At 57.6% G+C, this 57,671-nt stretch carries 47 protein-coding genes and 1 tRNA gene (1 of these 48 running past the window's edge); 27 read left to right on the plus strand and 21 right to left on the minus strand.

Annotated elements, in window-relative coordinates:
* Positions 1–227 precede the first annotated feature (227 nt).
* The 3 genes from RDQ42_RS07205 to RDQ42_RS07215 form a co-directional block, all read right to left on the minus strand.
* Positions 228–1,196 (minus strand): transketolase family protein, encoded by a 969-nt coding sequence (locus tag RDQ42_RS07205; RefSeq protein WP_054332202.1) that lies wholly within the window; start codon positions 1,194–1,196, stop codon positions 228–230.
* Positions 1,196–2,041, minus strand: a complete 846-nt coding sequence (locus RDQ42_RS07210; RefSeq protein WP_054332201.1) for a transketolase — start codon at positions 2,039–2,041, stop codon at positions 1,196–1,198. Before RDQ42_RS07210 ends, RDQ42_RS07205 begins: the two co-directional genes overlap by 1 nt.
* A gap of 86 nt (positions 2,042–2,127) precedes the next feature.
* A complete protein-coding gene (locus tag RDQ42_RS07215) occupies positions 2,128–2,280 on the minus strand; it encodes a hypothetical protein (RefSeq protein ID WP_153801634.1) in 153 nt (50 codons plus the stop codon).
* Between the two features lie 253 nt (positions 2,281–2,533).
* Between RDQ42_RS07215 and RDQ42_RS07220 the strand changes: the two genes are divergently transcribed.
* The 4 genes from RDQ42_RS07220 to RDQ42_RS07235 all read left to right on the plus strand — a co-directional run bounded on the left by RDQ42_RS07220 (position 2,534) and on the right by RDQ42_RS07235 (position 7,203).
* Positions 2,534–4,207, plus strand: a complete 1,674-nt coding sequence (locus RDQ42_RS07220) for a hypothetical protein (RefSeq protein WP_308588488.1) — start codon at positions 2,534–2,536, stop codon at positions 4,205–4,207.
* 216 nt (positions 4,208–4,423) lie between these two features.
* Positions 4,424–4,906, plus strand: a complete 483-nt coding sequence (locus RDQ42_RS07225) for a hypothetical protein (protein WP_231358329.1) — start codon at positions 4,424–4,426, stop codon at positions 4,904–4,906.
* 220 nt (positions 4,907–5,126) lie between these two features.
* Entirely contained in the window at positions 5,127–6,788 is a 1,662-nt protein-coding gene (locus RDQ42_RS07230) for an ATP-dependent helicase (RefSeq protein ID WP_308588490.1), read from the plus strand.
* On the plus strand, positions 6,745–7,203 hold the full coding sequence (locus RDQ42_RS07235) for a 3'-5' exonuclease (RefSeq protein ID WP_308588492.1): 459 nt from the start codon (positions 6,745–6,747) through the stop codon (positions 7,201–7,203). Before RDQ42_RS07230 ends, RDQ42_RS07235 begins: the two co-directional genes overlap by 44 nt.
* A gap of 1,162 nt (positions 7,204–8,365) precedes the next feature.
* Here RDQ42_RS07235 and RDQ42_RS07240 read toward each other — a convergent pair.
* The 5 genes from RDQ42_RS07240 to RDQ42_RS07260 all read right to left on the minus strand — a co-directional run bounded on the left by RDQ42_RS07240 (position 8,366) and on the right by RDQ42_RS07260 (position 19,345).
* Positions 8,366–10,162 (minus strand): N-acetylmuramoyl-L-alanine amidase, encoded by a 1,797-nt coding sequence (locus RDQ42_RS07240; protein ID WP_308588493.1) that lies wholly within the window; start codon positions 10,160–10,162, stop codon positions 8,366–8,368.
* 395 nt (positions 10,163–10,557) lie between these two features.
* On the minus strand, positions 10,558–11,769 hold the full coding sequence (locus RDQ42_RS07245; RefSeq protein WP_054331449.1) for an MFS transporter: 1,212 nt from the start codon (positions 11,767–11,769) through the stop codon (positions 10,558–10,560).
* Between the two features lie 243 nt (positions 11,770–12,012).
* Positions 12,013–14,667, minus strand: a complete 2,655-nt coding sequence (locus tag RDQ42_RS07250) for a cation-translocating P-type ATPase (protein ID WP_083386457.1) — start codon at positions 14,665–14,667, stop codon at positions 12,013–12,015.
* 440 nt (positions 14,668–15,107) lie between these two features.
* Positions 15,108–18,212 carry an SMC family ATPase gene (locus RDQ42_RS07255; RefSeq protein ID WP_308588494.1) on the minus strand — a complete coding sequence of 1,035 codons (3,105 nt, stop codon included), beginning with the start codon at positions 18,210–18,212 and terminating at the stop codon, positions 15,108–15,110.
* Entirely contained in the window at positions 18,209–19,345 is a 1,137-nt protein-coding gene (locus RDQ42_RS07260) for an exonuclease SbcCD subunit D (protein WP_231358032.1), read from the minus strand. The genes RDQ42_RS07255 and RDQ42_RS07260 overlap by 4 nt, the downstream gene beginning before the upstream one ends.
* A 435-nt stretch (positions 19,346–19,780) precedes the next feature.
* Between RDQ42_RS07260 and RDQ42_RS07265 the strand changes: the two genes are divergently transcribed.
* A complete protein-coding gene (locus RDQ42_RS07265) occupies positions 19,781–21,514 on the plus strand; it encodes a hypothetical protein (RefSeq protein ID WP_054331444.1) in 1,734 nt (577 codons plus the stop codon).
* Between the two features lie 178 nt (positions 21,515–21,692).
* Here the strand turns inward: RDQ42_RS07265 and RDQ42_RS07270 are convergent, their stop codons facing one another.
* From RDQ42_RS07270 to RDQ42_RS07290, 5 genes are all read right to left on the minus strand, one after another.
* On the minus strand, positions 21,693–22,667 hold the full coding sequence (locus RDQ42_RS07270; protein WP_174884177.1) for a carbohydrate kinase: 975 nt from the start codon (positions 22,665–22,667) through the stop codon (positions 21,693–21,695).
* A 35-nt stretch (positions 22,668–22,702) separates the two neighbouring features.
* Positions 22,703–23,056, minus strand: coding sequence for an arsenate reductase family protein (locus RDQ42_RS07275; RefSeq protein ID WP_054331443.1), 354 nt, complete (start codon positions 23,054–23,056; stop codon positions 22,703–22,705).
* Positions 23,057–23,322: 266 nt separating this feature from the next.
* Positions 23,323–24,012 (minus strand): class D sortase, encoded by a 690-nt coding sequence (locus RDQ42_RS07280; protein ID WP_231358031.1) that lies wholly within the window; start codon positions 24,010–24,012, stop codon positions 23,323–23,325.
* 99 nt (positions 24,013–24,111) lie between these two features.
* Positions 24,112–32,508 carry a SpaA isopeptide-forming pilin-related protein gene (locus tag RDQ42_RS07285; RefSeq protein WP_308588501.1) on the minus strand — a complete coding sequence of 2,799 codons (8,397 nt, stop codon included), beginning with the start codon at positions 32,506–32,508 and terminating at the stop codon, positions 24,112–24,114.
* Between the two features lie 438 nt (positions 32,509–32,946).
* Positions 32,947–33,306, minus strand: coding sequence for a sporulation initiation factor Spo0A C-terminal domain-containing protein (locus RDQ42_RS07290; protein ID WP_054331439.1), 360 nt, complete (start codon positions 33,304–33,306; stop codon positions 32,947–32,949).
* A gap of 355 nt (positions 33,307–33,661) precedes the next feature.
* Between RDQ42_RS07290 and RDQ42_RS07295 the strand changes: the two genes are divergently transcribed.
* From RDQ42_RS07295 to RDQ42_RS07315, 5 genes are all read left to right on the plus strand, one after another.
* The gene (locus RDQ42_RS07295; RefSeq protein WP_308588495.1) at positions 33,662–34,201 is read left to right on the plus strand and encodes a nitroreductase family protein; all 540 of its coding nucleotides are present in this window, start codon (positions 33,662–33,664) and stop codon (positions 34,199–34,201) included.
* A 13-nt stretch (positions 34,202–34,214) separates the two neighbouring features.
* Positions 34,215–34,469, plus strand: coding sequence for a helix-hairpin-helix domain-containing protein (locus RDQ42_RS07300; RefSeq protein WP_231358029.1), 255 nt, complete (start codon positions 34,215–34,217; stop codon positions 34,467–34,469).
* Between the two features lie 28 nt (positions 34,470–34,497).
* Positions 34,498–34,701, plus strand: a complete 204-nt coding sequence (locus RDQ42_RS07305) for a YwbE family protein (protein WP_231358028.1) — start codon at positions 34,498–34,500, stop codon at positions 34,699–34,701.
* 55 nt (positions 34,702–34,756) lie between these two features.
* The gene (locus tag RDQ42_RS07310) at positions 34,757–35,347 is read left to right on the plus strand and encodes an MBL fold metallo-hydrolase (protein ID WP_231358027.1); all 591 of its coding nucleotides are present in this window, start codon (positions 34,757–34,759) and stop codon (positions 35,345–35,347) included.
* A gap of 189 nt (positions 35,348–35,536) precedes the next feature.
* Positions 35,537–37,165, plus strand: coding sequence for a carboxylesterase family protein (locus tag RDQ42_RS07315; RefSeq protein WP_231358026.1), 1,629 nt, complete (start codon positions 35,537–35,539; stop codon positions 37,163–37,165).
* Between the two features lie 90 nt (positions 37,166–37,255).
* Here the strand turns inward: RDQ42_RS07315 and RDQ42_RS07320 are convergent, their stop codons facing one another.
* Complete coding sequence (locus tag RDQ42_RS07320) at positions 37,256–39,886, minus strand: translation factor GTPase family protein (protein WP_231358025.1); 2,631 nt, start codon at positions 39,884–39,886, stop codon at positions 37,256–37,258.
* 364 nt (positions 39,887–40,250) lie between these two features.
* Between RDQ42_RS07320 and RDQ42_RS07325 the strand changes: the two genes are divergently transcribed.
* Positions 40,251–41,351, plus strand: a complete 1,101-nt coding sequence (locus tag RDQ42_RS07325) for a serine hydrolase (RefSeq protein ID WP_231358024.1) — start codon at positions 40,251–40,253, stop codon at positions 41,349–41,351.
* Between the two features lie 243 nt (positions 41,352–41,594).
* Here the strand turns inward: RDQ42_RS07325 and RDQ42_RS07330 are convergent.
* The 7 genes from RDQ42_RS07330 to RDQ42_RS07360 form a co-directional block, all read right to left on the minus strand.
* Positions 41,595–41,671: transfer RNA gene (locus RDQ42_RS07330), tRNA-Met, on the minus strand.
* Positions 41,672–41,772: 101 nt separating this feature from the next.
* On the minus strand, positions 41,773–42,039 hold the full coding sequence (locus tag RDQ42_RS07335; RefSeq protein ID WP_054331432.1) for a hypothetical protein: 267 nt from the start codon (positions 42,037–42,039) through the stop codon (positions 41,773–41,775).
* 142 nt (positions 42,040–42,181) lie between these two features.
* Positions 42,182–43,696: a 2,3-bisphosphoglycerate-independent phosphoglycerate mutase gene (gpmI, locus tag RDQ42_RS07340; RefSeq protein WP_071427652.1), complete on the minus strand. Its 1,515-nt coding sequence runs from the start codon at positions 43,694–43,696 to the stop codon at positions 42,182–42,184.
* A 16-nt stretch (positions 43,697–43,712) separates the two neighbouring features.
* Positions 43,713–44,480 (minus strand): triose-phosphate isomerase, encoded by a 768-nt coding sequence (gene tpiA / locus RDQ42_RS07345; RefSeq protein WP_054331431.1) that lies wholly within the window; start codon positions 44,478–44,480, stop codon positions 43,713–43,715.
* 32 nt (positions 44,481–44,512) lie between these two features.
* Positions 44,513–45,706, minus strand: a complete 1,194-nt coding sequence (gene pgk / locus RDQ42_RS07350; protein ID WP_071427650.1) for a phosphoglycerate kinase — start codon at positions 45,704–45,706, stop codon at positions 44,513–44,515.
* 251 nt (positions 45,707–45,957) lie between these two features.
* Entirely contained in the window at positions 45,958–46,830 is an 873-nt protein-coding gene (locus tag RDQ42_RS07355) for a DegV family protein (RefSeq protein ID WP_054331429.1), read from the minus strand.
* A 7-nt stretch (positions 46,831–46,837) separates the two neighbouring features.
* Positions 46,838–47,338, minus strand: coding sequence for a tRNA (cytidine(34)-2'-O)-methyltransferase (locus RDQ42_RS07360; RefSeq protein ID WP_054331428.1), 501 nt, complete (start codon positions 47,336–47,338; stop codon positions 46,838–46,840).
* Between the two features lie 359 nt (positions 47,339–47,697).
* Here RDQ42_RS07360 and RDQ42_RS07365 point away from each other — a divergent pair, with 359 nt between their 5' ends.
* The 16 genes from RDQ42_RS07365 to RDQ42_RS07440 all read left to right on the plus strand — a co-directional run.
* Positions 47,698–48,171 (plus strand): terminase small subunit, encoded by a 474-nt coding sequence (locus tag RDQ42_RS07365; protein ID WP_308588496.1) that lies wholly within the window; start codon positions 47,698–47,700, stop codon positions 48,169–48,171.
* Positions 48,158–49,399, plus strand: a complete 1,242-nt coding sequence (locus RDQ42_RS07370) for a PBSX family phage terminase large subunit (protein ID WP_308588497.1) — start codon at positions 48,158–48,160, stop codon at positions 49,397–49,399. The genes RDQ42_RS07365 and RDQ42_RS07370 overlap by 14 nt, the downstream gene beginning before the upstream one ends.
* 110 nt (positions 49,400–49,509) lie before the next feature.
* Positions 49,510–50,658, plus strand: coding sequence for a phage portal protein (locus tag RDQ42_RS07375; protein ID WP_161802827.1), 1,149 nt, complete (start codon positions 49,510–49,512; stop codon positions 50,656–50,658).
* Complete coding sequence (locus RDQ42_RS07380) at positions 50,651–51,589, plus strand: hypothetical protein (RefSeq protein WP_231358022.1); 939 nt, start codon at positions 50,651–50,653, stop codon at positions 51,587–51,589. The genes RDQ42_RS07375 and RDQ42_RS07380 overlap by 8 nt, the downstream gene beginning before the upstream one ends.
* A gap of 13 nt (positions 51,590–51,602) precedes the next feature.
* Positions 51,603–52,601, plus strand: coding sequence for a phage major capsid protein (locus RDQ42_RS07385; RefSeq protein WP_231358021.1), 999 nt, complete (start codon positions 51,603–51,605; stop codon positions 52,599–52,601).
* Between the two features lie 11 nt (positions 52,602–52,612).
* The gene (locus RDQ42_RS07390; protein ID WP_054331424.1) at positions 52,613–52,981 is read left to right on the plus strand and encodes a hypothetical protein; all 369 of its coding nucleotides are present in this window, start codon (positions 52,613–52,615) and stop codon (positions 52,979–52,981) included.
* Positions 52,978–53,310, plus strand: a complete 333-nt coding sequence (locus RDQ42_RS07395; RefSeq protein WP_231358020.1) for a hypothetical protein — start codon at positions 52,978–52,980, stop codon at positions 53,308–53,310. Before RDQ42_RS07390 ends, RDQ42_RS07395 begins: the two co-directional genes overlap by 4 nt.
* Positions 53,303–53,791: a hypothetical protein gene (locus RDQ42_RS07400; protein WP_231358019.1), complete on the plus strand. Its 489-nt coding sequence runs from the start codon at positions 53,303–53,305 to the stop codon at positions 53,789–53,791. Before RDQ42_RS07395 ends, RDQ42_RS07400 begins: the two co-directional genes overlap by 8 nt.
* Complete coding sequence (locus RDQ42_RS07405) at positions 53,788–54,819, plus strand: phage tail sheath protein (RefSeq protein WP_231358018.1); 1,032 nt, start codon at positions 53,788–53,790, stop codon at positions 54,817–54,819. The genes RDQ42_RS07400 and RDQ42_RS07405 overlap by 4 nt, the downstream gene beginning before the upstream one ends.
* Before the next feature lie 13 nt (positions 54,820–54,832).
* Entirely contained in the window at positions 54,833–55,216 is a 384-nt protein-coding gene (locus tag RDQ42_RS07410) for a hypothetical protein (RefSeq protein WP_054331420.1), read from the plus strand.
* Positions 55,213–55,512 carry a hypothetical protein gene (locus tag RDQ42_RS07415; RefSeq protein ID WP_054331419.1) on the plus strand — a complete coding sequence of 100 codons (300 nt, stop codon included), beginning with the start codon at positions 55,213–55,215 and terminating at the stop codon, positions 55,510–55,512. The genes RDQ42_RS07410 and RDQ42_RS07415 overlap by 4 nt, the downstream gene beginning before the upstream one ends.
* Positions 55,509–55,790, plus strand: coding sequence for a hypothetical protein (locus RDQ42_RS07420; protein WP_054331418.1), 282 nt, complete (start codon positions 55,509–55,511; stop codon positions 55,788–55,790). Before RDQ42_RS07415 ends, RDQ42_RS07420 begins: the two co-directional genes overlap by 4 nt.
* Positions 55,790–56,149, plus strand: coding sequence for a hypothetical protein (locus RDQ42_RS07425; protein ID WP_054331417.1), 360 nt, complete (start codon positions 55,790–55,792; stop codon positions 56,147–56,149). Before RDQ42_RS07420 ends, RDQ42_RS07425 begins: the two co-directional genes overlap by 1 nt.
* Before the next feature lie 16 nt (positions 56,150–56,165).
* The gene (locus RDQ42_RS07430; protein ID WP_054331416.1) at positions 56,166–57,098 is read left to right on the plus strand and encodes a hypothetical protein; all 933 of its coding nucleotides are present in this window, start codon (positions 56,166–56,168) and stop codon (positions 57,096–57,098) included.
* Between the two features lie 5 nt (positions 57,099–57,103).
* Positions 57,104–57,445: a hypothetical protein gene (locus RDQ42_RS07435; protein ID WP_054331415.1), complete on the plus strand. Its 342-nt coding sequence runs from the start codon at positions 57,104–57,106 to the stop codon at positions 57,443–57,445.
* Positions 57,445–57,671 carry the 5' portion of a hypothetical protein gene (locus RDQ42_RS07440; protein ID WP_054331414.1) on the plus strand. The gene runs 124 nt beyond the window's last position, so 227 of the gene's 351 nt are visible here — the first part of the coding sequence; it begins with the start codon at positions 57,445–57,447; its stop codon lies beyond the right edge, outside the window. The genes RDQ42_RS07435 and RDQ42_RS07440 overlap by 1 nt, the downstream gene beginning before the upstream one ends.

The raw sequence follows: 57,671 nt of genomic DNA on the forward strand, positions 1-57,671 counted from the left end.
CTTTTATCCGCATAAAAGGAAGTGCCGGGGGTGCAAGGGGCCGGCACGAGGCACCCTGCATAACCTCGGGGGCGTGGGAGTGAGTAACGCCCCACAGAACTAGGCTTATCAGGGATTTCCCCTGAAAAATATAAAGCCCTGGCTGGGGGCTTGGGGGCGAAATCTCACAAAACTAAAAAGGGAGGGCCCAGGCGAACCTGTTCCCTCCCCTGCTATCCGGGAAATATTTACTTCTTGCGGACGATGGCCTTTTTAGCCTTCTCCACAATGTGCTCCGCGGTGAGGCCGAAGCGTTTGCGCAGGTAATCCTCGGGGCCCACTTCGCCGAAGGATTCCTCCACGCCGACCCGCTCCACCGGGATCAGGCGCTCCGAGACGATCACATCCGCCACCGCAGAATACAGTCCGCCGATGACGTTGTGGTTCTCACAGGTGACGATGGCACCGGTTTCGTCGGCAGCCTTCAGGACAGCCTCCCGATCGATGGGCTTGATGGTGAACATATCCAGAACCCGGGCGCTGATCCCCTCAGCCTCCAGCAGGGAGGCGGCTTTCAGGGCCTCCTCTACCATGATGCCACAGGCGATGAGGGTTACATCGCTGCCCTCCCGGGCGGTGACTGCTTTGCCGATGGTGAAGGTGGAGCCTTCCTCATAGACCTTGACGGCGGTTTTCCGTTTCAGGCGGATGTAGAACAGGCCGTCGGTGTCGATGATCTGGTCGATGATGCCGCCAATCATGGTGGTGTCGGTAGGCTCCACCACGGTGCAGCCGGGGATGGCGCGCATCAGTGCCACATCTTCAAAGGGCATGTGAGTGCCGCCGTTGAAGGCCGCGGTGACGCCGGGGTCAGAGCCGATGACCTTCACATTGTTCTTGCCATAAGCGCAGGAGAGGAAGATCTGGTCGTAGCAGCGGCGGGTGGCAAAGGGGCCGAAGGTGTGGGTGAAGGGGATCTTTCCGGTGGCGGAGAGACCGGCGGCAATGCCCACCATATTGGCCTCGGCGATGCCCACGTTGAGGTACCGGTCGGGGTATGCTTTGGCGAAGTTCTTCATGCTCATGGAGCTGGAGAGGTCCGCATCCAGGTACACCAGGTTTTTGTTGTCCTTGGCCCGGGCGATCAGCGCCTCGCTCAGGGCGCCGCGCATCTCTTTTGTATCTTTCACGATCTCTTTTGCAACGATCACTGCCATTATTTCGCCACCGCCTTTGCAAGTTGTTCTTCCAGCACAGCGAGGCCCTCGGCCATCTGCTCCTGGCTGATGTTGATGTGATGGTTGGAAGCAGCGTTCTCCGCAAAGGAGCAGCCCTTTCCCTTCACAGTGTCCAAAACGATGCAGGTGGGTTTATCCACGCTCTTTTTGGCCTCTTCAATGGCGGTGTAAATGGCTTCTACATCGTGGCCGTTTACCGTCACGGCGTTCCAGCCGAAGGCCTCAAACCTCTGGGCAACATTGGAGAAGTCGTTGATCTCCACAATGGGGCCGTCCAGCTGTTTTTTGTTCCAGTCCACAAAGGCGATCAGGTGGTTCAGTTTCTTCTGGGCGGCGAAGGAAGCGGCCTCCCAGACCTGGCCCTCCTGGATCTCGCCGTCGCCCAGGATCAGGTAGGTGTAGTTGTCCCGGCCATCCATCCGGTTGCCCAAAGCGATGCCCACCGCCATGGAGGAACCCTGTCCCAGGGAGCCGGTGGTCATGTCGATGCCGGGGGTCAGATTGCGGTCACAGTGGCTGGGCAGGGTGGTGCCCGGCTTGTTGATGGTGAGCAGGTTTTCCATGGGGAAATAGCCCTTCATCGCCAGGGTGGAGTAGAGGATGGGGCCTGCGTGGCCTTTGGAGCACACCAGGTAATCCCGGTCTTTCCAAGCAGGGTTTTTGGGGTCGACCTTCATTACGCCGTTATACAGCACGGCGACCAGGTCGGCGATGGAAAACGCGCCGCCCACATGGCCAAATCCCAGGTGACCAAGTGCCTTTAGGGTCTCGATCCTGGCCTGTATGGCGAAGACTTCCATCTCTTGTTTGAGTTTCAAATCCATTGCTGGGCACACCTCCATAATTTTGGATAAATCAGCCTTACGGAGCCTATTATAACATTAAATCATGGAAAAGAAAGTGAAAATAACTATTTCTTCTTGCCTTTTCGAGCAATCCATACAAAATATGCAATTAACACTGCGCCCAACAGGAGAAATGCGGTCAGAATGACCACAACCCCCTGGCCCATCACGTCCCCGGTGGCGGCGGCCGGCAATGGGGGTACACCAATGTGCATCATGGCAGAAATCCCCTCCTTTCCCCCTTAGTGTGCGCCGTTTGGGGGCGGATTCTCCCCTTTCTAGGAAAAAATCCGCCTTCGCCCGATGGGGGGAAGCCCTTGCCCGGCGCGATTTTACAGTGCCCTAATGTCCACTTTTCTTGACATTCCCAATGGGATATGGTAGAGTGGAATTATTATATCGGAATTCGATATAGCATTGTATAAAACCAGTAAACGTGCATCTATGTGAGATGTCAAGGAGGTTTCCCAGTTGAAAAAATTCAAGCTCGGCGCATGCGCCGCCATTGTGGTCGGCGCCTTGATCTACCTGTTTGTCAAAGCGCCCAACATCAACCCCCTCTACCCGGAAGGCGCCTTTTTTTGGTGTGTTCTGATCACCGCCTTCACCCTGGTGTGGGTGATCGCCCGGTTTGGGTCGGTGTTCACCCAAGCGGCGGAGCAGGCCACCTCCCCTTCCCTGCTCATCCCTTTTCTGAAGCTCCCCAAACTGCCGAAGGCCCTGCTGGTCGCCCCTTGGGCCCTCTTTTTCGCCGTGGTAATCGGCTCCTCGGTGTTTTTCCACTGGAAGGCCTACCGGGATCAGCTGGGCGAGCCCATCGTTAAAAAATTCTCCAGTGAGATCCAGGTGGTGGACACCAACCAGATCCCGGTGGTGGACCGCGCCCTGGCCATCAAGCTGGCCGACAAAAAATTGGGTGAAAAACCCAGCCTGGGCAGCCAGGTATACATCGGCGAACCGGTGATTCAGATGGTCAATGACAAGCTGGTATGGGTCGTTCCGCTGCACCACTCCGGTGTGTTTAAATGGCTGACCAACATGAGCGGCACCCCCGGCTATGTGGTGGTGTCGGCTACCAATGTCAACGATGTGCAGTATGTGGAGGATTTTAAGATCAAATACCACCCCAATTCCTACCTGATTCACGACCTGAACCGCCACATCCGCCTGTCAGGCGAGTGGATGGAGGGCATCACCGACGATTCCTTTGAGCTGGATGATAACGGCCAGCCCTACTGGGTGGTCTCCACCTACAAATACACCCGCGGCTTTGCCCTTCCGGAGACCACTGGCGCCATCATTGTCAACGCCACCACTGGCGAGATGGAAAAATACTCCATTGAGGAGATGCCTGAATGGGTGGACCGGGTCCAGCCGGAGGACTTCATCCTGCGGCAGATTACCAACAAAGGCGAGTACGTCAACGGCATCTTCAACTTCTCGGACAAGGACAAATACCGCCCGTCTGAGGGGCACAACATCATCTATAACAATGGCGACTGCTACCTGTTCACCGGCCTGACCAGCGTGGGCAGCGACGAAAGCGCCATCGGTTTTATCATGGTCAACATGGTCACCAAGGAGCCGCACCTGTACCAGATGAACGGCGCCACCGAGGAGGCTGCCCAGAGCTCTGCCCAAGGCAAGGTGCAGCACCTGGGGTATAAGGCGTCCTTCCCCATCATCATCAATGTGGACGGCCAGCCCACCTACTTCATGACCTTGAAGGATGCAGAGGGCTTGATTAAACAGTACGCTTTCGTCAATGTCAGCAACTACTCCTCGGTTGGGGTGGGCGAGACCATCCAAGCCGCCATGCGGGATTACCGGGTGGTGATGTCCGGCGCCGGCATGAACACCGATTTTGAGGATGGCGGAGAGCTGACCGACGTCCAGGGCACTGTGCTCCGCATTGCCAGCGAGTACAACGGCTCTGAGACTGTGTACAAGATCCTTCTTTCCAGCGAACAGGACAAAATTTTTATCCTGGATGCCGGTGTCAGCCAAGAGCTGGCCCTCACCCAGCCTGGGGACCATGTGTCTCTCTCCTACTACGATTTGGGTGGCCCCATCTTCCAAGGTGAAAGCTTTGACAACTTCTCCTTTGGGGAGGATGCGGTGGTCCCGGCAGAGCCAGCCGCATAACTTTTACAGGAACAATCCCCGCCTTTTTCTACGAGAGGCGGGGATTGCTGCGTCTAAGTCTCCCCTCTTCCTCCCAACCAAAGCAACAGGGTCCGGTTCATTTTTACATTTTATCAATTTCGCTAAACTCATGCCAAAATAGCTATTCAAATTGAAAGGAACATCAAAATATGATATACTAAAATTAAGATGTTGATTAATCGGAGGTTACCCCTTATGGACTTAAAACTATTAAAAACATCAGATTTAGTATCTCTCTACTCCTCGGTCATTAAAGAATTAAAAGATAGGTCTGTAATCCGTACAAACAATGTCATTGGTGATTTGGGCGAATATTTGGCCATTGACTACTATAACAATACAGCTGGATTACCGACCTTAGCAGTTGCTCCAGTCGGCACAGAAAATATTGATGCTATTAGCCGCAAAGGAGATCGTTATAGTATTAAGTCCACAAGTGGTAATGTTACAGGTGTATTTTATGGATTGGAACCAAAAGGTTCGACCGAGCCGGACAAGCAGAAATTCGAATATGTCATAATATGTAGGTTTAATACTGACTACGAATTGGAAGAAATACTCGAAATGGACTGGAAAGTATTTTTAAAGCACAAGAGATGGCATAGCAGAATGAATGCATGGAATATACCTCTAACAAAAGAGGTCTGCAATGATTGCAAAGTAATGTTCCAAAAGTGACAGAAAAGTGGGGCAGAATTTAACAATAAACCATCTAGTAAAATGAACCTTTTTCCCCTATAAATACAAGAGTTTCTATCGTTACGGTAAACTTCTTTCCTTCACCCCCGTTTCTGTAAGGTATGAAAAGAGACCGCCCTTGGTTGCCTTCCCCCTTTGGAACCGGTATAATAGGGGAAGTGGTTCCATATGCCCTATAGGGGAAAGGAGGTCTCTGCTCATGGACATCCCCGCCTACCTGCTGGATCGCCGCGGCATCCCCTTGGATCCCCAGCAGACCGCCGCTTTACTGGCCACCCAGGGGCCCGCCCTCCTGCTGGCAGTGCCCGGCGGCGGCAAGACCACCGTTCTGGTCAGCCGGGTGGCCCACCTGGTTCTCAACGAGGGGGTAGCACCTCAGAATATTCTCATCCTCACCTTCAACCGGGAGTCGGCCAAGGACATGGCTGCCCGGTTCCAGGCCCTGTTTGGGGAACTGATCTCCCAGACGCCCCGGTTTTCCACCATCCACAGCTTCTGTTACACTGTCCTCAAACAATATGCGTCCCTGCGGGGCCAGCCTATGCCCAGCCTGCTGGAATCCGAGCCCGGAGGCAAGGCCCGGGTCCTGCGGGAGATCGTCTCCGCCGCCACCGGGGAGTACGCCGACGAAGAGCAGGTGGAGGAGGCCCAACGGCTCATCGGCCTACTCATCAACACCATGGTCAAGCCCCAGGAGGCGGACGGTGACAAACTGGGTATGCCGGCCATCGGGCGGATTTACGCCGCCTACCAAGCCTATAAAAAAGAAAACCATCTTATGGATTACGACGATATGCTGGACTTTGTCCACATCATCTTCCGCAAGCTGCCGGACCTTCTGGAAGCCTTCCGGCGGCGGTATTCCCATGTGCTGGTGGACGAGGCGCAGGATACCTCCAAATTACAGCACGCCATCCTCTTGCAGCTGTGCACCCAGCAGGGCAACCTCTTTTTGGTGGGGGATGAAGACCAGAGCATCTACTCCTTCCGGGGGGCTTACCCTCAAGCCCTTTTGGAGTTCCCCAAGGTCTACCCCGGAGCTAAGCTTTTGAAGATGGAGCAGAATTTCCGCTGCCCTCCTTCTGTGGTGGAGGCCGCCAACTGCCTCATCGGCCACAACCGCCTGCGCTACGACAAAGGGATGTTCACCCGCCGACCGGATACCGGCCCTGTGAAAATTACCCAAATCCCCTCCTCAGAGGAACTGCCCCGCCATCTCTATGGCGCCCTCTCCCAGCTGCCCGCAGGCAAGACGGCGGCGGTCCTCTACCGCAACAATCCTTCCGCCGTGGGGCTCATCGACCTCTTTGACCGCAAGGGCCTTCCTTTTTACATCAAGGACCACAAAACCACCCTGCGCCGCCAGACCCTAACCCAGGACGTCTTGTGCATCTTGAATCTCTACTTCTCCCCCTGGGATTTGGAGAGTTTCCAGCGGGTGTATTATAAACTGGGAGCTTACATCTCCCGCGCCATGGTTCAATTCGCCATGGACAACCCCCGCACCCGGGATACCATCTTCGACCTGCTGGCGGAGTTCCCCGATTCCCAGAGGGTTAACACCGCCCGGCTGATGTTCGCCAAATACACCATCGGCCGGTTCGGCTCCATGACCCCCTCCAAAATTTTGGACGCCATCTTCTACGACCTGGGGTACTTCTCCTTTCTGGAAAAAAGCGAAAACGGCTTCCTTCTAGAACTGAACCAGCAGCGGCTGATGGCCCTTAAGCATCTGGCCGCCTCCACCTCCACCATCGAAGAATTCCTCGACCGGATCGATGGTGATCTCTGCCGCCTCCCAAAACCGGGACGCCCCGGTGACCCTGTCCACCATCCATTCGGCCAAGGGATTGGAGTTTGACTACGTCTATATCATCGATCCATTGGAGGGGGTGCTACCCTCCACCATGGCCATTGAGCGCCACCTCTCCCGCGACCCGGAACTGCTGGAGGAGGAGACCCGGCTCTTCTATGTGGCCATCACCCGGGCCCGGGAACAACTGGAAATCCTGGTCCCGGCCTCTGCGGGGGGATCATCCCTCTCCCCCTCCCGGTTCCTCTCCATGCTAAAGCCCGACGACAGCGCCGCCCTCTTTGAGCATTACGGATTACAGGCGGGCCGCCGGGTGATGCACCGGTATTTTGGGCTGGGGGTGGTCGCCGCCCTGGATTTTGAGAAGCGGACCTTCACCGCCCGGTTTGCCAAACTGGGGATCAAAACCCTGACGGTGGATATTTTGGAAAACCCCGACACCTGCAAACTGCTGGAAAGTTAACAGGAAAGCCCAGGACTTTCAACCCCCGCACCCGGATATGCAGGGCGCCTAGCACCCCAACAAGATTCCATCTTGAAATTGGTTTGTGGGGGCACGCGCCCCCACGCCCGCGCAAGGGTTTTTGTGTGAAAGAAACCCTTGTCCAACTGCGTTGTGCTCTCGAAAAGCACACTTAAGGGGGGCCGAACTGCTCGCGGCACAGTCGAAGTCAGTACGGTCAGCGTTAGCTGACTGTGCCCCCTTAAAAATCCCCCTCTGCCAACATTGGCATAAAATTACAAACTGTCTCATTTTTACAACCTCATCATAGACAATACAGTGGTACACTTATATTTAATATATAGTGAGTCGAATCGAGGGGAGAACATGCAAAAAACAAAGCATTTTGGACTGCGGATAGAACCTATCATTCATACAAAATTGTTTTATATTTCTCAGTATGAGGGTCGCTCCATCAATAGGCAAATACTTTATTTGATTCAGAAGTGTATTCGTGAGTTCGAAGAAATACATGGTACAATTCCATTAATTCACCATAAAAATATAATTTAGATTGATTTATCTGTTGTTTCCTGGGGCTTCCAGCCCTCACACCCCAAGGCCAGATTGCAACTTGCAATTGGTTTGTGGGGGTACGCACCCCTACGCCCGCGCAAGGCTTTTTGTGCGAAAAAGCCTTGACCAAAAGCGCATTTAAGAGGGGCCGAACCACTCGCGACACAGGCGAAGTCCGGCCCCCCTTAAAAATCCCCCTCTACAAAAGGCGGTTATTCCGAAAAGCAAGCTTCTCGCAGCCCCGCGAGGGCATCCGCGCAGCGGAAAAATCCTTCGCCTGAGGCGTGGAGAGCCTCTAAGAAGGATTTTCCGAGCGTGCCTATTGTGGCGAAGTTGGGGGGCCGGGGTCTCCCCGGCGGGTTTTGCTTCCTTTTATCCGCATAAAAGGAAGTGCCGGGGGTTTTAGGGGCCGGCACGAGGGCCCCTTGTACCTGCCGGGTGCAGGGCGGAGCGCCTGCAAAACCACTGCAAGATGGAATCTTGCCCTGTGCCTGGGGTCTTAGGGGCAGGCATAGCCCCTTAAAACCAAGGTGTGGGGACCCGTACCCCCACAAAAAAAGAGCAGAGCCCCCTGTGTTGGGGCTCCGCTCTTAGGAGAAAATTGTCGTTACAAAGAGGCGAGGATGGCATCTGCAACCGCATTGGCTGTTTTAAACTGGCCTTCGGGGCTGCAAATTTCATCATACTCCACTGGGTTGGAGATAAAGCCCATCTCCACCAGGACGGAAGGCGCATAGCTGTTGAGGGTCACACGGTAGGCAGAGTATTTGGCCCCGCGGTTGGTACGGCCGTTGTAGCTGGCCACCTTTTCAGAGATGGCAGCAGCAAAATTCTTAGAAAGATCCTCATAATAATAGACCTCGGTGCCGCTGGGCTTGCCAGCATCCACTGTGACACCCACGCTGTTGCAGTGCAGGGAGACAAAGAAATCGGCCTTTTCCTCCATGGCTTCCCCCATCCGGGCATTGTTGGTGGTGTAAGTATCCTTGTTCCGGGCCAAGATGACTTTAGCCCCCAGGGACTCCAGGCGGTTTTTGGTGGTGAGCACAGTGGCGAGAGTCAAAGTGTTCTCAGTGGGGCCGCCTTTGACACCCGCTGTGCCCAGGGCGCCCACATCGGTTCCACCATGACCGGCATCTAAGGCGACGGTGATCCCTTTGAGGGGTCGGTCAGAATCCGAGGACTTCTTGGGCGGGTATTTAAAGTAGAGTGTGGTCTCCCCTTCCTCGTTATACTCCACGTTGTAGCCCCACAGATTGGAAGCGCTGGGCATGGTAAAGGTGATCTCACATACGCCGTTCCCCTTGTTGTTCACTGTGATGTCGGTGAAGATGTTGCTGACCTCCGCATTGAGGGAGCCCACTCCAGTGGTGTTGTACAGGGTGAGAATCACTTTGTTGCCGTTCCACTCGGCGGTGAAAGGGGCGTTGGCCGTGCCTTCCAAGATGTATTTTTCCCCTTTGGAATCGCTGTCAAACCCGATGGAAGAGACTTCGTTCCAATAACCGGGTGCGCCGGTTTGGGGGGTGACCAAATTTTTAGAGACCCAGGCTCCCATGCCCAGCTGGTACATGGTGTCATTTTGGCCGATAACCCGGTCGGTGGTGCCCATCCGCAGGATGGAGACAAAATTACTGCTTGTATCCCCCTTGGCATAGGTGGCGGTGGCGTTCTGGTTGGCTTTGACCACCAAAGTGGCACCCGACCCAATGGAGAACAGGTTCCCCGCGGAGGTATAGGTGGAGGTCTTGCCGTTGTAGTTCATGGTATAGGTCACCTTGCCCAGGTTCACTGTCTGGTTCGCATTGGAATTTGGAACAGTGTAACTGCCGGAGAAGTTGGCGGCAACCCCTTTTTTGGTCGTGGACACATCCTGGCTCAGATAGACGGTTTGGCCGCCCACATTGGCACTAACCGAGGCGCCGGAAGGAGCTACGCACTTGATCTTGATGGTTTTCCCAGCGGGGAAGGCGTTGTCATAGGTGGGGAATGGGTTGGTCAAATAACTGGTGGTGGACACGTCCAAATAGGCGGCAGAAGCCACCCGGGTCAGAGTCACCGAATCGGTGGCGTCGCCGTTTTGGAAGTTGAAGACATTGTCCCCCAGTTCCAGGGAGACAAACACCCCAAAGCTGCCGTACTTGCCGCGGTTTGTCACCTGCTGGCCGTTGACATACAAGCTTTCGTTAGGGTTGGAGGTGCCGGTGATATAATACGTCGCACTGGTGACCTTGATGTCTTGGGCAGGCTTCTGCACCGCCAGCTTCTGGGAGACTTTGGTCGATACCCCCGTGTTGGTCACCGAGTCCATGTCGTTGTAATTGGCCGCATAGGCGGTAGTGGGCGCTGCTGCCATGGCCACCGCCAAGGTCAGCGCGGCAATGCGCGAAATAAACTGATTCATAACAATCCTCTCCATTGGTCAGGCGCGGCAAAACCGCGCAGGTGACTGCTCTAGTTATGCCCTCATACTAACACAGGTTGCGCAAAAGGAAAAGGGCATTTGTGGGAATATTTCGTGAATTTGTCATACTTTTGGTAGAATATACACGATTTATTCCAATTTGTTTCCGTTTTCCCTGTTGTCAAATCCTTCCCTTTGTCCTTTATACAGTGTCATCCAACCGCTTAATTGTTGCCCCATTTACAGATTTTCCCGCAAAAAGCGGGGGGCATACCGCCCCCCGCTTTTTCTATTCCATTTTAAAACGGCACACTGACCAGAATATCCGACTGGGCTCCCAGCTCAGGAAACGCTTCCCGTGAGGGAGATCTCTTTCTCCAAGAATCACAGCACTATCATTGGGCCACAACTTGTTTGCGGTCCATACGGTAATAGACAATGGATGCCAGGGTGCTGACTCCCAGGGTAGCCGCGGCAAAAAAGAAAGCCAGCCTGGGCCCTGCTGAGTACATAAAACCGGCGAACAGAGAACCAAAGATGCCGCCCAAAGATTTGGTTGCGTTGTAGAAGCCCATTACCAGGTTGGAATCCCCGCCTTTGGCCTTTGCCGCCACCAGATTCTGAGAGATGGGGAGGGTGATGGCGTTGAGGGCAAAGAACACGATGCTCATGGCGAAGAAGGGAATCACATCCTCTGACACCGCAACGACGGAAATGGCCGCAGCACTGCTTGCCAGCACAAAAATCACCGAACGCTTCACATTGGTTTTCCTCATGATCCACATACAGATCGTGGCGTTGGCCACCAGGGCAACAATGCCAACCACCCCTTTTACAAGGCCATTGTAAGCGGATGTAAAGCCGAATTGATCCTTAATGAAGTAGTTGAAGCACTGCTCAAATGCGTTATACCCCAACTGCTGGAAGGTGGTCATGGCAAACAAGACGGCAAACAGCACCGTCATAAAATTTCGCCCTGCCAGGAAAGCCGAAAAGGGGTTGGCCTGCCGGGCGATATCACCGACGGTGAGGGTGTGAATATCCTCGGTGGTATCATCCTTACAGGTGATGAACAGCAGCACACCGCAAGCAGCCAACAGCGTAGACTGGGCCAGGAAGGGGACCATAATATTGATCTCTCCCAGGAGGCCGCCCACCAGATAGCCAAAAGCACCGGCCACACTTTGGACGGTAGCTAAAATAGTCAGATTTTGGCCTCTCTCCTCATCCGAGGAACAGTTTACCACATATGTCATCATGCTGACAAAGGTGGCGCCGGTGAAAATACCCGCAAAGCCCCGGGCCACCACCACCATCGCCTCAGTGCGGGCAAAGCCGAACATCAGCTGGCCGATGCCGTAGCCGATGCCGCCGATGAGCATCGACCGCCGGCTGGAGATATAGCCGGTGATCTTGCCCCAGAAGGGGGAAAACAGAAAATTGACCGTCATCATAGCGGATAGGGCCACGCCAAACATATAGTCGTTGAGCCCATATTCCTTAATGAAGGAAGGGGTCACCGGGTGAGCAAAGCTGGCTGCCACATAAAAAACGGCACAGATGACGAAAAATAAGCGCATGTTGGCTTTTTCTCCCGACTGGTTCATAAAGAGGACTCCTCTCTCTTCTTTCGATTTTTTATTATTTCACCGCACCTGGCACAGATAGAGGCGTATCCCCACCTGTTTGAAAAATAGGCATGTATCTATTCTACTGCGTTTTACGGCCATAGGCAAGCCTTATTGCAAATTTCTCCGGCATTGGAACAAACAAAAAGGCCCCTACTCCCGGGGGGAGAGAGGCCTTTTTGCTTCATCTATCAGGGATTTCCAAGAGAAAAGGAAAAGAGGTTAGCGTTTCACCACTTTTTTGACCAAAACCACAATCTCGTGAACCAGCAGAGGTACACAGGCGAAAGCAGCCAGCTCCAGCCACTCGGTCATAGAGAGGGCAACAGTGCCAAACACCTGGCAGAGGAAGGGGATTTCGGTCACGGCCACCTGAAGGCCCAGGCCGATCACAAAGGCCAGCAGCATCACCTTGTTGGAGAAGGGCTTTGTCTGGAAGATGCTGTGCTCAGTGTCCCGCATGCCAAAGGCGTGGAACAGCTGGCTCATCGCCAGGGTGACGAAAGCATAAGTCTGGGCATGGACGAGGATGTCGGGGTTCTCCAGCATCAGCTTGATGCCCGAAAGGTTGATAGCCATACCCGCATCTGTCAGATGTTTGACAGGGGAGTACAGGAAAGCAGTCAGGGTCAAGCCGCCGATAACCAGGCCGTAGAGGATGGCCAGCGCCATACCGCCATGGGCGAACAGGCTCTCGTTGGGGTCGCGGGGAGCTTTGTCCATAATGCCTTTTTCCTTGTTGTCCACGCCGAGGCCAAGGGCAGGCAGGGAGTCGGTGATCAGGTTGACCCACAGGATGTGGATGGCCTGAAGAGGAGCTGCCAAGCCAGCGATAATGGAGGTGAACATGGTAAGCACCTCACCGAAGTTGGAGGACAGCAGGAACAGCACCGATTTTTTGATGTTGTTGTAGATGGAACGGCCCTCTTCCACCGCAGCGCGGATGGTGGCAAAGTTGTCATCGGTGAGGACCATATCAGCAGCGCTCTTGGAGACGTCGGTGCCGGTGATGCCCATGGCCACGCCGATGTCGGCGGTCTTCAGGGAGGGTGCGTCGTTGACGCCGTCGCCGGTCATCGAGACGATGTAGCCGTGGGACTGGAAGGCTTTGACGATCATCACCTTGTGCTCAGGGGAAACACGGGCGAACACCCGCAGGCTGTTGACCTTGGCATTGAGTTCCTCCTGGGTCATCTTAGAGAGGTCTGCGCCGGTGATGCACTGGTCGTCGCTGTCGGCGATGCCCAGTTCTTTGGCGATGGCAAGGGCGGTGTCCTTGTGGTCGCCGGTGATCATAATGGTGCGGATAGAAGCTTTCTTAAAGTCAGCGACAGCGCCTTTGGCCTCGGGGCGCGGGGGGTCGATCATGCCGACCAGGCCCACGAAGGTGAGGTTTTCCTCCTCAGCAGCCATGTTGTCCTCGCGGATGGCCAGAGCCAGCACACGCAGAGCCAGAGTAGCCATCTGGGAGGCGCCGGCAGAGATCTTGTTCAGATCCTCCTGGGTGATGGGACGGGTCACACCGTTCTCCAGGATGTGGGTACAGTGGGAAAGGAGCACGTCGGTGGCGCCTTTGGTATAGCTGACCACCCGGCCAGAAGGCTCTTTATGGACAGTGGTCATCATCTTCCGGCCAGAATCAAAGGCTTGCTCCGCCACACGGGGCTGGGTGGTTTCCATCTCCTCCCGGGCCATGCCGAAGGGCACGCCCATATCCAGGAGAGCGATCTCGGTGGGGTCACCGATCTTGGAACCGCCGGCAATGGAGGCGTCATTGCAGAGGATAAAGCCTTTGAGGAAAGTTTCATCGGCCTTGGGGTCCAAATCCTTCACGTCTTTGGACTGGCCGTTGACGTATACATGGGTGACGGTCATGCGGTTCTGGGTCAGGGTACCGGTTTTATCGGAGCAGACCACGCTGACAGCGCCCAGGGTCTCTACAGCGGGCAGGCGGCGGACAATGGTGTTGACCTTGACCATCCGCTGGACACCCAGGGCCAGAACGATGGCCACAACAGCAGGCAGGCCCTCGGGGATGGCGGCTACCGCCAGGGAGATTGCGGTGAGCAGCATCTCCATGACATCACGCTGCTGCCATACGGCGATGCCGAACAGCGCCACACAGATGAGGACAGCCAGGCCGCCCAGAAGCTTGCCCAGGTCGGCAAGACGCTTCTGCAGGGGGGTCATCTCATCTTTGGCTTCGCTGATCATCTGGGCGATCTTGCCGATCTCGGTGTCCTCAGCAGTGGCGACAACCACGCCTTCACCACGGCCGTAGGCCACGCTGGTGGAGGAGTAAGCCATGTTGATCCGGTCGCCGATGCCAACTTCTTTGTCAGCCACATAATCGGCGTGTTTTTCAACCGGTACCGATTCGCCGGTGAGGGCGGATTCCTCAATCTTCAGGTTGACCGTGCTGGTCAGCCGCAGGTCGGCGGGGATAATGCGGCCGGCATCCAGCACAACCACGTCGCCCACTACCAAATCCTTGGCGGGGATTTCCACCACATTGCCGCCCCGTTTGACCAGGGCGTAGGGGCTGGAGAGCTTTTTCAGGGCTTCCAGGGCCTTTTCCGCTTTCGCTTCCTGGAACATGCCGATGAAAGCGTTGAGCAGCACCACCACCAGGATGATGCAGGCGTCGCCCACCTCTTTGAGGAGGATGGAAACGGCTGCCGCTGCAAACAGGATATAGATCATGGGGTCGTTGAGTTGGGAGAGGAAGATCTGGAGCTTGGTTTTGCCCTTCTTCTCCTTCAGCTCATTGGGGCCGTTTTCCTGAAGGCGCTTGGCAGCCTCCTCAGGGGTCAAGCCCTGGGACAGGTCGGTGCGGAGCTCTTTCTCCGCCTCTTGTACGCTCTTTTGATACATCATACACACGCATCCTTTTCTTGTCTGATTGTATGCCTCGGTTCGAATGGCGTAAAAAAACAAGACTCTAAAGCATTTCAAAAACGCTCTAAAAGTCTTGTTACCTAAACGGACCGCAGACCAGGACTGCATACAATCCACGATGTTGATCTACAGTTTAAAACTACTCCCTTTTAGATACCCCGGCAGGTATCAGAAGCCTCATTTAATTTACAGTAATACTATAATCGCTTTTCACAATTTTGTCAACTGTTTTTTGGAAAAAATGTTGGAGGCATTTTCTTGGAGAAGAGGTGTACATCCGGTGGGGAGATGGCCAAGACTTTCTATCCGGCCGCCTGTCAGCTTCCATCCAGGGGAAACTACAGCGGCTTTCCCTCTTACTATGCCCGATTTTGAGAGGGGCTAATCCCAGGGGGTAAAAAGGAGTGGGGGAGTTTCCCTCACCCCCCGACAACCTCCACCGAGCTGCCGCTGGATCCCTTCTTGACCAAAATTTTCTGCTCAATCCGCTCTTTGAGCTCTGCCACATGGGAGATGATGCCCACCAGGCGGTTCCCCCCGGCCAAGCTCGCCAGGGCGGAGATGGCCTGTTCCAGCGATTCGGAATCCAGGGAGCCGAACCCTTCGTCCACAAACATGGCGTCGATCTGTACCCCGCCCGCGTGGCTCTGGATCACGTCCGAAAGGCCCAAGGCCAGGGAAAGGGCCGCCTTGAAGGACTCCCCTCCGGAGAGGGAACGCACCGACCGCACTCGGCCGGTGTAGTGATCCAGCACATCCAGTTCCAGGCCGGACTGGCTTCGCAAGTCGGCAGCCTGTTCCTTGCGAAGCAGCTGATACCGCCCACCGGTCATGGAATCCAGCCGCAGGTTGGCCCGTTCCACCACCTGGCCGAAATAGGCTGCCTGTACATATTGTTCAAAGGCGATCTTCTGCTTGCCGGGCAGCTCCCCGCTGGCGGTGCGGGACAGGTCCCGGACCATGGCGTACCGGCGATCCAGCTCCCCCCGCTGGCGGAACAGAACCTGGGCCTTGTCGTAGGCCGACCGGTTGTGGGTTAGACGGGTGTCCTCCGCCCGTTCGGCGGCGGCCAGGCGGGCCCGCGTTTCCCGCGCCAATGCAAGGCGGGCGGACAGTTCCTCCCGGTCCATGACCTTCCCCTCCCCACTGTGGGCAGCCAGGGTCTTTTCCCGCTCCTGGGCGGCGGCTAAGGCCAGCTGGTACTGATTCAGCTGCTGCTGTACCTGGGCGAACTCCTCTCCCCGGTCCATGTAGGCGGCAAAACCCTCCTCGGTGAGGGAATCGGCCACAAGGCCCGCTAAAAACACTGCCCGGGCCGATTGGGCTTTCCGAGCGGCCTCTTGCTCCCACACCGCCCGCAGGAAGTAGAGATCCTTTTCCGTCGCCGCCAAGGCCTTCTGGGATTCCTCCAACTTCCTACAGGCGGCCCCCAAATCCTCTTCCCAGGCGCACAGCACCTGTTCCGCTTGCTGACGGGAGGGGTATTCCAAATGGGAAGTGAGCTCCCGAAGCCGGCTTTCCACCCCGGCAAATTGGGAGGAAGCGGCTTCCTGGCGGGCCTGGGTTTCCTGCCGCTGCCGCTCCAGTTCCCCCTTCCGGGACCGGGCCGCGGACAATTCCGCCAGCCCTTCCCCACGCCGCCGCACCTGGGAAGAAAGGGATTCTTTCTTTTTCTCCAAGCGGGCGAGTTCTTCCTCCGCCCCGGCGATACAGGTGGTAATCCGCTCCATGAGGGCTGACAACTTGCCCCCAGCCGGGTCCTCGGGGAAGAGCTCCTCTACCCGCCGGCGCAAGGCCTCTACCATGGCCTTGCTTTTGGCGTCCAGCTTGCCGGCCTCCAGGGAGGCCTCCTGGGCGGCGGCTGAGGCCCGTTCTCTCTCTTGGCGGGCCTGTTTCAGATCCTCCTCGCCGGGAGCCCCGCCGGGCATCTGTGCGGGCCGGGGATGACGGAGGGAACCGCATACCGGGCAAGGCTCCCCCTCCCGGAGGGAACCGGCCAGCACCCCGGCCTGTGCCTGGAGGAACTGGTCCTCCAATTGGTCACAGCGGGCCCGCTTGCCTGAAAAATCCTCCTGGGCCTGCCGGAACCTCTGCTGGGCCTCTTTCAGCCGGCGGTTCTGATCCCGCAGGGCGGCGCAGTCCTCTTTGGCGGCGGCGGCCTTTTGCCACAGTTTCTTTTTCTCGGCGATGGCATGCTCCACCTCCACCAGGGCGGCCTCCGCCCCAAAGAGGGTTTCCAATTCCCCTTCCAGCTTGGCGATGACCTTGGAGGTTTCCTCCTCCTGCCCGGCGAGGGCCGCCGTATCCGACCGCCACTGGGTCAGCTCTTTTTCCCGTTCTTTCTTCTCCCTTTCCAGCTCCTCCACCTGGCGGTACACCGGCAGCTGGGGGGAGAGGCGGGCGATCTTTTCTTGCAGTTCCCGGCGCAGGGGTTCCCCCTCCTCCTCCCGCCGCAGCGCCTCTTGCAGGGCGGGGAGTTCCTCTTCCTTCTTGGCTAAGGCGGTCTTCGCCCGGGCTAGGGCGGCCTCCGCCTCCCTTTGCTCCGCCTCTTCCCGCTTCCAGGAGGCATACTCCCCACTGTGGGCCTCCACCCGCTGGTAGAGGGCCAGTTCCTTCCCCTGCCGGGCTATCTCATCCCCCTGGGCCGTCAGCCGCTCCAGCTCCCGGCGAGTCTCTTCTAGGGCAGCCAGGGTTTCCTCCTGCCGCTTTGCCTGGTCCTCCAACAGGGCCAACTGCTGCTCCTGTTCCTGTGCCTCCTGCAATTGGCGGCGCAACTCTTTCCAGCGGGTTTCTCCCGCGGCGATCTCCTCGGAAAGCAGCCCCAGCATCTTTGGGGCGGCAGCAATCTCCCGGCTGTCCAGGTCAAACTCTGGGGTTTCCACCTGTGCCCCGCTCAAATACTGCAAGATACCCCGGGCGTTTTCCTCCCGCTTAGCAAAAAGGGCCCGCTCCTGCTCCTTGAGCTGCTGCTGCAGCTGCAAAAACCGGCCGGTGCCAAAGACCTTGCGGAAGATTTCCGCCCGTTCCCGGCTGTCGGCCAGCAAAAGGCGCAGGAATTCCCCTTGGGCAATCATGGCGATTTGTTTGAATTGGCGGGCGTCCACCCCCAACAGGTCAGTGATCTGGGCGGTGACCTTGGCCGCACCGGAGACCACCTGGCCGCCGGGGAGGAACAGGTCGGCGTCCGGTCGCTCGGAAGTGAAGCCTTCCCCCGTTTTTTTCGGGCGCTGGTAGCCGGGGTTGCGAACCACCCGGTACTCCTTGCCCTGGTGGGAGAAGGTCAGCTCGGCAAAGGTTTTTTCCCCTGGAGAGGCAAAATCACTGCGCAGCCCCTCCACTGTGCGGGTGGAGCCGCTCACCTCCCCAAAGAGGGCGAAGGCGATACCGTCAAATACGGTGGTTTTCCCCGCGCCGGTGTCCCCGGTGATGAGGAACAGCCCCCCTTCCCCAAAGTGGGCAAAGGGGATTTCCACCCGGCCGGCATAGGGGCCAAAGGCATTCAGCACCAATTTTATAGGTTTCATCGCGCTTCCTCCAATCCCGCCAACAGCTGGGAGAGAAGCGCTGTCTGCTCCTCCTCCAACGGGGCGCCGTTCTGCGCCTCATAAAATTCTCCAAACAGCTCCAAAGGGCTCTTCTCCCGGATGCTTTGGGCAACGCCCGGGCCTCCCTGGGTTTGGGTGCGCCGGTTGTCAAAGGTGAGCCGCATCAGATTGGGGTAGATCTGCCGCAGTTCCCCCAGGGGGTCGGCCAGGCTCTCCTCGTCGGTGAGGACAGCCTCAATGTAATCTTGGCTCTTCTCCCCCATGGCGGTCAGCTGGGCAAGCGGCCCCCGGATCACCCGCAGGTTCCGCAGGGGGATGAGGGGGATTTTTTCCAGTTCTGGCTCTTCCCCTGGCCCCCTTAAAGTGACTAAGAGGGCGGTTTTCTGCTGCCGCCATTCGGAGAAGGAGTATTTTAAAGGGGAACCGGCGTACCGCACCGAAGGGCGCCCCACAAACTGGGGCCCATGGATGTGCCCTAGGGCCACATAGTCAAACCGGTCGAAGGCGGAGACCTCCACATTGTCCAGCCCCCCCACGGTAATGGCTTCGGAATCGCTGCGCTCCGGCTCCTTGCCGCCGCTGGTGACAAACTGGTGGGCCACCAGCACATGGCGGTCTGCACCGGAAAAATCAGCGTGGGAGAGGGCCAGGCGCACTCCGCTGTCGTAGCCGTCCACCTTTTCTTCCGGGTGGCAGGCCCCCACTGCCGCTGGCCGCAGGAAGGGAAGCAGGTGGATCCCCACCGGGCCATAGGCATCTTCCAAGGTGAACCGCTCCACGGCGCCGTGGTAAGGGGCGGCAATATACACCCCGCTTTCCCGCAGAAGATGGCTGCCAAACCCCAACCGCTCGGCGGAATCGTGGTTGCCCGGCACCACAAACACTGGGATATGGAGGTCCGCCAGGGAAGTGAGGAAGCCGTCCAGCACGGTGACCGCCTCCGCGGAAGGGATGGTCTTGTCGTAGACATCCCCGGCGATGAGCACTCCATCTGGCCTGCGTTCCCGGGCGATATCTAGAATTTGATGCAATATATAGATCTGATCCTCCAGCATGGAAAATTCGTTGACCCGCTTGCCGATGTGCAGGTCGGCCAATTGCAGCAGTTTCATCGTCTGTTCCTTTCTAAATTTGTGCGGGTGTTCCGCATTGTGGGGATTTTGCATGATATGGGGTTCTCGTGATTGTCCTCCTACAAAGTTAAGAAAAAGAGGAAAAATAGTGCAGCTTTGCCGCAGGAGGGCGCCCCCTCAAAATTGCGTTGCGATTATTGTGTCAGAAAAGTCTGCACAAACTGTAAGAATTGCGGTGCAGCTGTTGCCGCAAAGGGCTTCGCCTGTGGCTATTGTACCACAAAATCCCTGGGAACGGGAAAAAACCGCTATCCCCTGTCCCACTCCTCTTTTGGGGGCAAATTTCCCCCATTCCATCCCAAAACCAATAAAAATTCGAAAATCTTTCCGAAATTTTTCCTGCTTCCCTGCAAAAAAACTATGGTATAATACTACTGTATGTAAAATGGACTTTGCCGAATGGGAGGGATATGTGTGCAAAATTGGCCCAAGCGGTGGGCTCTTTTCTCCCTAGCCATCCTGCTGATCCTCTGCCCCCTCTCCGCCTTCGGGGAAGAATCCCCACCACCCAGACCCATGCGGCTGGACAACAACGTCACCCTCACCCTCTCCTCCCAGGAGCTCATTGCGCCGGAGGAGGAAATTATCACCCTATCCATCCTCGTTGAAAACCCATCTCCCTATATTCTGCGGGACTGTACCCTCTATCTGGGGGAGCTGCCCGCGGGGGTCACCTTTGTCCCGGATAGCTTGGTCATCAGTTCCATCTCCTACCCGGGGCTCACCCCCAACGGCTCCAAGCTGGGCAATGTGTCTGTCTACCACTCGGTGGGCGCCACCTTTCAGCTGCGGGTTTCCTCCCAGGCAGCCGCAGGAAGTTATGATATCGTCGCCGGCCTCGACGGCCACTACCAAGCGAGGGACCGGCAGATCGGCGATGTCACCGGCCGCGCTAGGGAGACATTGACCATCTACCGCCCCCTTGCCCTCACCGACAACGGCTCGGATAAAGAGGCGCCTTTGGGCACCCCCGCTTTGCACAGCTACACAGTGACGCCGGAGAGCATCTTGGGTCCCAGAGGAGATGCCTTTACCTTCACCGGGTTGAAATTGCAGGTAGTGGTTCCAGAGGACAATGCCCTTGACCCAGGCAGCCTCCTTATTCTCAACGATGAGGTGACCGATATTTCCATTGAGCCAGCCAGCCAAGAGGATCCGGAAGGCCCTGTCATTGACCTGGAACAATTTCTGCTGAGGGGGCATCTCATCCCCTTCACCTTCTCCTATGAGCTGGAGACTTCCCAAAACCCTCTGCACCGCACCCTGCTCCCCCCAAAGGAATCGGTGTCCTCCCAGCCGGTGCTCTATTACCGCCTGGCGGGGGAAGATTTTTGGCGCTCTGCTTCACTGACCACTACCACCGATCTGCGCAACCGCAAGACCTTCTCTTACCAGTGGTCCAGCGGCGGACAAGCCTACTATTTCTCAGTGTCCAGCCACGTGCGGGACATCAATCAATTCCTGGTGGAGCCGCTTTTGGCCCAGGGGGAGTTGTACAATCAATTTTCCCAATACGCGTCCTCTTCCAGCCGGAAGGTGGCCGCACTCTGCAAAGCCTCTATTCAAGATGAAGAAGAGCCAGTCACCTTGAGCCCTTATACCGTCTCCTTCTTCAATCTCAAGGTAGAGGACGGCACCCCGGCCTCCATCCTCTACCTGCGGGAAGACGGCTCCATCGGAGAGCGGCCTGCCACAGTATCCGGCGGGATGGTCAGCAGTGATTTTTCCAATCTGACCACCTTTGCCCTGGCCCTCCCCGATGAGAATTACGGCAAGTTCCAGGAGTTTGAAATCCTCGCCTCCACCGGAAGCGGCGGCACCATCCAGCCCTCCGGCATCAGCCGGCTGACTCAAGGAAGCAGCGCTGAGTTTCTGATTCAACCTAAAAAAGGTTACCGGGTCGAGAAGCTTTTGGTGGACGGAAAATCCCTCCCCCCAGCGGACTCCTACCTGTTTGAAAACATCAGCCGGGACCACGAAATCCATGTGGTCTTCACCAAAATTACCCCCTCCGGCGGGGAAGATCCTGCAGTCCCTTCTGCATCCCCCTCTATCCCACTGGCTTTGGGGGTCGTTGGTTCCGCTGTAGCTATCGCCGCCTTTTTAACATGGAGATCCCACCACAACCGAAACACGGACAGCAAGTAGCCACCTTTATGGCAGGTGGTTTTCTTCCCGCCCTCACCCCAGAACAACAAATGCAACCAAGTAGAAACCCCCGGCGAGATGGTTCTCGCCGGGGGTTTTCCTTGTGAAACAGGGCTTTCTCTGCTATGGGCAACACACCTAACCCTCATATTGCGTTCCCGGAGGGCAGCTTCTGGCCCTACAGCGGATGGCCGTTTAAAAAAGCATCCACTTCCTCCCGCCGGGGCACCGAACGCATCGCCCCTGGCCGGGTGGTGACTATAGCGGCCGCTGCGCTGGCAAACCGAAGGGCCTCCTGCATCTCTTGGGGGGAGAAGCCCTCCGGGCCCAGGCGGAGGATGGTGTCCAGCATACAGCCGAAGAAAATATCCCCTGCGCCAGTGGTGTCCACAGTGGGAACGTCCAGGAATGTTTCCTGCCGCAGGATGCCGCCGGGGTAATAAGCGGCACTCCCCTCTCTGCCGGAGGTGACAAACACCAAGGGGATTTGGTAGTGGTCCATCAGGAAGAGGGCCGCCCGGTTTTGATCCCCTATGCCGGTGATGAAATTGAGCTCCTCCCCGGCAATTTTCAGGACATCGCAGGCGGAAAACCCTTCCCGCATCCGGTCTTTGGCGATGGCCAGGCTCTCCCAAAGGGGGGGCCGCAGGTTGGGGTCAAAGGAGATGAGGGCCCCACACCCTTTGGCGCAGTCCAATGCCTTACGGGTGGCTTCTAGAGCGGGCTCGTCGGTCATGGACAGGGTGCCGAAGTGAAAAATCCTCGACTGCTCAATCAGGGAAAAGGGGACTTCCTGGCTGCGGAGCATGCTGTCCGCACCCGGCTTGCGATAAAAGGAAAAGCTCCGCTCCCCAGCGGTGTCGTTGTGGACAAAGGCCAGGGTGGTGTTGTATGTCCGGTCGTGGAGCAGCCCTTCGGCGGAGATTCCCAGTTCCTCCAAGGCGCTGTGGAGCATCCCACCGAAATAATCTGCCCCCACTTTGCCGATAAATGCCGTTTTGCGCCCCAAAGCCGACAGCATAGCCAGCACATTGCAAGGCGCACCCCCGGGATTGGCTTCAAATGCCGGGTTGGGCCCGCGGCTCTCCAGCGGGGTAAAATCCACCAATAGCTCCCCCAATGCGGTGACATCCCAAATTTTTTCCACAATCATTCCCTCCTTTCCACATGGTCTAGGCTTTCCCGCCCCTATAAGATGCTCTCCCATTCCTGGGGTTTAAAGCCAACCAGGATGGTATCCTCCCCGATGAGGAGTGGACGCTTGACCAGCATCCCATCGGTGGCCAGAAGGGCAACCATCTCCTCTTCACTCATGAGGGGAAGTTTGTCCTTGAGCTCCAGCGCCTTATATTTGAGGCCGCTGGTGTTGAAAAACCGCTTGATAGGCAGTCCGCTCCGGGCAATCCACTGGGAGAGCTCCTGTTCTGTGGGGTTTTCTTCTACAATATGGCGGGCGGTGTAGGAAACCCCGTGATCTTCCAGCCATTGTTTTGCCTTTTGGCAGGTGGAGCATTTGGGGTATTGGATAAAAAGATAGGACATATGCATTCTCCTTTCGGTGAAGGAAACCTTCCTTACAGCCGGGCAAAAGGCCCTCGCTGACTGTTGTCTCTTTTCATTATTGTAGCACAGCCGGCAAAAGAATCCTAGGAGAATTTACAAAAGTTCCATGAGCGCTTTCGCTGGAGGCCGCACCATTTTCCCATGCTATGACGGAACGGCCAAACACAGTCCCTCTTGTCTCCCCTCTGGGGAAGATTGGCCGCTGACCTAAAAAACAGCCGCAGTTGCGGCTGTTTTTAGGGGAATTATGCTTTGGGTATTGTCTCTACCAGGCGCGCCCAAGCCACCAGCCGGTGAGTGGGGTTGAGCACAGGGGTGCAGGTGACCAAGGTGAGCATGTGGCTCTCCCCCTCCTGCAGCTCGGTCACATAGACATCCTCCGGCTTTACCGTCAAAATCTCGTAGATCTCATAAGTGTAGATGTTGGCCTCATCCTCCACCATGACACGGTCCCCTACTGCGGCTTTGTCCAGGTGGCGGAATGGATGCATGACAATGTAATTTCGGTGTCCGGCCAGGACACAGTTGCCCTCCTGGCCCAAACCCGCAGTTCCATTGACATGGCCCACTCCATACATGAGCTCTTCATCACTACCTAACACGATGTTTTCACTAATCCCCAGCTTGGGGAACTTGAAGTAACCCACCACCGTTAGGTTTTCCACCTCCGGACGGGCCATCAACAGGTTCCCCTGGGCGGGCAGGACATTGAGGGGATCCCCCTCGGCCCATTCCTCCGCCGGGAGGGTGGTCCAGGTGGCGTTTTCCAAGGGCTTGGGGTCAGCCATAGCACTTTGGGAAGCCATGCCCAGCTTAGCCAAGACAATCTGCCAAGGGTAGTTGATCGCTTCATATCCCACACCAATTACCATCAGCACAGCGCCCGCAATCAACAAGGTTTTCGAGAGCATTTTGCGGTCTTTTGCGTTCATCATTGCAGTACTCGCTTTCCATGTAAAATTCTTGAAAAGCCGCCCTGGAACGCAGGGCGGCTTTTCTCGATTTGAGCTTGTTACTTGCACGGGTGGGAGAAGCTATTTCTCCGCATCCTCATCGTTCTTCTTGCGGCCCAGTGCCCAACCGGCCAGCATCATGCCTGCGCCAATCAGAGCGAGGGACTCCACTGGGAATCCGCCTGCATCCGGCAAGCCCGCCAGAGGAATCTGAGGATCTTCAATGGTGACATTGCCCAGCGGGACATCCTCGTCGTCGATGGTGACGTAGTCGTCATCATCATCGCCGCTGTCACCGCCGCCTCCGCCTCCGCTGCGTCTCTGGTTGCGGATGTTGAGAACGCCATCCTCCCAAGCAAAGTTGCTGTTGGAGTTGAGCATCTCGATGGTGAGGATTCCATTGTTGTATTTTACCTCAAAGGCGATGAGGTAATTGGGGGTGTAGTGGCCAGAGGGGACTCTGGTCTCCCGCAGGATATAGCGGCCTTCGCCCAGGCCGGAAATGGTCAGTCTGCCCTGTGCATCGGTGGTCTGTTCGCCTCTGATAATCGCGCCTACCACAGGATTTCCATTGCTGCTCTCCTCATACGCATACAGGGTGAACCCGGCATCGGCAAGAGAATTGCCATTGCTGCTGTATTTGTAGATGGGAAGGTCGATGGCTCTGGGTATTTTGTGGTTGGTCGCAGTAATTGCGAACACATTTTCAGCCGATGCATCGGAGGGAACGGTGAACTGATAAACGCCGTTGCCCTTATCCTCCAAGCCCTCGCCGGTGAAGTTTACAAAGCTGTAATCCGCGCCGGTGTTGGTCTCTTTGATGAAGTAGGTTCCACCCAGCTTCAGGCCGGGGATGTTGACCGCCTGGCCGTCTGCTCTCACAGTGATGGCACGGCCATCCTCTATAGCTTCCACAGATTCTGCCACCTTAAAGGTAAAGGAATCGGTGGAGTTGTAGGGGGTCTCGCCCGACTGGAGGGTCTTGGTCAGGGTGACTGCGCCTTCCTCTACAGCCTTCTGGTGGTTGGCAAAGGTGACGGTCAGCTGACCCTGCTGAGCTAAAGTGCTGTCAAGAACAAAGCTAAAGCTTCTATCTGTTGGATTTACAGTTCCTGTCTCACCACTAGCCGAATAGAAGTCATAGTAATCATGCTCTTTTTCGGTGATGGTGTAGGTGCCGTACTGCCACTGGAAGGTATCCGGCAGGGTGAAGCTGCCCTGTTTCCCTTCGCCGGCTGCACCTTCCAAGGTCAGTTCAATGCCGCCTTCGGCAATGCCAGGCCCCGTCAGGACAAAGTCAAAGCTGTCGTTTACCGCATTTTCGCTGTCCACCTTTTTGATCAGGTTCAGCGCAAAGCTGTCTTTGGCAACGCTATTTGCTTTATTGTGAACAACCATCACCACAGAGGGATTCGCAGTTGTCACAGTGTAGGTGTACTCGCCTGCTGCCAATTGGTAATTTCCGCCTTCGATCTCCTCGGTCACAGTGTAAACGCCGTTCTTCAAAGAGAAGTTCTCTTCCAGCACCTTGCTGTGAGATGCGGAGGAAATCAGCTCAGAAGCGCTCACTTCTCTTGTCTCTTTGAAAGTTTTGTCGCTGGATTCCACTGTGATCTTAAAGACATCGCCAGTGTCCAGGTCAAAGCCGTTGTCCAGGACCTTGGTCAGGGTGCTGGGGGTTCTTCCCGCGCCGGAGATGGGCTCATTGGTGAAGGTGATGTTCACGCCTTCTCTGATGCCGGTGACGGTGAACGCCGCACGGTTTTCCGTGGCTGCGGGCGCTGTATCAACCTGGGCCTTCTTGAACTGGTAGTTGCTGTTCCCGGCCAATCTCTCTACCACATAGTAATCACCCACGGGGAGAGTGGCTGGATTGGTGTCCCAAGCAATATCGCTCGAAGATTTCTCATTGCCGGATCCAGTAAAGCTTTGTGCCCCGATTGTACCAGTAGCAACCAATTGGTCTTCCCCTTCGGCTACTGCTTTGTACAATTCGAATGTCACTGCTTCTGCATCCAGACCATTAGTCTCAAACACTTTGGTCAGGCTGCTAATGCCGCTGCCGCTGGCATTGGAGTTGACTGCCACAACCTTGATCGGGCTGCCTACCTCCAGGGTAAACTCTGCGGTTTTGGCTTCATACTCCGTGCCGGCCACCATTGTGGCAGTCCCCGCGCTGTGGCTGATAGAATCCAGGATGTACCCATCCTGTGCCCGCTCTTTTACCACATAAGTCTTGCCAAATTCCAGACCGCCGACCATTTCGGAGCCGATTGTCCCGCTTGCATTTGCTTTTGCCTCAATTGTTACAGTTCTAACAACGTTGCCCGTTGCTTGATCGATGATATCGAATACAAACTGGGTATCCGCTTTCACCTTGGAACCAACCGCCATCTGTTTTTCGATGGTCACGCTGCCTTCCGGCAGGGGCTCATTCGCATAGGTGACTTCCAAGCTGCCAGCACCGGCATAGTGAAAGACCACTTCGCCGGTCTTCTTGCCGCCTGACTCTGTCAGGGTCGGGTTCATCCCCTCGCCGGACACTGTAACATCAGCAAAGATAAACTTCGAACCGGAATTGCTCTCGGTCAGTTTGTACTCACCGTAGGGCAGGCCTTTGAGCTCTTCTTCGCCCCAGGTGACGGTGCCGGTGGTGGCGTTGGCCGCCAGGGTCAGTTCCTTGACGGTTGTTGTGCCATCCGGCTTGGTCAGAGTGAATGCAAAGGTCTTATCGTCTGCGCCAACCGCATAACCGGGGATGGTCTTGCGGATGACCAGATCCATAGCGCCGGTCTTCACGGTATTGGTGGATACAAAGGCGATGCTGGTGGTATCCTTGTTCACACCGAAGGTGATGCTATTCACAGTGCTGCTTACAGTATCTGCACCGGTTGCGGTCATGCTCTGTGCGTTGAACTGGTCATCAGCACCCTCGGCCAGGGTGTAGGTGCCGACTGGGAGCTTCACAGGATCGCCATAAGCGGCTTTCACCTGCTCCAGGATATTGCTATTGCTGGTGCCATCTTTGTTAAAGGTGGCCGTGATCGCAATCGTTTTCTGATCCGGGGTGGTCAGGGTGTAGTTAAAGGTCTTGCCGCTCTCAGGGATCAGCCAAGCGCCCTCTGCGATCTCCTTCTTCAAAGAAATGGAGCTAACCTCTGCTACAGCCACTTTGTTGGTCGCGGTAAAGGTGATTGTGGGATTCTGGCTTAGGATGTCATCCGTCAGGGTAAATGCCACGCCGTTTGTGATGGACAACCCTGCAATATTGGATTTCATCCCGTCCAGAGTGTACTGGCTGTCGCTCTCCTCAGCAAGGGTATACACACCCGCAACCCAGCCGTTTGTGGGCTTTGTGAAGGTCACAGGGGCAGTGGAAAGATTGCCTTGCTGATCCTTGCTTACGGTCACTTTGGCTTCTTCCTCGTAGCCATTGGGGCCGGTCAAAGTAAAGGTAAACTCTTTGGAATCGCCATTTTTCAACAAGAAGGTGTCTTTCAGGTCTTTGGCGACCTGGATAGCAACGCCATAGGTGGCAGCGGTGTTGGTCACTACAACCTGGACTGCCGCCGTACCGGTGAGGGTGACAGGGTAGTATTTCTCATTGTTGTAGGTGACAGGCTCCACAGGCGCCCCACCAACGGTCATACCAACCAAAGTATAGCCTTTTACAGCTTCTTCTTTTACATAGTAGGTCTGATCCAAAGCCAGGCCAGATGCGGTTTGAACGGTTCCATCCGCATTTAAGAATATGGGAGTACCTGCTAAAACCATCTGATCGTTCCCTTGTTTAGTGTAAACACCAACTGGGAAAGTGCCAGTATAAGTCGGGTTCGCGGTTGTAACAGCTTTGGAAATGTTGATACTGCCCGCATTCTGCTTGGGACTGTTGGTGAAAGTTACCGTTGCGTCTTGGTCCGCAATGCCCAAAGTCGCAGTGGCGACCTTGTTGCTGATTGCAACGTTTTGACCGTCTCCTTCAGCCTTGCTCAGTTCGAACAAATTGCCAGAGCTGGCCTCTCTGATCTCCCAAGCACCGTATTCCAAGCCAGTGAGGCTGGAAACGGTACCGTCCGCAGTCGCCCACAGGACAGTGACGCCATTTTCCAGGTCTTCTTCTCTGCTAAATGTGGCGGTACCGGTGTGGGTTACACCACCCTTGGTGGCGGTGAAGGTAAACGCAGCATCCTTGGCAAACTCCCAAGAGGTGCCTTCTGTCAGCTTCTTCACAACGGTGATGGAGCCATCATTGACGTAGTTGTTTACCACTTTGCCATCATTGATCTTTGCGGTTCCGCCGTTGGTCACTTCTACAGAGTAGATTGTATCGCTTACCTGGTAATGATCCGGGGCAGAGATTTCTTTTACATAGTAGGTGCCGACCGGGATGTTGGCAAAGGAAACCTTGCCCTCAGCATCGGAAGTCGCAGTTGCAAAAGCTGTGGTAGCGCATGCCGGATCTGTATAGATACCAAATACAGCGCCTGCCAACTTGTTGTCCTCTTGGCCATACTTGGTAAACTCGATGTTTCCGCGGTTTGCTTTGTTGGTCAAGCGGATGGTAATTCCAGTAACGCTTGTAAATTTCTCGCGGGGGATTGTGAAGGAACCAGCAGATGTTTGCTTCTCACCACCCTGATAAGAAACCTCGATAGAGATCTCGCCGTCTAAGGTGTAGTTCGCCCCATTGGGGATTACTTCGGTGACGGTGTATTCCTTCCCTGCTTCTAGGGCAGGAGCGTCTCCACCGGTAAATTCGACCGTATATGGGTCGCTCACCGTGAAATCCTTCACCGTGGCAGCGCCATCGCTAATCCGAACGGTGTAGGATTTGCCGCCCAGATCAGTAGCATCCCCACTCTTGAAGCTCTTTTCCACTGTGGTGGTGATACCCTTCGCACCCAGGCTGTTCTTCACGGTCAGGGTGCCTTTCTCCATGGAGTATTCTGCCTTGTCGCTGTTTACGGTGAACACATCGTTCTCGCCGTTTTTAGCGATGCGGAACATGCTACCGGTATACTCCACGTCAAAAGTGGCAATTGTGCCGGAGATCGGTGCGTAGTTCTCCGGAGATTTCTTTTCCTCAATTGTAAAGGTCAGTTTTGTGCCCGCTGTGGGGTTGCCGCCGAACTCTTGAGCCAAAACATCTAGCTTCATATTGGCTGTACCATCTGCGCCAGTTGTCAGGGCAGCAACTTCTTTGCTCCCCCTCTTGATGACAAACTCGGCGCCGGACAGAGCTGCCTTGCTATCAGCATCGATTTTTACAATGTCGATATCCTGGTTGTTGATGACCACTTTGGTTTGAACAACCGGTTTGGGGAAGCTTTCGGTATACACGCCACGGCAGCGGAGTTCCGCTACCCCGTTGGAGAACCAACCTTTATCGTTCGCATGGGTACCGGTATCCGGATCTGCCAAATTGGTGTAGTCAGTGCTCCCATTGGTGACTTTCACCTGGTAGGTCAGCTTATGGACGTTTTCCATACCATCCAAAATTGCTTTGTCCCCATCTTTTGCATTGATGGTCCAGGTGAAGGTGTCGTTGCGATCGTTGAACACCACCTCGCCAGACACTTCTGTATCATTGACCCAAGTCTTTTGGGTTCCTTGGATCAACTCCACGTTGCCGCTCAGTTGGTCAGTGACCACGGGGATTTCGTAATTCTCAAAAATCATATTGAGAATGCCGGTGAAGGTGTTGGAAATATCTGTCTCTTTGGTCGCTTTGGTGTAAGAATCCTGATAGCGGTTCTCGCCCTGGGGATTCAGTACCGCTGTGCCGGGATCGTTGCTGATGCCGATGGTGTGAATCTGGACTTCAGGGTAATCCGCGTTGATCTTCTTAGCGGCGGCAATTGCCCTGTTAACACCGTCTGCCCCATCGCTTTCATCGCCGTCGGTCATAAACACCACATAGGTGGGATAGTTGTTACCCCGCTGCCCCAGCAGTTCGTAAGCTTTTTCAAATCCCTTAGCTGCATAGGTGCCATAACCGGTACCCGGGTTGCCCAAGGTGATCCACTCTTCTCCGACATTGGAGGTCCAATTGGAAATGACTCCGCCTTTCTCATCCTGGAAGTACACGGCCGCAACCTGGCTGTTTCTATTCGATTTAATTAGGTTTTCCGCCATAGTGTTGATGGAGCGGCGGGTGATATTCCAGCGGGAGTTATCTCCGCCATTACCATATCCATTGCCGCTCACTGTATCCCGCATAGAGCTGGATCGGTCAATGACAAAAATGACATTGACAGGTGTCTCCATCTCGGTGACTTTGCCCTTGCCTGCCACGGTCAACTCCATATCATAAATGATGTCGTTGCCGGTGCTGAGCGCATCGTTGCGAATTGCCTTTTTGGTCAATTCCAACGCAGAGCCGGTTGCGCCGCCAGTGCCGGTTTTGGCGTTTACAAAGATGATTGCGCCATTGTCCCCTTTCTTGGATTCAAAGGAGGCCGGGCCCAAATCCAACAGCGTTGAACCGTGGAGCAACCGGATCAGTTTACACCCTGCGCTGCCGGTCTGCTCAATCACCACATTTTTACCAGCACCAATGCCAGTGATGGTGTAGGTGTAGTCTCCATTGTCGTTGTCCTGGGGGATTGTGACATAGCCATTCTCAGCGGTCACAGTATTCCCATTTTTGCTTGTCAAAGTGCCGTTATAGGGCACACCGTCCACCGTAATTCTATAGGTGAACTCCAAGCCGGACTGGCCAATGGCCAAAGCGCGAAGCTGCACCGAATTAACGGATTTCTTGTTTTGCACGGTGACAAAGGGCCTTCTAGTAGACTCTTTGGAATAATCCGTGACATAGTCAGTATTTACCCCGGGACGCCGTGAAACGGTTAGCTGAGTAGCATCCTCTTCCTTTTCAAACTGGATCAACCGGGTCTTGGGATCAGCAGCCTCATACTCATCCAAACCGCCGGTCTCATAGAGCTCAATGGTCAAGGCATAGTCTTTGCCGTTGATGGTCTTTGTATCTCTACTATCGGTATCTTTTACCTGAAAAGAACCGGTGTAGTTCAGCACCGCTTCCCCGTTTTCATCGGTGGTGACGGGAATCTCAGCGCTGCCATCGGTATAATAAGTACCGAAGAATTGATGCTTAAAAACGTCTTCCGCAGTGACCTTTGCGGTAAAGGTGACACCGGGGATGGGGTTGCCCTCTCCATCCACCTTTTTGATCAGGAGCTGGCCTTCGCCTTGGGTCACCGACAGAGGTTGCACCACAAAGCTAGTCTTCTGGAAGGAGAAAGGGGCGACGGTCATTGTCACCTTCTTGACAGAACCCAGGTCTTTGCTCTCCACCTTTTCCGCAGAAGCAGTGAAAGTGGGTTCTTCCTCTTCATCCTCGATGGCAGGCTTATCATCGTCTTTTTTGTCATCCTCGGTGGGGTCGGTGATGTCTTGGTCATCCTCACCGTCTTCGCTATTGTCAGAGGGGTCGGTGACGTCTTGGTCATCCCCACCGTCTTCGCCATTGTCAGAGGGGTCGGTGACGTCTTTGTCATCCTCGCCGTCTTCGCCATTGTCAGAGGGATCGGTGATATCTTCGCCTTCATTGGAGCCAAATTCGTTTTCTACCAATGCTGAAAGGACAATGCGGCCGTCGATGGACGCAACCAACACACCCTCAGAATCATTGTCCGAGGTATCGTTGCCGGTGGAGTCTTCCTCGAAACCGTCAGAATCACCCTCGCCGGGAGTTTCAGAAGGAACTTCTGTGGGCTCTTCGGCCTCATCAGACCCATCGGTGGAAGGATCGGAAGGAGTTTCCTCAGGGATCTCTTCCGGCTCGGTGGGTTCGCTCCCTTCGGGATCTACAGGCTGGGTGGGAATGGAACTGTCGGGGTCCACGGGAGTGACTGGCTCACTGGGAGTCTCATCGGGGGTTACCGGCTCGCTGGGGGTTTCCCCAGGGACGGAAGGCTCACTGGGGCTGACCTCCGGCTCGCTGCTGGAACTGCCGCTGGGGCCAACAGGTTTGCCCTCTGGTTTCTCCGGCTTTTTTTCGGACTCAACCTCTTTGGATTCCAGCGCATAGGTATCCCTGATGGTCTCCTGGGTTTCTTCACCCAACAACCGCACTTCTATCTTTTCTTCACTTAGCCCGGTGTTGATGGTGTAGACTTCGACGCCAACAATCTCCGGTTTTGCGTCTTCTGCCTCAGCATCGGACAGGGCCAAGCGGACAGCAACTAAAATCCGAATGTTTCCGTTGCCGTCCAGCTCCCGGTTTTCCACCACTTCCAGCCAATTGCCGTCCTGTTCGGACAGCTGCTCCCGCAGTGCATCTGCCAGGGCTTGGTTCAATGCTTCTGTCTCTTCTTCTGTATCCGCTGTAAAGCTGGGCAGATTTTCCAGCACTTCGTCGACGGTTAAGACTTCACCGTCAGCATAAGCTTTACGCACAGCAGCACCGTCGATCTCCACAACGGTGGAGGCCGCTTCCGCTGCAAACACATTCACGCCCAAGTTTACAACACTGCCTGAAAGCATCAGAAGTGTCAAGAAGAATGCAATACATCGTTTTGTCGTTATAGAAAGCGATTTTCTCCTCATGAAATAACCACCTCTCTACATTCGCCCGAATGCGATATAATACTGTTGTTTAAGCGAACAGGACTCGCTTTTACACCATTGTATGGATTCATCATACCGGCATGTAGTCACAGCATGGTTACATTATTACAAATCCTTGAAATTTTTATGTCAGATCTTTCCAATTCCACAGATGAGGATAAGGCCCCCCTTAAGAATAGGTGCAGCGCTTGCTACCCTCCATAGGGATTGGGGTAAAACCGCCCTTTCCTCCAAACCATTGGGGGAGGGGGCTTTGATTGGGCAATTTTTTACCCCCGGCGGCTCAAAAAGCCTCCGGGGGCAGCTGGGATGGGACTCCCCGAACTAGACCTTCACCAGTTCGGCAGGCTGCTCCTTCTCCTTTTTCTGGACGTACCTGTACAGGTAGTAGAGCATGTCCTTGGGATAAGGCTTGTACTCCGGTTTTTCCTCTAAGATCTCTTTGAGAATTTTGGGGTTGCCGTTGTACCACATGTCATCTACCACTCTAGCTACCGATCGCACGAGAACGTCCCGGCTGACATCCAAATCCCGCGCAGCTTGGCTGTAGATCTTGGACATCAGTTGGCCGGAAGGGAAGACGTCCTGCTGCAAAATAAGATCCATCACATGCAGGAACCTTTGATAGCTGATGTTTGCCACATGTCCCCCAAGCCGGAGCAAGGTCTGTTCTACAAGATTCATTGAAAAAACCTCCTTATTTACTTTATTTTTTAAGGGTACTAGAAATTGACGGCTTTGGAGAGATAAGGACAAAACTACACAAAGCTTGACCAAAAGAAAAGAACATTTGCAGTAAGATACCAGAAAAACCAAGCAGTTATGCCAAAGTGGAACCACTCCCCTTTTTTTCAAGGAATTGGGGGAAACCCTCCTGCCCCACGGCGGCCCCGGTATTTTTCCAATTTAAAAGAGATTTGTGATATACTATGTAGGTAGAGTATACTGAGCCATCGGAGAAAAAGCACACCTATTCTATTATACAAGGGGCAATTTTGAATTGAATCTATACTGTCATTCGACAAAAAAGGAGGATATTATGGACTATTTTAGCCTGATCTCCCAGCGGGAGAGTTGCCGGAACTACGATCCCAACCGCCCGGTCTCCCACCAACAATTGACCCGCTGCCTGGAGGCGGCCCGCATCGCCCCCTCCGCCTGCAACAGCCAGCCCTGGAGTTTCGTGGTGGTCAACCGGCCGGAGCTCTCGGCCCAAGTAGCCGAGTGCCTTCAGGGACTGGGGATGAACAAATTCAGCGAAAACTGCCCCGCCTTTATCGTGGTGGTGGAGGAAAAAGCCACCCTCTCGGCCCGGCTGGGCGGCATGGTCAAAAGCCAGGAATACGCCTCCATCGATATCGGTATCGCCACTGCCCACCTAGTGCTGGCCGCCACCGAGCAGGGACTTTCCACCTGCATCATGGGCTGGTTCCATGAGGGCAAGTTAAAGAACCTTCTCCCCATCCCCAAGGAGAAGCGCATCCGGTTGGTGATCGGCGTCGGGTGCGCCGCAAAGGAGGGGCTGCGGCCCAAGAAACGCAAATCCCTCCCGGAGATCGCCACCTTTTTGGAGTCGTAAGGGGGAATTTCCCATGAAAACGGAACTGCGGACCATCCCCTATGTGGGCGAGGCCACCGAAGCCTCCCTCCTCTCCCTGGGCTACACGACCATCGCCTCCCTCAAGGGGGCGGACCCTCAAGAGCTCTACGACCGGGAGTGCCTGCTGACCGGCGTCAAAATCGACCGGTGCCAGCTGTACCTCTATCGGATGATTGTCTACTACGCAAACACCCCCGAGCCGGACCCGGAAAAGCTAAAATGGTGGGTCTGGAAAGATTTGAACTAGAGATTTAACCAGGAAGGAGGCCCTCCCCATGGACGGCAAAATAAGAAATAACATCTCCATCGGCGCGCTGGTGGACATTGTTTTAAAAAATGACCAGCCCACCGGCAAATTGACCCGGGGCCATGTCAAACGCATCCTCACAAACAGCCCCACCCACCCCCATGGCATTAAAGTGATGCTCCGGGAAGGGGACCAGGTGGGCCGGGTGCAGGCCATTTTGGAAGAGGACTAAATGGGACCCCATCCCAAGACGCAAAAACCATTGACGGATAAAGGAGGAACGCCTCATGGCCAAACTGCTGTACCAAGGACACGGAAGCTACCGCATCACCACTGGTGAGGGCAAGGTGATCTATGTGGACCCCTTTGCCGGGGAAGGGTATGATCTGCCCGCTGACGGCGTGCTCATCACCCACGGCCACTACGACCACAACAAGTTGGATCTGGTCACCCAAAAGCCCGGCTGCCAGGTAATCACCCATCAGGAGGCCCTGGAAGGGGGCAGATACCGCACCTTCCCCCTCTGTGGGACGGAGGTGGAAGCAGTACCCGCCTACAACAAAAACCACAAAAAAGAGGAGTGCGTTGGATACATCCTCCGCGTGGATGGGGTGACCATCTACGCCGCCGGGGACACCTCCACTACCGACGCCATGGCCGGGTTTGCCGCCCGCCACCTGGACTATGCCCTCCTGTGTATGGACGGCGTCTACAACATGGACCGGGAGGAGGCCCAGAAATGCGCCCGGCTCATCGGGGCCAAGCACAACATCCCCATCCACATGAAGCCCGGCGGGCTGTTTGACGAGGAGATGGCCAACGCTTTCGATGCTCCCGGCAAACTGGTTGTCCGCCCCGGCGAGGAAATCCAGCTCTAACAAAAAATCTCCCTGTTCCTTTTGGGAAGGGGAGATTTTCCTTTTTCTGGGGGATCGCTCCCCTGGCTGCCGCCGGAAAAACCTGTCCGGGATTGTACAAAATTCCTAATTTTTTTGTAACAGTTTGAAAGCTTATGGGGAATGTGCTATTCTTGGGAGGACATCAATACGCAAGAAAAGAGGAAGCCTATGGAACATCCATCCAATCCCCTGCTCCGCCAGGTGGCCTCTGGCTGGCTGGAGGGCATCCGTTCCCCAGAGCACAGCGTCCTTTGCTGGCTGGGTATCCCCTACGCCGCCCCACCGGTAGGCCCGCTGCGCTGGCGCGCCCCCCAAGACCCGATCCCCTGGGAGGGCATTCGCCCAGCCAAACAATTCGGCCCCGTTTCGGTGCAGAAGCAGGGAACCGCCGTCGTCGGCAGCGAGGACTGCCTCTACCTCAACGTCTTCCGTCCCGACACCCAGGAGACCCTTCCGGTGTTCTTCTTCATCCATGGGGGCAACAACCAGACCGATTCCGGCCAGTTGATGGACGGTCCGCTGATGGCCGACGCCCTGCACGCCGTGGTGGTCACCATCAACCTGCGGCTGGGCGCCCTGGGCTGGCTGAACATCAAGGCCATCCGCACCGGCGACCCCTTGGAAGATTCCGGCAACTTCGGCCTGCTGGATATCAAAAAAAGCCTCTCCTGGGTCCATGAAAACATCCAATCCTTTGGCGGCGACGCCGGCAACCTGACCGTCTGCGGTTACTCCTCCGGCTCCCGGGACCTATTGTGCATGCTGATCTCCCCCCTGTTCCGGGGCAGCTTTTCCCGGGCGGTCACCTTCAGCGGCGGCTTTACCACCACCGACCCGGAAAAAGGGGCTTCCATCGCCACCAAGGCCCTGGCCCGGCTTGTGGTGGAGGACGGCAAGGCCCCCGACCTGCCATCGGCTGCCGCCTGGCTGGATTCCGCCTCCCCTGAAGTGCGGGATTACCTGATGGGGGTGGACGCCCTGCGCTTCGGCCCTTTGATGGCCGGGGCCGCCATCCGCATGGCGGTGTTCCCCCACCTCTTCGCCGATGGGGCCACCATCCCCAAGGAGGGGTTCCAGGTGCTTGCCCGGGGGGAATCCTATCAGGTGCCGATGATGGTCCTCAGCGGCGGCCATGAATTCACCGCCAACGCCAACAGCGACCCAGCCTTCCAGGGCGCGGACTTCACCGACCCCCAGGTGGTGGAGGAATACCGGTTTGTCACCCGCTACGGCAGCGCCCTGTTTGGGTACATCAATGGGGAGCAGAATGCCAAAGCCTTCTCCGCCCAGCTGGGACAGCCCCCCGTTTACGCAGGCCGGTGCCTGTGGGGGATGAACCCGGAGGTCACTGGGGAACTGGGCTCCATGCGGATGGGCGGGGCCCACGGCCTGGATCTCTTCCTCACCATGGGGATTGAGCGGCCCTCCTACGCGGTGACGCCGGAGGTGTTCACCTCCCGGAACCGTCCAGGCAGGGAGGCCCTAGCCCAGGTGTACCGGCAGTATCTCTCCAACTTTGTCCACACCGGAGACCCCAACGGGGCAGGGCTCCCCCAGTGGGAGCCCTGGGATAACCGGGAGGGCGGACCTAAGCTGCTCCTTTTGGATGCAGACAACACCGCCCCGGTGGTGAGGATGACTGCCGATTGGGTGGAAGAGGAAAAAATCTTCCAGGAGATTCTCGCCGACTGCACCCTCCCTGAGGACCGCAAAACCTTTTTGATGGAGCATGTCCTCAACGGGCGGTTCTTCAGCGACAACCTGGACCCCTTCTGGGTGAAAGCAAAGCAGGGATAACCATCCCTCAGGATTTCCACCCAAATACAATCTAAGGGGGAGCGCAGCCAAATTGGCTGCGCTCCCCCTTTCTCTTTTCCCCAACCGGGGTTATTTTTTTGTGTTGGCGCCGCCCATCGCCCGGTCCAGGGCGTCCTTGACCGCCAGGTTTTTCCCGCTGCGGGCAGCTTTGGTCAGGATGGTGGAAATCTGCTCCCCAACCTGTTCCACCTCCGCCCGGAACAGGTCGGCTGACACCCGGATGGCCCCATGGCCCAGTATGATCAGCTGTTCCAAGTTGTCCGAGGTGGCAACCCGCACCTTGTGGCGCTTGCCGATCTCATAGGTGGCTTTTTCGATGTAGGCGTCGGCGGTTTCCGCCTCCTTGGTGTAGACCACATAGATGTTGTGGAACCGGCTCACCTCCCCGGGGTTTCCGGGGACTTTGTAGGCGTCGAACACCAGGATGACCTCGCACTGCCGGTACCCCTGGTAGTTGCTCAGCAGGTTCATCAGCAGCTGGCGGGCGGTATCCAGGTTGTCCTGGGCGACTTTTTTCAGTTCTTCCCAGGCGAAGATGATGTTGTACCCGTCCACCAGGAGGTACTCCCGCCCCCCTTCTTGAGGTGCCGTCTCCCGCCGGTCCCAAGGGTTTTGTCCCCGCTCCCCCCGGGGGAGGATGTCCTTTCGCTTGATGGGGCCATAGGTGCGCTCATAGATGGCCTGGAGTTCCTTGTCCAGCTCAAAGATGGTGGCGGCAGGTGCAGATGGAGCGGACGGGACGGGCTGGGAAACCGGTTCCGGATCCTGAGACACGGAAAACCCGGTGTGGACATGCATGTGTTCCCGAACCTGGTCCCACTTGACCACAAAGCCCGCCCCATGGCTGCAAAACACCGAATCCGGCGGGTTGTCCAGATCCCGCTCCGGGTCGTATCCGACAGCCTCTATGACCTCCTGCTGGTTGTGGCAGGGCAGGTACCCTGCCGGGACGCAGGTCAGCTTCCCCCGGCCCCGCGTGTAGGAGGCGACCTCCATGGCGTAGCCCTGAAAGCCCGCCACCGGCGCGATACCGGTCAGAAGGGCGGCCTCCCCCAGGGTCTCCGGCGGGTCCGCCTCCCCGGCCATCCGCTGGATGTCTGACATGGCCCGGCCCAGGGATTCGGCGGGGATCTCCAGCCGGAACCGGTACCAAGGCTCCAAGAGGACGCTTTCGGTGCTCATCAGCCCCTGGCGCACCGCCCGGTAGGTGGCCTGGCGGAAATCCCCGCCCTCGGTGTGCTTTTCGTGGCCCCGTCCGGCGATCAGGGTGATTTTCATATCGGTGATGGGGGAGCCAGTGAGCACCCCCAGGTGGGTTTTCTCCTCCAAATGGGTTAAAACCAGCCTCTGCCAGCCGCGGTCCAGCACATCTTCGCTGCACACAGAGGCAAACTGGAGGCCGCTGCCCCGCTCCCCCGGCTCCAAAAGCAGGTGGACTTCGGCGTAATGGCGCAGGGGTTCAAAGTGGCCCACCCCTTCCACCGGGCGGGCGATGGTCTCCCGGTAGACGATGTTCCCAGGGCCGAAGGAGACAGGAAGGCCAAACCGCTCCCCGATCAAACGCTGGAGCACCTCCATCTGGACCTCCCCCATCAGCTGGAGGTGGATCTCCCCTAGGGCCTCGTTCCAGGAAAGGCGCAGCTGGGGCTCCTCCTCCTCCAGCTGAGAGAGCTTTTGCAGGGCTGTGTGGGGGTCCATCCCCTCGGGGAGCAGCAACTGGTAGGTGAGCACCGGCTCCAGAAGCGGGGCTTTCCCCCCTTCCTCCCAGCCCAGCCCTTCACCAGGATAGGTCTTGCTAAGGCCGGTCACCGCGCAGACTGTCCCCGCCGGGGCCTCCTCCACCATCTGGTATTTGGCGCCGGAGTAGAGGCGAACCTGATCCACCTTCTCCTCCCAGCCTTCCCCGCCGGTGAGCAGGGCTTTCACCTTTAGGCTCCCCCCGGTGACCTTCATGTGGGTGAGGCGGTTCCCCTGGGCGTCCCGGGAAATTTTATAGACCCGCGCTCCAAACTCGGTGGGGTAGGCCGGGGACTGGGTGTATTCCTCCAGCCCGGCGAGGAATTCATCCACCCCCTCCAGCTTGAGGGCAGAGCCAAAGTAACAGGGGAACAGCCTGCGCCGCGCGAGCAGGGAGCGGATGGCCTCTTTCCCCACCTGGCCCTCTTCCAGATATTGGGCGAGGGCATCCTCATCGCAGAGGGCGACAGCCTCCCACAAGGCGTCCCCTTCCAGGCCGAAGTCCACGCACCCCTCCCCCAAGCGCCGTTTCAGCTGGGAAAGAAGGGCCTCCCGGTCAGTCCCCGCCAGGTCCATTTTATTGACAAACAAAAAAGTGGGCACCTGGTAGCGTGCCAGCAGGTCCCACAAGGTCTGGGTGTGTCCCTGTACCCCGTCGGAACCGCTGATGACCAAAATAGCATAGTCCAATACCTGGAGGGTGCGCTCCATCTCGGTGGAAAAATCCACATGCCCCGGAGTGTCCAGCAGGGTGATCTCCGCCGTTTGCAGCGGCAGTACCGCCTGCTTGGAAAAGATGGTGATCCCCCGCTCCCGCTCCAGGGCATCGGTGTCCAAAAATGCGTTTTTATGATCCACCCGGCCCAATTTTTTCAGCGCCCCACTGCGGTAGAGGAGCCCCTCCGACAAGGTGGTTTTCCCCGCGTCCACATGGGCCAGGATGCCAACGGCCAATCTCTTCATAACCTTCGTTCACCTAACCGGCCCGGGTCTACCCGGGCCCTTTTCTTCGATCTTTCCCCATCTTTGGGATCTGTAAACAGCGCCGCGCCGGCCCTGTTCCACCAGGGGCCGCCTTGCCGCAAGGCGCTTCGCCTGAAAGGGATTTCTTCCCCAATAACCGCTCTGCGGTTATTGTAGCACAAATCCGCCCATCCCACAACGGGAGGCGCCGGGCAGCTCTCCCCTGCCCGCGGGAATATAAGGCGGCAATCTCAAGAGCGGTCAGGAATTTGGCTGGGGTTCACAAAAAATTCACTTGCCTTAGAGCTGGCTCCAATCTGTAAAATAACCATATTAAAGCTAAGAAAAAGGGGTTGCGATGACGATGAAAAAATGGCTGTGTGTTTTGTGCGCGTTGCTTTTCCTGCTGGCAGGCTGTTCCCAGCCGCAGGGTGGAGAGGGGGACTCCCATGGCGGAGACTCTTCTTCCCAGGAGGAATCTTCGCCGGAAGAGAACGGCCGCTGGGAATTTGACCTGCCGGAAAACCACGATATGGACCCGCAGCGGCTCCAACTGCTTCACGAGGCGCTGGCGGACTCGTCGGTCTATGCTATGGTCACAGCCAAAGATGGGGTCATTGTGGATGAATTTTATCAAACGGGTTATGATGAAACCAGCGTTTTCCCGCTGCACTCCTGTTCCAAATCCTTTACTGGGGCCCTTGTGGGCATAGCAATCCAAGAGGGGCTCTTGGGCGGGGTGGACGACCTGCTGTCCGAATACCTGCCCCAGGTGCGGGAGCTAGGGGACCAAGGCAAGGGGCAGATCACCCTGCGCCATCTGCTGACCCATACCTCCGGGCTGGAGTGGTACGAGTGGGGCGAAGGCGCCAGCAATTGGATAGAATTCCAGTCTTCCCCCAACTGGGTGGAATATATTTTAGAACGGAATTTGGTTGCCCAACCCGGCAAGCAGTTCAACTACAGCACCGGCAACACCCACCTGTTGGCGGCTGTCCTCCAACAGGCCACTGGAATGAATATGCTGGACTACGCCAAACAGGTGCTCTTTGATCCTCTGGGCATAGAGAGCGTCCAGTGGGGGACCGATCCTCAGGGTATTGTGGACGGAGGCAATGGGATCTCCATGACCGCCCGGGATGCCGCCCGATTTGGACAGCTATATCTGGAAGGCGGCCTTTGGAACGGGGAGCAGATCATCCCCCAGTGGTGGCTGGAAGAGTCCACTACCGCCCAAAACAACGGCGCCGGGGACGGGACCGGCTCCTACGGCTACCAGTGGTGGATCCGCTCCTTCGGCGAGGGAAGGTATGACACCTACTACGCCTTTGGCGCGTGGGGACAATATATTTTTGTGGTGCCAGAACTGGATCTGGTGACGGTAATCGCCAGCCATTACCCAGAAAACAGCTACGCCCCCCGCCCCTATTTCACCGATTATATCTTGGCGGCTTGCCGGGGCTAGGTGGAAAATGCAGCATCTCCTCTCTTGGGAGAGGCTTCACAAGGGGTTTATCCTTTCTCAATAAAACAGTCTGCCGGAATTATCCAGCAGGCTGTTTCTCACTATATGTTTCAGCTGAGCCTGTTCAGCCTGGTGGTGTGAAAAATGACGGCCCCCGACGGCTACATTGAGCATCCATATTGTCTGTGACTTGGAAATCCGGGCACAAAAAAGTGTGTGCATCGAAACCGATGCACACACTGCTGGTTGCGGAGGCAGGATTTGAACCTACGACCTTCGGGTTATGAGCCCGACGAGCTACCGAACTGCTCCACTCCGCGATATTGTATTAAGCACTCTCTTTGGGTGCCTATATAGAATACCACAGCGAGCAGAGATTGTCAAGAAGTTTTTTCAGATGCTATCGAACTTTTTCTTGAGACTATTCTTCTATGTTGGCTACCGGCTCCTCATCCCCAGAAGCAGGCTCCTCAGCGGGCACTTCCGCTTGGGCTTCCTCTTCTTCACAGCTGGGCTCCACCTGGGTGGAATAGTAGTCCAGGTCATCAGGCTCTGCGCCCAGCAGGTCGTCGCCGTACTCGTCACAAAGGGCATCGTTTTTCCGTTTAAAGTAGGCGGCAAGGGCCACTACAACGCCCACCAGGGCGACCAAAAGCGCAATAATGGATATGAGATAACCTTTTTTCATGGTATTTCCTCCCGTCTATGCCGGGCGGACGGCCACGGCAGATGATGAATACTGTTTTTAGTATAATACCCTTTTTTTGAAAGTACAATACACCTTTGTGAAAGATTGACCGCTAATTTGTGAACAAATGGAGAGATTTTCCTTATTGCAGCAGAGACCGACCGGTCATCTCGGTGGGCTGGGGGAGTTCCAGCAGCTCCAACATGGTGGGGGCGATGTCCGCCAGGATTCCACCCTCCCGCAGGCCGCGGGAAATCCCCGCCGCGACAAAGGGCACCGGGTTGGTGGTGTGAGCGGTAAACGGGCTGCCATCTTCAGCCATCATCTGGTCTGCGTTTCCGTGGTCCGCTGTGATAAGGGCAGCTCCTCCAGCCTTCAAAAGGTGGTCCACCAGCTGGCCGACACAGGCATCCACCGCTTCCACCGCTTTGACTGCGGCTTCATACACACCGGTGTGACCCACCATATCGCAGTTGGCATAGTTGAGGATGATGACGTCATACTCCCCGCTGTCGATGCGGCGCAGGGCCTCTTCCGTGACGGCAAAGGCGCTCATCTCCGGCTGCAAATCGTAGGTGGCTACCTTGGGAGAGGGGATCAGTACCCGGTCCTCACCAGGATAGACCGCCTCCACCCCACCGTTGAAGAAAAAGGTGACGTGGGCATACTTCTCGGTCTCGGCGATGCGCAGCTGCCGTTTGCCGTGGGCGGAGAGGTATTCCCCCAAGGTGTTTTCCAGCTTTTGCGGCGGAAAGGCAATTTGAACCCCCGGCATGGTGGCGTCGTACTGGGTCATGCAGATGTAATGGAGAGGGAAATACCCCAATCTCCGGTTAAAACCAGTAAATTCCGGGTCCACCAAAGCACGGGTGATCTCCCGGGCGCGGTCGGGGCGGAAGTTGAAAAATACCACCGTGTCCCCTTCCCGGATCATCCCCTGCTGGTCGCAGACGGTGGGCTCCACAAATTCATCGGTAATCTCTTTTTTATAGGATTTTTCCAGAGCATCCTCATAATCGGGGTTGTAGCTGCCTTCCCCATAGACCATGGCGGCATAGGCCCGCTCCACCCGCTCCCAGCGGTTGTCCCGGTCCATGGCGTAATAGCGGCCCATGAAGGTGGCCAGCTTCCCTACCCCGATGGCTTCCATCCCCTCCACCAGCTTTTTCAGGTAGATGCCGGCAGTGTGAGGCGGCACATCCCGCCCGTCCAAAAAGGCGTGGACATAGACCTTCTCAAGCCCCTCCCGCTTGGCCAGCTCGATGAGGCCCAACAGGTGGGAAAGGTGGCTGTGAACCCCGCCGTCCGAGAGGAGGCCCAGCAGGTGGAGGGCTTTATCCCCCTCCTTACAGGCCCGGACTCCCGCGAGGAGGACGGGATTCTGGTAAAAATCCCCGTCCTTTATGGATTTTGTGATACGGGTCAGCTCTTGGTAGACGACCCGGCCCGCGCCCATGTTGGTGTGCCCCACCTCGGAGTTGCCCATCTGCCCCTCCGGCAGGCCCACAGCCAGGCCGGAAGCCTGCAACTGGGTGTGGGGGTTTTCAGCAAAAATGCGGTCCAGATTGGGGGTCTTTGCCGCCCGGATCGCATTTCCTTCGGTTTGATCGGCCAGGCCATACCCATCCAGTATGACAAGGGCCAGTGGTTTTTTCATTGAATTCTCCCCCATCTTATCTGGATGCCGCTTGGACAATGGCGGCGAAATCTGCCGCTTTCAGCGATGCGCCGCCGATGAGGCCGCCGTCCACATCCGGCTGGGCAAGAAGCTCGGCCGCGTTGGAGGCTTTCATCGAGCCGCCGTACTGGATGGTGAGAGCTTCGGCGGCCTCCCCGCCATAGAGGGCGGCGACGGTGGCGCGGACCACAGCGTTCCCCTCACCCGCTTGGGCAGCGGTGGCGGTTTTTCCGGTGCCGATGGCCCAGATGGGCTCATAGGCGACAATGATGTTGGAGAGCTGTGAGGCTGTTACCCCCGCTAAGGCCGCTGTGGCCTGGCGGGAGAGAACCTCCCGGGTTTTGCCCTCCTCCCGTTGGGAGAGGGTCTCCCCCACGCAGAGGATGACCTTGAGGCCGGCTTCCAAGGCGGCCAGCAGCCGCTTGTTGACTGTTTCGTCGGTGTCGCCAAAGTATTGGCGGCGCTCCGAGTGGCCGAGGATGACATATTCCGCCCCCAGCTCGGTGAGCATGGCGGGGGAAATCTCCCCGGTGAAGGCGCCGGACTCCTCCCAATGGCAGTTCTGGGCGCCGATTTTGATGTTGCTGCCGGCAGCCGCCGAGAGGGCGGTCTCCAGGTCGGTATAAGGAACGCAGAGGACCACCCCGCAGGCGGCTCCTGCCACCAGGGGTTTTATCTCCTCAATCAGCGCTTTGGCCTGGGGGCGGGTCAGGTTCATCTTCCAGTTGCCCGCGATGACCGCGCTGCGCTTGTTCGGGTTCATAGGTTTTCCTCCCATACATGGAATTATGCGGTTTAGTCCCGGTCGGAAAGGCAGGCGATGCCGGGCAGTTCCAGCCCTTCCAGGAATTCCAGGGAGGCGCCGCCGCCGGTGGAAATGTGGGTCATTTTATCGGCAAAGCCCAGCTGTTCCACCGCCGCTGCCGAATCGCCGCCGCCGATGATGGAGACCGAGCCGCTGTCCGCCACCGCTTTGGCCACGGCACAAGTGCCCTCGGCAAAGGGCTTCAGCTCAAACACGCCCATGGGGCCGTTCCAAACCACAGTGCCCGCTCCGGCAATGGCCTTGGCAAACAGTTCCCGGGTCTTGGGGCCGATATCCAGCCCCTGCCAGCCGGTGGGGATTGCTTCTGAGCCGACCACTTTGGTAGCCGCGTCCGCCGAGAAAGCGTCAGCCACCACATTGTCCACCGGCAGGAGAAGGGCCACGCCGTTCTTTTCGGCTTTGGCCATCAGTTCTTTGGCCAGGTCCAGTTTATCTTCTTCGCAGATGGAGTCACCGATCTCACAGCCCTTGGCTTTGAGGAAGGTGTAGGCCATGCCGCCCCCTATGATGAGGGTGTCCACTTTATCCAATAGGTTGTTGATCACACCGATTTTATCCGAGACTTTGGCGCCGCCCAAGATGGCTACAAAAGGCCGTTTGGGGTCATCCAGCGCCTTGCCCATGACCTCCAGCTCCTTCTGGATCAGGTAGCCGCAGGCGGAGGGCAGGTAGTCCGCCACCCCGGCGGTGGAGGAGTGGGCCCGGTGTGCAGTGCCGAAAGCGTCGTTGACATACAGCTCTGCCAGAGAGGCCAGCTGCTTGGAGAATTCTGGGTCGTTTTTGGTCTCCTCCTTATGGAAGCGGACGTTTTCCAGGAGCATGACCTCCCCGTCCTGAAGGGAAGCGGCCAGGGCTTTGGCGTCCTCCCCCACAACATCCTTTGCCATCTTCACCGGCTGGCCCAACAGTTCCGACAGGCGGGCGGCCACCGGCTTCATGGAGAATTCCTCGGCATAGCCGTTTTTCGGCCGGCCCAGGTGGGAGCAGAGGATGACCCGCGCCCCTTGATCAACCAAGTACCGGATGGTTTTGAGGGATTCCTGGATGCGTTTGTCGTTGGTGATGGCCCCATCTTTGACGGGGACGTTAAAATCGCAGCGGACCAAAACCCGTTTGCCGTTCAGGGAAAGGTCCTCCACATTTTTTTTGTTCCGTGCGTTCATGCTGCACAACCTTTCACAGTGTATTCTTATGGGATGCCGGATGGGAGCTGGCACTATTTCCGGCTTTGATGGACGTTGCTGAGTGCGATCACTTCTGCGATTCATTGTACCCTATTCCACCGGCATTTTCAAGTGCGGCGTTGGAATAGGGGCCCATCTGCGCTGTCAGCAACAATTGGGGGAAATTCCCAAATAGGATATACAGCAAAAGGAAAAGGGAGGGGTAAACCCTCCCTTTTGTCATCTCTTATTTATTTGGTGCCGGGGATGGGGAAAGCAATGCCCACCATGTTGGGCCCGGAGTTGATGGCGATGCAGGCACCGGTGCGCAAGATATAGGCCGGCTTTTTGCCAGTCATCTCCTCGATAAGGGCGCAAAGCTCGTCAGCGGGCTTTTTATCCTCCCCGTAGAGCATGACAAAATCCCGGCCTTCGCCTTTATCCCGGTAAATTTCAGCGATGCGGTGGATCACCCCTTTGTCACCGCGAACCTTCTCCAGCACCACATTCTCCCCATCAGGGAAGGAAACGATGGGCCGCAGCCCCAAAAGGTCCCCTACAAAGGCGGCAGTGGAACCAAGGCGGCCAGAACGCTTGGCAAATTTCAAGGTGAAGAAAGTCGTGAAAATCTGGTTTTCGTCGATGGCTTTGACCAAATAGTCTTTCAGCTGCTGGAAGGTTGCCCCCTCCTTGAGCATCTTGGCGGCGTTGATCAGCGGGTAGCCATACCCCAACGAGTAGGCTTTGCCGTCAATGGCCTCAATGGTCAGCTTGTCCGCCAGTTCTGGACGGCTTTGAAACAGTCCCTCGATGGCCAGATGGCAGTTGCTTAAGGTATTGGATCCCTTGCCGTTGATGGAAACATACAGAATATGGGTGTACCCCTCTTGGCTGGCCTTCCAGAATTCCTCCAGAAAGCGGATAGGGGTAACCCCCGCGGTGGTGGGGAGCTCCTGGCAGGTATTCAGCATCTGGTAAAACTCCTCCGAGGTAAAATCCACCCGGTCTTCCAGGGTTTTCCCTTCATAAGTGATGGGCAGGTTGATGATGCGGATGCCCAGTTCCTCTTCCAAATCCCGGGGGATGTCGCATGCGGAATCGCTCATCAAAAGTATCTTTTCCATGGTTTCATTATTCCTTCCACTGGTATTTGGTCAGTTTCCCCTTGGATTCCAGGGCAGGGTATCCCCATTGGCGCAGCGCTTCATAGGTGGCCACTGCCACGGTATTGGACAGGTTCAAACTGCGGGCCGCCCCGATCATAGGCAGGCGGACACAGGTGGGTTCGTTTTGGACCAGCAGCTCCTCCGGGAGGCCGGCGTCCTCCCGCCCAAAGACGATATAAGCGTTGTCCGGGTAGGAGACTTCGCTATAGACATGGCGGCCTTTGGTGGTAAAATAAAAAAATTCCCCTTGGTTCCTGCTGAAAAAGTCAGAGAGGCCGTCGTAATAGGTGATGTCTAGCAGGTGCCAGTAATCCAGGCCCGCCCGCTTGAGTTTTTTGTCGTCAATGGAAAAGCCCAGCGGCCCCACCAGGTGGAGGCGGGCCCCGGTGGCCGCACAGGTGCGGGCGATGTTGCCGGTATTCTGGGGAATTTGGGGCTCAACCAAAACAATGTTCAAAGTTGGCATAGGGGGTATCATCATCCTTACGGCGGGGTCGCCCGTCAAAAATAAGAACAACTGCCGCGGCAAAAACTTTGCATCCCGCTTCCCTCTTTGCAGGGAGACTGATACCGGCGGGGAACTCCCCCATGGCCGGCATGCAACAATTGTTACATATTCTATTTAACTATAATTTTCCGTGTTCGTCAAGGGGCGACACCAGGGGATTTCCCCCTCCGGCGGACAACGCAAGCGTCCTATCCCCCAATCCGCCAGTTTTTCAAATATTTTTGAGAAGTTGCAGTTTTTTTGCAACTTCTTTTTTCTTTTGGCGGGAAAGATGAAGGGCCCTTCCCCCTTCTCGAAAGACCAATGGATTGTGAGGGATGCGTTTGGAAACACCTTTGACCGCTAAGGAGCGGTTGTTCTGCGGGGCTTACGCCCGCCTGCTGCTGCCCCGGGAAGCTGCCCTGGAGGCGGGATATCCAGCCAAAAAGGCAGCAACCATCGCCGGCGAGCTTCTCTGCCGGGAGGAGATCCGCCAAGCGGTGGGGGAGGAGATCCGGCGGGCGCCCCACAGAGACCTGCTTCCAGAGATTGTCAAAAGCGGCCTCCTGCGGCTTATCTTCTCCTCGGCCCAAGGCGGTGTGACAGCAGAAGGGGCGGATCTCCCCGACCTGTTCGGCGTGTCGGAGATCAAATCCGGCAAAAACGGGGTGGAGGTCAAGTTTGCCGACCGGCTGCGGGCCCTGGAACTGCTGTGGGAGATCGCCAAAGAGGAGACCCCCGCCGGGGAGAACCCCATCTACCAGGCTCTCCTCATGAGCGCCAAGGCCCTGGAGGCCCATGGGAAGGATTGACCGCTTTTCCCCCAAACAGCTGCGGGTGCTGACCTGGTGGCTGGAGGAGGGATACAGCGGCATCCTCTGCGACGGGGCCATCCGCTCCGGCAAGACCTTCTGCCTCACCCTCTCCTTTGTGCTGTGGGCCATGGCCTCTTTTGCAGGGGAGGACTTCGCCATCTGTGCCCGGACGATCCGGGGGCTGCGGCGAAATCTCCTCTTCCCCCTGCTGCCCTATCTGCGGGAGCTGGGGATGGAGGTGCGGGAACAGCCCTCCCAAAACCTGGTGACCATCCGCCAGGGGAACCAGCAGAACCGGTTTCTTCTCTTCGGAGGCAAGGACGAGGGCTCCGCCGCCCTGATCCAAGGCGCCACCCTGGCGGGGGTGCTGCTGGATGAGGTGGTGCTGATGCCCCGCTCCTTTGTGGAGCAGGCCCTGGCCCGCTGCTCGGTGGAGGGGGCCAAATTCTGGTTTAGCTGCAACCCCGACCACCCGGGCCACTGGTTCTACCGGGAATGGGTGCAGAAAGCCGAGGAGAAGGGCATCCTCTACCTCCACTTCACCATGGAGGACAATCCGGGGCTCTCCGACCAGGTGCGCCGGCGATATGAGGGCCTTTACTCCGGAGGGTTTTACCGGCGGTATGTGCTGGGGGAATGGTGCGCCCCCCAAGGACTTGTCTACCCCATGTTCGACCCTGTCCGCCACCTGCGGGAGCCGGACGGGGAGTACCGGAGGTACCTGATCTCCTGCGACTACGGCACCGTAAACCCCTGCTCCATGGGGCTGTGGGGAGAGCGGGATGGGGTGTGGCACCGGCTGGCGGAACAGTATCTGGACAGCCGCCGGGACGGCCTGACCCGCACCGACGAGGAGCTTTATGCTGCCCTGGAAGAACTGGCTGGGGACCGGGCCATCGAGCAGGTAGTAGTGGACCCCTCGGCAGCCAGTTTTCTAGCCTGCATCCGCCGTCACGGCCGGCTCCGGGTTTTACCCGCTGACAACCGGGTGAAGGAGGGGATCCAGCTGGTGAGCGAAGCCCTTCTCGCAGGGAGAATGCTTTTCTCCCCCCAATGCGCCGACACCATCCGGGAGTTTTCCCTCTACCGGTGGGACGAAGGGGCGAGGCAGGACAAGCCGGTGAAGGAGTTTGACCACGCCATGGATGACATCCGCTACTTCGCCATGGCGGCGATGCAGGAGGGGGAATCCGGGTTCTTCGCCGTGAGTGTGGAGCGGGGATGACCTGTTCCCAAAAAATCCCTTTTTCGCCCGTCGGCGGGGCGGATGGGGACGGCAACCAACAGCGCGCCCCCTTGGGGGGCAAAACAATTATGAGAAAGGAGGAGGATTGTTTGGGCTTTTCGAATTTATTCCGCAGGCCTGCCCTTTCGGTGCAGACCGGGCGGGGCTCCCCCCATCCATTCAGCCCCTTGGAGGACTACACCCCTCTGTGCGGCTGCGATGGGGAACTGTATGCCTGCCTGCGGGAAGCGGTCCCCATCATCGACGCGGCCATCGACAAAATTGTCCGGCTGACTGGCGGGTTTACCGTACTCTGTGAGGAGGAGGCCGTCCGGGAGGAGCTTTGCCGGTTTCTCTCCCAGGTGCCAGTCTCCGGCGGGCAGACCGGCATCGCCCCCTTTTTGGCCTCCTACCTGGACAGCTTATTGACCTATGGCTCGGCGGTAGGGGAAATCCTCCCCGGGGAGGAAGGGGTCCTGGGGCTGTACAACGCCCCCTGCCGCCAGGTGACGGTCAAACCGGGCCAATCCCCTATGGAGCTGTGCTTTTACGTCCCCGGGGAGGAGGGTCTTGTACCGGTGCGGGAACCCCAGTGGATCTTGTTTTCCGCCCTGCGGCCCAACCCCGGGGAAATACGAGGGAATTCGCTTTTAAAGGGCCTGCCTTTTGTCAGCGATATCCTGTTAAAAATCTTCCGCTCCATCGGCAACAACTTTGAACGGATTGCCAACCTGCGTTACGCCGTCACCTACAAGCCCGGCGCCGGGAGCCTGGACCGGGCCTATTCCCAGGAAATCGCCGCCTCCATCGCCAAGGAGTGGCAGAACGCCATGAATTCGGGCAAAAGCGGCTCCATCCGGGACTTTGTGGCAGTGGGCGACGTGGATGTCAAGGTCATCGGTGCGGACAACCAGATGATTGACACCCAGGTGCCGGTGCGCCAGATGTTGGAACAAATGGTGGCAAAACTGGGGATCCCGCCCTTTTTATTGGGCCTCAACTGGTCCACCACCGAGCGGATGAGCGCCCAGCAAGCGGACATCCTCACCAGTGAACTGGAGTATTACCGCTCCCTCTTGACCCCGGTGGTGGAGAAGGTCTGCCGCAGCCATCTGTTGCTAAAGGGGATGGACCGGCCCTTCTCCATCGACTGGGACTGCATCAATCTGCAGGACGAGGTGGAGCTGGCCAACACCCGGCTGATCCAGCTTCAAGCCGACCGGCTGGAGCGGGAAAACAAGGAGGCTATGGATGAATAGAATCGACCCATTCCCCGAAGCGGCGGCCGGGGAGAAACAACTCGCCGCCATCAACCGCTTCTCCCGCCGGAAACTCTCCCCCGATGAGGTGTTTGTCTTTGCGGTCAACCTCTGCGACAACGAGGTGGACCGGGATGGGGAGCGGTTTACCCGCCCTGCCTTGGAGGCCCTTGCCCCCATGATGCTGGGCAAGACCGGCATCTTCGACCACAATCCCCAGGGTGCGGGGCAGACCGCCCGGATCTTTTACACGCAGGTAGTGGAGGACCCCAGCCGGGAAACCAGCTGCGGGGAACCCTTCTGCCAGCTGCGGGCCCTGTGTTACCTGCCCCGATGCGAGAAAAACGCCGACCTGATTTTGGAGATTGACGCGGGGATCAAAAAAGAGGTGAGCATTGGCTGCGCAGTGGCCAAAAAAAGCTGTTCCATCTGCGGGGCAGCGGCCGGCTCCTGCGGACACAAAACGGGGGAACGGTACGGCGGCCAGCTGTGCTGCACCCTGCTGGAAGAGCCCACCGACGCCTATGAGTGGTCCTTTGTGGCGGTACCCGCCCAGCGGGAAGCCGGGGTAACCAAAGCCTACGGCACCGCCCTCTCCCCTGGGGAGCTGAAGAAGAAGCTCGCGCTGGGGGAAGTCACTTTAAAATCCGGGGAGGCCAAAGCCCTTCTCACCCAGCTGGAGCGGCTGGAGCCACTTGCCCAGGCTGGGGAGGAGTACCTCTCCTCCCTGCGTCGGGAGGTGGAGAAGGCACTGGTGCTTCAGCACCCGGCCCTGACTGGGACCCTGGCCCAAAAAGCGGCGGCTTCCCTCTCCTGCCGGGAACTTCAATCCTTCCTGGCCGGGCTGGGAAAAGGCACCGGCCTGCCGGTGCCCCAGCTCTATCGCCCGGAGGGAACCACAGCCACATCCAACCGCCATTTTAAACTGTAAGGAGGCTATTTTTATGGGCAATTATCAATCGGTTGTTCTGGAAAAATCCATGTACCACACAGGCGAGGGCTTTTTGAACCGCCTGGAGGCCTTAGACCCCTCCCGCGGGTACGAGGGCACCGACCTCTGCGGCCTGGATGCCCTGGAGCGCCAGCTGAAACGGTTCGACATCAAAGTAAGCGGCCCCTTGGGCGACCGGGTAGAAAAATTCTTCCAGGACCCCCAGTCCGCCCTCCTCTTCCCCGCTTACCTCACCCGAGCAGTGGAGCAGGGGATGAAAAACTCCCCCTTGGATCTAATCCTGGCGGCCAAAACGGTGGTGAACACCCCCGATTACCGCTCCATCTCCTCCACCGCCAGCGAGGATGAGGACAAAGCCATCGCTGAGGGCGGCGCCATCCCCGCCACCCAGATCCGCCTCAAGGATAAACTGGTGACCCTCAACAAGCGGGGCCGGATGCTCTCGGCCAGCTATGAGGCAATCCGCTTCCAGCGGCTGGAGCTGTTCGCCGTCACCCTGCGGCAGATCGGCAACTCCATCGCCCGGCGCAAGCTGAAAGACGCGGTGAGCGCCCTCATCGGCACTGGGGATGATGCGGCGGAGAAAACCGTCTGCGCCACCTCCGGAACCTTGGCCTACAGCGACCTTCTCAAGCTGTGGCAAAGCTTTGAGGACTATGAGATGAACCTGCTGCTGGCTTCCCCCGACATGGCGGGCAAAATCCTCTCCCTGCCAGAGTGCAACCTGCCCGGCTGTGCCGCCGCCTTCACCGGCCCGGACGCGGCCCTCACCCCTTTTGGCGCGGTGCTGATCAAATCCGACGCGGTACCTGCGGGAACAGTCATCGCCATGGACAAAAACTGCGCTTTGGAGATGGTCTCCTGCGGCGGGGTAACCGTGGACTCCGACAAGGTGATCGACTGCCAGCTGGAGCGGGTGGCCATCACCGAGACCTGCGGCTTCGCCAAAATCTTCCCCGACGCGGTGAAGGTCTTGACCCTGACTGCATAAGGGGTGCGCCTATGTCGGAAGTTGACGCCGTATTGACGGCATTCCTCTCCCTCGCCGGTTTGGACGAGGGGGAAAAAGAACGGTGGCGGGGGCTGTGCGCCTCTGCCTGGAACGACCTGCTGGCCCACCTGCGGGAGGGGATTTCCCCCTCCCAGCAGGGGGAACGGCTCACCCAGGGGGCGGCGGCTATCGCCTATTACAAATACGCCCTTTTAGAGGCGGCGGTGGGGTGCCACAGCCTCAAAGCGGGGGAGCTTTCGGTCTCCTGCGATGGGGACGGCCTGCTGCGGGCAGCTGGAGCCATCCGGGACGACGCCATCCTCTCCCTTGCCGACCTGGCGGACTTCTCCCCCAAAGTCCTTTTTGAGGTGAAACCGTGACCGGTGTGGAGGCCATCCTCACCCGCCTGGGGTGGGAGACGGCCATCGAACACCAAGGGGAGGTGCACCGGGTAAAGGCGGTGGTGCAGCCCATCCACGACCGGAACAAGCTGTATTTGGAGGCGGATTACTCCGCCTTGGGGCAGCTGGAAAAAGGCCATGCCCTCTACTATGGGCCAGCCCTCCCCTACCCCCAGCAGGGGGACTTTATCCGCTTTGGGGAGGAACATTATTTTGTGAAGCAGACGGAGAACTTTTACGGCAAAGGCAAGGCCCTCTACCGGTGGGCGGTTCTCCAGCGGGCGCGGGAGGAGGAGCGGGATGGCTGATTTGAAGGAGCTGAAACAGCAGCTGGTGGACTACCTCTCCGACCATTTTTCCGGCCAAGGGGTGGCGGTGATGGGGGAATTTCCTCCATCGCCCAAGCCCTCCCCCCTCCTCAAAAGCCGGATTGCCGTGGGGTTTGACGCTATGGCAGTTCAAGATGCAGGGCTGGACGACTATCTGGGGGAGGACAGCAGCCAGACCCTGCGGGGGCGGTATGTACAAATCACCCTGCGGTTTGATCTGGCCTGCCCGGTCCGCCTGGGGGGTGGGGCCTGCCAAGGGCTGTTCGAGGACCTGCTCGACGCCCTGCTCCTTCGTCGCAACAGCCTGGGGGTGGAGGAGCTGACCTGTGGCCCTGTAGCTTACGACAAAAACATCGGGGGCTTCCTCTTGTGCGCCAAGGGGCGGATGAACGCCTTGATCAGCGCCGGGGAGACCTCCCTCGCCATTGATGAAATTGAACTGAGGAGGGTGATGGAATGAACCCCATTGCTACCAAACGGCCGGGGGTGTACTCCCAATATGCGGTGACCAGCCTGTACGCCCGGCCGGTCAGCGAACGGGCTGCTGCCCTGGCAGGCGTTTTTCCCGAGGTGGAGGGGGTGACCCGCCTTTCCCGCTACAGCGAGGCCGCCGCCCTGCTGGAAGGCTGGGCATTAGCCGCCTGTTCCCTCCTGTTTGGGAGGGGGGTGGCCGCGGTCTACCTCTCGCCGGCAGCTACCGATACAGCAGAGGGGTACGCCGCCGCCTTTGCCGCCTTGGAGCCGGTGGCCGAGGTGGGCTGCATCCTCTGCGATAAGGCCGAGGAGGACATCCTCGACGCCTTGCAGGAGAGCTGCCAGCGGGCCAGCGAAGGAAGCCGGGAGCGGTTGGGTTTCTGCGGGGTGGACGACAGCGCCGCCGCCTCTTCCCTGGCCTCCGCCCTGAACAGCGAGAGGATGGTCCTCGTCTGCCCTGCCCCCTCCCTGGGCGGTGCGGCATGCCCTCCTTTGGGCGCGGCGGCAGTGGCCGGGGAAATCCTCTGTGAAAGCGACCCCTCCACCGGGTTCTCCGGACGGGAAATCCCGCTGCCGGAGGGCCTCTCCCGGGAACTGGGACAGGATGAGGTGGAAACCCTGCTGGGCGCTGGGGTCACCCCCTTGGAGACCCAGCCGGGCGGGGTGGAGATCATCCGGGCGGTGACCACCCGCACCAAGACCGGCGGCAAGACGGATTTGAGCTTCCTGCCGGTCAACACCATACTGATTATTGACCACGTGATGGAAACGGTGCGGGGCGCCCTCAAATCCCGGCTCACCGGGATGAAAAACACCACCCAGACCCGGGAGAGCATCGCCTCCCAGGTGACAGTGGAACTGGGTCAGCTGCTGGATGGGGAGATTATCGAAAGCTATGAGCCGCCCCGGGTGTATGTCCACCCGGACGACCCGGCGGTACTGGTGGTAGAGCTGGCCTTTGCCGTGGCCCACGCCGCCAACCAGATTTTGATCTCCGCCAGCATCCAGGTGTAAAGGAGGCACAGGTATGGCAATTGGTTCTCTGCCGACAAGCAAGGATATTTACATTGAAATCAACGGCAAAAAGCTGGCCGTAGTCCAGAGCTATAAGGCCCGGTCCACCCGGGAAAGCCGCACCATTGAAGCCTTTGGTTCCAGCGAACCGGTGGGCACGGTAGGGGGGCGGGTAAAACACATTCTGGAGCTCTCCCGGGTGTGCCTGACCGGCGGGTTGGACGATGGCATCGGCTTCTTCGACCTCTCCGGCTTCAACGTGGTAGTGGTCAAACCCGACCGGAAAATCATCTACTCCGGCTGCGAGTGGGCCGGCATCACCGAGACGGCCGCCTTGGGGGATGTGATGGTGGAATCAGTCACCGTCGCCGCTGCCAAGCGGATGGAGCTGCGATGAGCGGGCCCAGCTTCGCCCCCCTGACCGCCGGCGACGCCCTCAAATTGCGCCGGGTGGCCGCCCAGGTGCTCCCCCAGCTATTCGCCCAGATGGACGACGACCTAGGCGCCCTGGCTGTGGCTTACAACTGCGCGGCGGTCTTCCTCTCCCTGCGGCGGGGAGAGCCTCAGCTGACCCACCCCGCCCAGGTACTGGAGCGTTTCTCCCTGGAGGAGCTGGCCCAGTATGCCCAGCTCCTGCGGGAGGGCGGGGAGTGGGGCGTCAACGAATCCTTTGACAGGGAGGTGGGAAGATGACTGGATTGGAACGGGCCCTCGCCCGAAACAAAGAGGCCGCCGGGCTGACCCCGCCCCACCGGGAGAACCTTCCGGCGGCGGTGATGCCAGATCCCCCCGCGGTGGCACAGATGCCCAACCTCCCCCAAGAGGGGGAACCCGTTGCCGATTGGAAACCGGCGGAGATGGAGGCCTTCCCTGCCTCCCCCCTTTGGGAGGATGAGGACAACCTCCTTCACCGGATGGCCAAACTGCAAGAACGGGAAGCCCTGCGCTTCCCCTTTGGGAGGGATTTTTGATGGATCGCATGCAATTCGGGGACTACCTCTTCCCCCACAACCCCCACACCATCCAGGTGGAGACTGCCCAGAAGGCGGCAGAACTATTCCTTCCCCGGCTGGGGGGACGCATCCAGCCCCTGGGGCCCCAATGCCGGCGGATCACCTGCAAAGGGGAACTGTTTTCCGACAGCCCACAGAAAACAGGGAAAGCCCTTGCTTCCCTGGCACAAGCGGCGGGAAGCGGGGAGGTCAAGACTTTATTCCTCCCCACCGGCGAGGCGCTGTTTGCCCTTTTTGAACGGCTGACCTACACCGCCGACGGGGACGGGCGGGTCATCGCCTACACGGCGGTGTTTTTGGAGGAGGCAGGGCAGTGAAAGGACGGTGGCCACAATGAGCAATTTGATCCAGCTGACCGGGTACAGCCAGACCGGGACGGCCTGCCCGCTGCCCCAGCCGGTCTCCCTCCAACTGAGCCGGGCGGTGGACTCCCCGGCGGACGGGCTGGAGCTGACCCTTCCCCTACCCCAGGACCTGCCGCCCCTTTGTAAAGTGAAAGCCCAGCTGCCAGGGGATATCCTCTTCATCGGGGAGGTGGATGAGGAGGAGCGGGTCTCTTCCCCAAAGGGGGAACTGCTCTCCCTCTTTGCCCGGTCGGACGGGGCGCTGCTGCTGGACAACCAAGCCCTTCCCCAGCGGTTTGACTCCCCCCGGCTCCAGGATGTCTACCAGCGGTATATTGCCCCTTACGGCTTCCCGATCGCCGGGTTTGGGGAGCTGCGGCTCCCCTCTTACCGGGTGTCCAAGGGGGCCAGCGAGTGGGAGGCCTTCTGCGGGTTTTGCGAGGGAGCTCTAGGGGTGCGGCCCTACCTGACCCCCCAGGGAGTCATTGAACCCCAGCGGCCCAGCGGGGGGCGGCGGTACACCATTGGGGAGGGGGGCTTAGCCTACCAAAAGCTGACCTTCCGGCGGGAGCGCAGCCGGGTCCTCTCCAAAATTTGCATCCGGGGGGAGGAGGGCTACTACTCCTCCGCGGTCTCCAGCGAAAAAGCCCAGGAGATCGGGGTGCGGCGCAAACGGTACTGGATCCCCCCCGATGAATACCAGCACAACCCCCAGGCCGGGGCGGACCGCCTGCTCATGGACGCCTGGAACCGTTACCGGCAGGCGGAGGCGCTGCTGCCCGACCTTCTTCCCCTCTCCCTGGCCGACCGGTTCGACCTCATCGACTCCATTGGCTCGGAGATGGGATATTACCCGGTGGAGATCCGGTGGGAATTCTCCGCCAGCGGGGCCTTTACCCGGCTGTATCTACGAAAGGAATGACAACCATGACAAACCAATTGGACCCCTGCACCGGGAGGATCTCCGCCTCGGCGGAAGGTAAGATCACCGCAGCTGCCGACTGCTGCGACACCCTCCCCCTCTTTTGCCCCAGCGGCCTACGCTGCTTCCCCAAGGAGGGGGAACAGGGCTTCCTCATCCCCTTTGGGGGCGGCTACGCCCTGCTGGGCACCGCAGCTTCCACCCAAGGGCTGAATCCGGGGGAGCTCATCCTGGAAAGCGGCGGCGGGGCCTATATCCACCTGAAAAACACCGGGGATGTGGTAATCAATGGGCTGGCCATCCAACCCGACGGGACAGTGGTCCCCCCTCAAAAGGAGGATACCTAATGGACACACTTTTGCACAACGGGGATTTTCTCTTGGACAGCCGGGGGCTGCCCCAGACGGTGGATGGGAAGGCGGAACTAGCTCAGCGGGCGATGATTCGACTCATCTGCCGCAAAGGGGGCTTTGCCCCCAACCCTAAGCTGGGCAGTGAACTGTACCGTCTCAAGAGGGGTCCCGCCGCCCAGATGAACCGAGCAGCCCAGGGGTATGTAATGGATGCCCTCGC

This window comes from uncultured Merdimmobilis sp. (assembly GCF_902471145.1).
Taxonomy (GTDB): Bacteria; Bacillota; Clostridia; order Oscillospirales; family Ruminococcaceae; genus Merdimmobilis; species Merdimmobilis hominis.

Excerpts from the sequence above, each read along its gene's own strand:
- RDQ42_RS07280 (WP_231358031.1), bottom strand. The coding sequence starts at position 24,012 with ATGATGAACGCAAAAGACCGCAAAATGCTCTCGAAAACCTTGTTGATT.
- RDQ42_RS07245 (WP_054331449.1), bottom strand. The coding sequence starts at position 11,769 with ATGAACCAGTCGGGAGAAAAAGCCAACATGCGCTTATTTTTCGTCATC.
- RDQ42_RS07430 (WP_054331416.1), top strand. The coding sequence starts at position 56,166 with ATGAGCAATTTGATCCAGCTGACCGGGTACAGCCAGACCGGGACGGCC.
- RDQ42_RS07435 (WP_054331415.1), top strand. The coding sequence starts at position 57,104 with ATGACAAACCAATTGGACCCCTGCACCGGGAGGATCTCCGCCTCGGCG.
- RDQ42_RS07215 (WP_153801634.1), bottom strand. The coding sequence starts at position 2,280 with ATGATGCACATTGGTGTACCCCCATTGCCGGCCGCCGCCACCGGGGAC.
- RDQ42_RS07425 (WP_054331417.1), top strand. The coding sequence starts at position 55,790 with ATGGATCGCATGCAATTCGGGGACTACCTCTTCCCCCACAACCCCCAC.
- pgk (WP_071427650.1), bottom strand. The coding sequence starts at position 45,706 with ATGAACGCACGGAACAAAAAAAATGTGGAGGACCTTTCCCTGAACGGC.
- RDQ42_RS07320 (WP_231358025.1), bottom strand. The coding sequence starts at position 39,886 with ATGAAGAGATTGGCCGTTGGCATCCTGGCCCATGTGGACGCGGGGAAA.
- RDQ42_RS07230 (WP_308588490.1), top strand. The coding sequence starts at position 5,127 with ATGGACATCCCCGCCTACCTGCTGGATCGCCGCGGCATCCCCTTGGAT.
- RDQ42_RS07270 (WP_174884177.1), bottom strand. The coding sequence starts at position 22,667 with ATGATTGTGGAAAAAATTTGGGATGTCACCGCATTGGGGGAGCTATTG.
- RDQ42_RS07370 (WP_308588497.1), top strand. The coding sequence starts at position 48,158 with ATGGGAAGGATTGACCGCTTTTCCCCCAAACAGCTGCGGGTGCTGACC.
- RDQ42_RS07325 (WP_231358024.1), top strand. The coding sequence starts at position 40,251 with ATGAAAAAATGGCTGTGTGTTTTGTGCGCGTTGCTTTTCCTGCTGGCA.
- RDQ42_RS07415 (WP_054331419.1), top strand. The coding sequence starts at position 55,213 with ATGAGCGGGCCCAGCTTCGCCCCCCTGACCGCCGGCGACGCCCTCAAA.
- RDQ42_RS07260 (WP_231358032.1), bottom strand. The coding sequence starts at position 19,345 with ATGAAACTGCTGCAATTGGCCGACCTGCACATCGGCAAGCGGGTCAAC.
- RDQ42_RS07365 (WP_308588496.1), top strand. The coding sequence starts at position 47,698 with ATGCGTTTGGAAACACCTTTGACCGCTAAGGAGCGGTTGTTCTGCGGG.
- gpmI (WP_071427652.1), bottom strand. The coding sequence starts at position 43,696 with ATGAAAAAACCACTGGCCCTTGTCATACTGGATGGGTATGGCCTGGCC.
- RDQ42_RS07295 (WP_308588495.1), top strand. The coding sequence starts at position 33,662 with ATGGACTATTTTAGCCTGATCTCCCAGCGGGAGAGTTGCCGGAACTAC.
- RDQ42_RS07290 (WP_054331439.1), bottom strand. The coding sequence starts at position 33,306 with ATGAATCTTGTAGAACAGACCTTGCTCCGGCTTGGGGGACATGTGGCA.
- RDQ42_RS07355 (WP_054331429.1), bottom strand. The coding sequence starts at position 46,830 with ATGGAAAAGATACTTTTGATGAGCGATTCCGCATGCGACATCCCCCGG.
- RDQ42_RS07420 (WP_054331418.1), top strand. The coding sequence starts at position 55,509 with ATGACTGGATTGGAACGGGCCCTCGCCCGAAACAAAGAGGCCGCCGGG.
- RDQ42_RS07360 (WP_054331428.1), bottom strand. The coding sequence starts at position 47,338 with ATGCCAACTTTGAACATTGTTTTGGTTGAGCCCCAAATTCCCCAGAAT.
- RDQ42_RS07410 (WP_054331420.1), top strand. The coding sequence starts at position 54,833 with ATGGCAATTGGTTCTCTGCCGACAAGCAAGGATATTTACATTGAAATC.
- RDQ42_RS07255 (WP_308588494.1), bottom strand. The coding sequence starts at position 18,212 with ATGAAACCTATAAAATTGGTGCTGAATGCCTTTGGCCCCTATGCCGGC.
- RDQ42_RS07315 (WP_231358026.1), top strand. The coding sequence starts at position 35,537 with ATGGAACATCCATCCAATCCCCTGCTCCGCCAGGTGGCCTCTGGCTGG.
- RDQ42_RS07240 (WP_308588493.1), bottom strand. The coding sequence starts at position 10,162 with ATGAATCAGTTTATTTCGCGCATTGCCGCGCTGACCTTGGCGGTGGCC.
- RDQ42_RS07335 (WP_054331432.1), bottom strand. The coding sequence starts at position 42,039 with ATGAAAAAAGGTTATCTCATATCCATTATTGCGCTTTTGGTCGCCCTG.
- RDQ42_RS07400 (WP_231358019.1), top strand. The coding sequence starts at position 53,303 with ATGGCTGATTTGAAGGAGCTGAAACAGCAGCTGGTGGACTACCTCTCC.
- RDQ42_RS07210 (WP_054332201.1), bottom strand. The coding sequence starts at position 2,041 with ATGGATTTGAAACTCAAACAAGAGATGGAAGTCTTCGCCATACAGGCC.
- RDQ42_RS07205 (WP_054332202.1), bottom strand. The coding sequence starts at position 1,196 with ATGGCAGTGATCGTTGCAAAAGAGATCGTGAAAGATACAAAAGAGATG.
- RDQ42_RS07225 (WP_231358329.1), top strand. The coding sequence starts at position 4,424 with ATGGACTTAAAACTATTAAAAACATCAGATTTAGTATCTCTCTACTCC.
- RDQ42_RS07390 (WP_054331424.1), top strand. The coding sequence starts at position 52,613 with ATGTCGGAAGTTGACGCCGTATTGACGGCATTCCTCTCCCTCGCCGGT.
- RDQ42_RS07385 (WP_231358021.1), top strand. The coding sequence starts at position 51,603 with ATGGGCAATTATCAATCGGTTGTTCTGGAAAAATCCATGTACCACACA.
- RDQ42_RS07310 (WP_231358027.1), top strand. The coding sequence starts at position 34,757 with ATGGCCAAACTGCTGTACCAAGGACACGGAAGCTACCGCATCACCACT.
- RDQ42_RS07305 (WP_231358028.1), top strand. The coding sequence starts at position 34,498 with ATGGACGGCAAAATAAGAAATAACATCTCCATCGGCGCGCTGGTGGAC.
- RDQ42_RS07250 (WP_083386457.1), bottom strand. The coding sequence starts at position 14,667 with ATGATGTATCAAAAGAGCGTACAAGAGGCGGAGAAAGAGCTCCGCACC.
- RDQ42_RS07300 (WP_231358029.1), top strand. The coding sequence starts at position 34,215 with ATGAAAACGGAACTGCGGACCATCCCCTATGTGGGCGAGGCCACCGAA.
- tpiA (WP_054331431.1), bottom strand. The coding sequence starts at position 44,480 with ATGAACCCGAACAAGCGCAGCGCGGTCATCGCGGGCAACTGGAAGATG.
- RDQ42_RS07275 (WP_054331443.1), bottom strand. The coding sequence starts at position 23,056 with ATGTCCTATCTTTTTATCCAATACCCCAAATGCTCCACCTGCCAAAAG.
- RDQ42_RS07405 (WP_231358018.1), top strand. The coding sequence starts at position 53,788 with ATGAACCCCATTGCTACCAAACGGCCGGGGGTGTACTCCCAATATGCG.
- RDQ42_RS07380 (WP_231358022.1), top strand. The coding sequence starts at position 50,651 with ATGAATAGAATCGACCCATTCCCCGAAGCGGCGGCCGGGGAGAAACAA.